This window comes from Streptomyces sp. NPDC088261 (genome assembly GCF_044740805.1).
GTDB lineage: Bacteria > Actinomycetota > Actinomycetes > Streptomycetales > Streptomycetaceae > Streptomyces.
The window spans coordinates 744212-800950 of sequence record NZ_JBIURL010000001.1; the positions used below are offsets into that span (position 1 = coordinate 744212).

51 protein-coding genes and 1 tRNA gene (2 of these 52 only partly in view) are annotated in these 56739 nt (G+C 71.3%); 21 read left to right on the forward strand and 31 right to left on the reverse strand.

The genetic code is table 11. From position 1 onward, the window contains the following. From ACIODU_RS03210 to ACIODU_RS03220, 3 genes are all read right to left on the reverse strand, one after another. A protein-coding gene (locus ACIODU_RS03210) for an HTTM domain-containing protein (RefSeq protein ID WP_401763230.1) crosses the window boundary here: on the reverse strand, nt 1–61 show its beginning. Its footprint begins 1049 nt before the window's first position; only the first 61 of its 1110 coding nucleotides appear in the window; its start codon is at nt 59–61; the stop codon falls past the left edge of the window. After that, entirely contained in the window at nt 51–761 is a 711-nt protein-coding gene (locus tag ACIODU_RS03215; RefSeq protein ID WP_401763233.1) for a DUF5819 family protein, read from the reverse strand. Before ACIODU_RS03215 ends, ACIODU_RS03210 begins: the two co-directional genes overlap by 11 nt. Nucleotides 762–865: 104 nt before the next feature. Next, on the reverse strand, nt 866–2311 hold the full coding sequence (locus ACIODU_RS03220) for an ice-binding family protein (protein WP_356417962.1): 1446 nt from the start codon (nt 2309–2311) through the stop codon (nt 866–868). Nucleotides 2312–2526: 215 nt separating this feature from the next. Here ACIODU_RS03220 and ACIODU_RS03225 point away from each other — a divergent pair, with 215 nt between their 5' ends. The 3 genes from ACIODU_RS03225 (at nt 2527) to ACIODU_RS03235 (ending at nt 5389) form a co-directional block, all read left to right on the forward strand. Further along, on the forward strand, nt 2527–3459 hold the full coding sequence (locus ACIODU_RS03225; RefSeq protein WP_401763236.1) for a DUF2797 domain-containing protein: 933 nt from the start codon (nt 2527–2529) through the stop codon (nt 3457–3459). A 120-nt stretch (nt 3460–3579) separates the two neighbouring features. Next, entirely contained in the window at nt 3580–4566 is a 987-nt protein-coding gene (locus tag ACIODU_RS03230) for an amidohydrolase family protein (RefSeq protein ID WP_401763239.1), read from the forward strand. A 67-nt stretch (nt 4567–4633) separates the two neighbouring features. Continuing rightward, nucleotides 4634–5389 (forward strand): response regulator transcription factor, encoded by a 756-nt coding sequence (locus ACIODU_RS03235; RefSeq protein ID WP_356417956.1) that lies wholly within the window; start codon nt 4634–4636, stop codon nt 5387–5389. 88 nt (nt 5390–5477) lie between these two features. Here ACIODU_RS03235 and ACIODU_RS03240 read toward each other — a convergent pair whose 3' ends face one another. Both ACIODU_RS03240 and ACIODU_RS03245 read right to left on the reverse strand, forming a co-directional pair. Continuing rightward, on the reverse strand, nt 5478–6194 hold the full coding sequence (locus ACIODU_RS03240) for an SDR family oxidoreductase (protein ID WP_356417954.1): 717 nt from the start codon (nt 6192–6194) through the stop codon (nt 5478–5480). 56 nt (nt 6195–6250) lie between these two features. After that, on the reverse strand, nt 6251–7111 hold the full coding sequence (locus ACIODU_RS03245) for a DUF427 domain-containing protein (protein WP_401763242.1): 861 nt from the start codon (nt 7109–7111) through the stop codon (nt 6251–6253). Nucleotides 7112–7315: 204 nt separating this feature from the next. Between ACIODU_RS03245 and ACIODU_RS03250 the strand changes: the two genes are divergently transcribed. Genes ACIODU_RS03250 through ACIODU_RS03260 form a run of 3 tightly spaced genes read left to right on the forward strand, consistent with a single transcriptional unit; the run spans nt 7316 to nt 9725 of the window. Further along, nucleotides 7316–8032: an SDR family oxidoreductase gene (locus ACIODU_RS03250; protein ID WP_356417950.1), complete on the forward strand. Its 717-nt coding sequence runs from the start codon at nt 7316–7318 to the stop codon at nt 8030–8032. A gap of 34 nt (nt 8033–8066) precedes the next feature. Next, nucleotides 8067–8939 (forward strand): alpha/beta fold hydrolase, encoded by an 873-nt coding sequence (locus ACIODU_RS03255; RefSeq protein ID WP_401763245.1) that lies wholly within the window; start codon nt 8067–8069, stop codon nt 8937–8939. Nucleotides 8940–8987: 48 nt separating this feature from the next. Continuing rightward, the gene (locus ACIODU_RS03260; RefSeq protein WP_401763248.1) at nt 8988–9725 is read left to right on the forward strand and encodes an alpha/beta fold hydrolase; all 738 of its coding nucleotides are present in this window, start codon (nt 8988–8990) and stop codon (nt 9723–9725) included. Here ACIODU_RS03260 and ACIODU_RS03265 read toward each other — a convergent pair. Continuing rightward, nucleotides 9609–10589 carry a LysR family transcriptional regulator gene (locus ACIODU_RS03265; protein WP_401763251.1) on the reverse strand — a complete coding sequence of 327 codons (981 nt, stop codon included), beginning with the start codon at nt 10587–10589 and terminating at the stop codon, nt 9609–9611. The two genes, ACIODU_RS03260 and ACIODU_RS03265, sit on opposite strands and share 117 nt — an antisense overlap. Before the next feature lie 231 nt (nt 10590–10820). Here ACIODU_RS03265 and ACIODU_RS03270 point away from each other — a divergent pair, with 231 nt between their 5' ends. Then, nucleotides 10821–11699 carry a TetR/AcrR family transcriptional regulator gene (locus tag ACIODU_RS03270; RefSeq protein WP_401763254.1) on the forward strand — a complete coding sequence of 293 codons (879 nt, stop codon included), beginning with the start codon at nt 10821–10823 and terminating at the stop codon, nt 11697–11699. Nucleotides 11700–11734: 35 nt separating this feature from the next. After that, nucleotides 11735–12043 carry a hypothetical protein gene (locus ACIODU_RS03275; RefSeq protein WP_401763256.1) on the forward strand — a complete coding sequence of 103 codons (309 nt, stop codon included), beginning with the start codon at nt 11735–11737 and terminating at the stop codon, nt 12041–12043. A gap of 87 nt (nt 12044–12130) precedes the next feature. Here the strand turns inward: ACIODU_RS03275 and ACIODU_RS03280 are convergent, their stop codons facing one another. The 4 genes from ACIODU_RS03280 to ACIODU_RS03295 are packed head-to-tail and all read right to left on the reverse strand — an operon-like array spanning nt 12131 to nt 16482. Further along, a complete protein-coding gene (locus tag ACIODU_RS03280) occupies nt 12131–12595 on the reverse strand; it encodes a PPOX class F420-dependent oxidoreductase (protein ID WP_356417939.1) in 465 nt (154 codons plus the stop codon). Nucleotides 12596–12619: 24 nt separating this feature from the next. Next, nucleotides 12620–13453 carry a YceI family protein gene (locus ACIODU_RS03285; protein WP_356417937.1) on the reverse strand — a complete coding sequence of 278 codons (834 nt, stop codon included), beginning with the start codon at nt 13451–13453 and terminating at the stop codon, nt 12620–12622. 44 nt (nt 13454–13497) lie between these two features. Further along, complete coding sequence (locus ACIODU_RS03290) at nt 13498–15990, reverse strand: MFS transporter (protein WP_401763260.1); 2493 nt, start codon at nt 15988–15990, stop codon at nt 13498–13500. A 45-nt stretch (nt 15991–16035) separates the two neighbouring features. Continuing rightward, nucleotides 16036–16482 (reverse strand): MarR family winged helix-turn-helix transcriptional regulator, encoded by a 447-nt coding sequence (locus ACIODU_RS03295; RefSeq protein WP_401763262.1) that lies wholly within the window; start codon nt 16480–16482, stop codon nt 16036–16038. Nucleotides 16483–16795: 313 nt separating this feature from the next. Here ACIODU_RS03295 and ACIODU_RS03300 point away from each other — a divergent pair, with 313 nt between their 5' ends. Next, nucleotides 16796–17005, forward strand: coding sequence for a hypothetical protein (locus ACIODU_RS03300; RefSeq protein ID WP_356417931.1), 210 nt, complete (start codon nt 16796–16798; stop codon nt 17003–17005). Between the two features lie 120 nt (nt 17006–17125). Here the strand turns inward: ACIODU_RS03300 and ACIODU_RS03305 are convergent, their stop codons facing one another. From ACIODU_RS03305 to ACIODU_RS03340, 8 genes are all read right to left on the reverse strand, one after another. Next, nucleotides 17126–18010: an RNA polymerase sigma factor SigF gene (locus tag ACIODU_RS03305; protein WP_356417929.1), complete on the reverse strand. Its 885-nt coding sequence runs from the start codon at nt 18008–18010 to the stop codon at nt 17126–17128. A 245-nt stretch (nt 18011–18255) separates the two neighbouring features. Further along, nucleotides 18256–19209: an RNA polymerase sigma factor SigF gene (locus ACIODU_RS03310; RefSeq protein WP_401763265.1), complete on the reverse strand. Its 954-nt coding sequence runs from the start codon at nt 19207–19209 to the stop codon at nt 18256–18258. Nucleotides 19210–19385: 176 nt separating this feature from the next. Then, a complete protein-coding gene (locus tag ACIODU_RS03315) occupies nt 19386–19679 on the reverse strand; it encodes a Dabb family protein (RefSeq protein ID WP_356417925.1) in 294 nt (97 codons plus the stop codon). Nucleotides 19680–19724: 45 nt separating this feature from the next. Further along, nucleotides 19725–19889, reverse strand: coding sequence for a hypothetical protein (locus tag ACIODU_RS03320; RefSeq protein WP_202532172.1), 165 nt, complete (start codon nt 19887–19889; stop codon nt 19725–19727). A 201-nt stretch (nt 19890–20090) separates the two neighbouring features. Then, nucleotides 20091–20175: transfer RNA gene (locus ACIODU_RS03325), tRNA-Ser, on the reverse strand. A gap of 58 nt (nt 20176–20233) precedes the next feature. Next, nucleotides 20234–20662 (reverse strand): tRNA adenosine(34) deaminase TadA, encoded by a 429-nt coding sequence (tadA, locus tag ACIODU_RS03330; protein WP_356418764.1) that lies wholly within the window; start codon nt 20660–20662, stop codon nt 20234–20236. Between the two features lie 83 nt (nt 20663–20745). Further along, entirely contained in the window at nt 20746–21282 is a 537-nt protein-coding gene (locus ACIODU_RS03335) for a hypothetical protein (protein ID WP_401763268.1), read from the reverse strand. A gap of 276 nt (nt 21283–21558) precedes the next feature. Then, nucleotides 21559–21840: a hypothetical protein gene (locus ACIODU_RS03340; protein WP_401763536.1), complete on the reverse strand. Its 282-nt coding sequence runs from the start codon at nt 21838–21840 to the stop codon at nt 21559–21561. A gap of 277 nt (nt 21841–22117) precedes the next feature. On the opposite strand from ACIODU_RS03340, the gene upp reads away from it, so the two are divergent. Next, nucleotides 22118–22753, forward strand: coding sequence for a uracil phosphoribosyltransferase (gene upp, locus ACIODU_RS03345; RefSeq protein WP_161313175.1), 636 nt, complete (start codon nt 22118–22120; stop codon nt 22751–22753). A 168-nt stretch (nt 22754–22921) separates the two neighbouring features. On the opposite strand, the gene ACIODU_RS03350 is transcribed toward upp, so the two are convergent. The 4 genes from ACIODU_RS03350 to ACIODU_RS03365 form a co-directional block, all read right to left on the reverse strand. Continuing rightward, nucleotides 22922–23560: a LytR C-terminal domain-containing protein gene (locus ACIODU_RS03350; RefSeq protein ID WP_401763271.1), complete on the reverse strand. Its 639-nt coding sequence runs from the start codon at nt 23558–23560 to the stop codon at nt 22922–22924. A gap of 113 nt (nt 23561–23673) precedes the next feature. Further along, nucleotides 23674–23976, reverse strand: a complete 303-nt coding sequence (locus ACIODU_RS03355) for a type II toxin-antitoxin system VapB family antitoxin (protein WP_023540426.1) — start codon at nt 23974–23976, stop codon at nt 23674–23676. A 302-nt stretch (nt 23977–24278) separates the two neighbouring features. Then, a complete protein-coding gene (locus tag ACIODU_RS03360) occupies nt 24279–25847 on the reverse strand; it encodes a M28 family metallopeptidase (protein ID WP_401763275.1) in 1569 nt (522 codons plus the stop codon). 78 nt (nt 25848–25925) lie between these two features. Then, entirely contained in the window at nt 25926–26597 is a 672-nt protein-coding gene (locus ACIODU_RS03365) for an HhH-GPD-type base excision DNA repair protein (RefSeq protein WP_401763278.1), read from the reverse strand. A gap of 176 nt (nt 26598–26773) precedes the next feature. Here ACIODU_RS03365 and ACIODU_RS03370 point away from each other — a divergent pair, with 176 nt between their 5' ends. After that, a complete protein-coding gene (locus ACIODU_RS03370) occupies nt 26774–29086 on the forward strand; it encodes a germacradienol/geosmin synthase (protein ID WP_401763280.1) in 2313 nt (770 codons plus the stop codon). Between the two features lie 67 nt (nt 29087–29153). Here ACIODU_RS03370 and ACIODU_RS03375 read toward each other — a convergent pair whose 3' ends face one another. Beyond that, the gene (locus ACIODU_RS03375; RefSeq protein WP_401763282.1) at nt 29154–30068 is read right to left on the reverse strand and encodes a LysR family transcriptional regulator; all 915 of its coding nucleotides are present in this window, start codon (nt 30066–30068) and stop codon (nt 29154–29156) included. 122 nt (nt 30069–30190) lie between these two features. Here ACIODU_RS03375 and ACIODU_RS03380 point away from each other — a divergent pair, with 122 nt between their 5' ends. The 4 genes from ACIODU_RS03380 to ACIODU_RS03395 all read left to right on the forward strand — a co-directional run bounded on the left by ACIODU_RS03380 (nt 30191) and on the right by ACIODU_RS03395 (nt 33674). After that, complete coding sequence (locus ACIODU_RS03380) at nt 30191–30313, forward strand: putative leader peptide (RefSeq protein ID WP_272925754.1); 123 nt, start codon at nt 30191–30193, stop codon at nt 30311–30313. 181 nt (nt 30314–30494) lie between these two features. Further along, the gene (ssuE, locus tag ACIODU_RS03385; RefSeq protein WP_401763539.1) at nt 30495–31121 is read left to right on the forward strand and encodes an NADPH-dependent FMN reductase; all 627 of its coding nucleotides are present in this window, start codon (nt 30495–30497) and stop codon (nt 31119–31121) included. Nucleotides 31122–31233: 112 nt separating this feature from the next. Then, nucleotides 31234–32439 (forward strand): SfnB family sulfur acquisition oxidoreductase, encoded by a 1206-nt coding sequence (locus ACIODU_RS03390; protein ID WP_356417912.1) that lies wholly within the window; start codon nt 31234–31236, stop codon nt 32437–32439. 83 nt (nt 32440–32522) lie between these two features. Beyond that, nucleotides 32523–33674, forward strand: coding sequence for an LLM class flavin-dependent oxidoreductase (locus ACIODU_RS03395; protein ID WP_401763285.1), 1152 nt, complete (start codon nt 32523–32525; stop codon nt 33672–33674). 84 nt (nt 33675–33758) lie between these two features. On the opposite strand, the gene ACIODU_RS03400 is transcribed toward ACIODU_RS03395, so the two are convergent. Further along, the gene (locus ACIODU_RS03400; RefSeq protein ID WP_401763542.1) at nt 33759–34460 is read right to left on the reverse strand and encodes an NADPH-dependent F420 reductase; all 702 of its coding nucleotides are present in this window, start codon (nt 34458–34460) and stop codon (nt 33759–33761) included. 1 nt (nt 34461) lies between these two features. Continuing rightward, on the reverse strand, nt 34462–35613 hold the full coding sequence (locus ACIODU_RS03405) for a mechanosensitive ion channel family protein (protein ID WP_401763287.1): 1152 nt from the start codon (nt 35611–35613) through the stop codon (nt 34462–34464). Nucleotides 35614–36009: 396 nt separating this feature from the next. On the opposite strand from ACIODU_RS03405, the gene ACIODU_RS03410 reads away from it, so the two are divergent. The 5 genes from ACIODU_RS03410 (at nt 36010) to ACIODU_RS03430 (ending at nt 41425) form a co-directional block, all read left to right on the forward strand. Next, on the forward strand, nt 36010–36492 hold the full coding sequence (locus ACIODU_RS03410; protein WP_401763290.1) for a hypothetical protein: 483 nt from the start codon (nt 36010–36012) through the stop codon (nt 36490–36492). Between the two features lie 159 nt (nt 36493–36651). Further along, on the forward strand, nt 36652–37452 hold the full coding sequence (locus ACIODU_RS03415; RefSeq protein ID WP_401763292.1) for a VOC family protein: 801 nt from the start codon (nt 36652–36654) through the stop codon (nt 37450–37452). Between the two features lie 79 nt (nt 37453–37531). After that, nucleotides 37532–37999: a signal peptidase II gene (locus ACIODU_RS03420; protein ID WP_401763295.1), complete on the forward strand. Its 468-nt coding sequence runs from the start codon at nt 37532–37534 to the stop codon at nt 37997–37999. Between the two features lie 1264 nt (nt 38000–39263). Beyond that, nucleotides 39264–39953 carry a polyprenyl diphosphate synthase gene (uppS, locus tag ACIODU_RS03425; protein ID WP_401763298.1) on the forward strand — a complete coding sequence of 230 codons (690 nt, stop codon included), beginning with the start codon at nt 39264–39266 and terminating at the stop codon, nt 39951–39953. Then, nucleotides 39950–41425, forward strand: coding sequence for an oxygenase MpaB family protein (locus ACIODU_RS03430; RefSeq protein ID WP_401763300.1), 1476 nt, complete (start codon nt 39950–39952; stop codon nt 41423–41425). Before uppS ends, ACIODU_RS03430 begins: the two co-directional genes overlap by 4 nt. A gap of 484 nt (nt 41426–41909) precedes the next feature. Here ACIODU_RS03430 and ACIODU_RS03435 read toward each other — a convergent pair whose 3' ends face one another. Continuing rightward, nucleotides 41910–42383, reverse strand: coding sequence for a carboxymuconolactone decarboxylase family protein (locus ACIODU_RS03435; protein ID WP_401763303.1), 474 nt, complete (start codon nt 42381–42383; stop codon nt 41910–41912). 147 nt (nt 42384–42530) lie between these two features. Then, the gene (locus tag ACIODU_RS03440; protein WP_401763306.1) at nt 42531–43457 is read right to left on the reverse strand and encodes a hypothetical protein; all 927 of its coding nucleotides are present in this window, start codon (nt 43455–43457) and stop codon (nt 42531–42533) included. 200 nt (nt 43458–43657) lie between these two features. Here ACIODU_RS03440 and ACIODU_RS03445 point away from each other — a divergent pair, with 200 nt between their 5' ends. Beyond that, a complete protein-coding gene (locus ACIODU_RS03445; protein WP_356430231.1) occupies nt 43658–44302 on the forward strand; it encodes a dihydrofolate reductase family protein in 645 nt (214 codons plus the stop codon). 35 nt (nt 44303–44337) lie between these two features. Here the strand turns inward: ACIODU_RS03445 and ACIODU_RS03450 are convergent, their stop codons facing one another. The 4 genes from ACIODU_RS03450 to ACIODU_RS03465 all read right to left on the reverse strand — a co-directional run. Further along, nucleotides 44338–45582, reverse strand: a complete 1245-nt coding sequence (locus tag ACIODU_RS03450) for a cytochrome P450 (protein WP_401763309.1) — start codon at nt 45580–45582, stop codon at nt 44338–44340. 67 nt (nt 45583–45649) lie between these two features. Then, nucleotides 45650–47293, reverse strand: coding sequence for a phytoene desaturase family protein (locus ACIODU_RS03455; RefSeq protein ID WP_401763545.1), 1644 nt, complete (start codon nt 47291–47293; stop codon nt 45650–45652). Between the two features lie 101 nt (nt 47294–47394). Next, entirely contained in the window at nt 47395–49098 is a 1704-nt protein-coding gene (locus ACIODU_RS03460) for a phytoene desaturase family protein (protein ID WP_401763312.1), read from the reverse strand. After that, a protein-coding gene (locus tag ACIODU_RS03465; RefSeq protein ID WP_401763314.1) for an amino acid adenylation domain-containing protein crosses the window boundary here: on the reverse strand, nt 49088–56739 show its 3' portion. 3292 nt of this gene lie beyond the right edge of the window; 7652 of the gene's 10944 nt are visible here — the last part of the coding sequence; the start codon falls outside the window, past its right edge; it ends in the stop codon at nt 49088–49090. The genes ACIODU_RS03460 and ACIODU_RS03465 overlap by 11 nt, the downstream gene beginning before the upstream one ends.

Consider the following 56739-nt stretch of genomic DNA (forward strand, 5'->3'; position numbering starts at 1 on the left):
TGCCCTCCGGGCCGGGGGCCGTGTGCCGCCGCGGGACCGGGGCGGTTCGTTCAGATTCCATCCCGGTTCACCTTCCGCCAGGGCAGCAGCCGGTTCTCGGTCACCCGGGACGCCGTCGGCGCCTGCCGGCCGTCCGGTGTCGCGGGCGGGGTGATGGCCAGGGTGAGGACCCGGAGCTGGAGGGATTCGAAGGGGCCGCCGCCGTGGTCGGCCGCGCGGTCCGACGCGATGTTGTACAGATAGCGCTGGATCATCGCGGCCCGCTCCGAATGGGGGCGGTCGTCACCGCCGTGCAGTTCGACGTACGACGTCCAGGCGCGGCGCAGCAGGTTCTGGGTGGTGTGGCTCGGGAAGGGGTTGTGCCGCACGTCGGAGCGGTCGGCGGCCGTCACGTCGAACCAGTCGCTGACCTTGACGGTGCCGTCCGGCGCCGTGTGTGCCGTCCTCGCCAGAATGCGCCGGTTGACGGAGTCCGGGTCCGGCGCGAAGAGCCGCCAGTTCTGTTCGAACAGGGGATAGATCCATGCGTCGATCTGTCGACTGTAGCGCTGTGAAACGGCATTGGCCGGGGCCACGTGCAGGAATACCATCGTCACGTGGGTCAGTGTGGTCACCGCGCAGAGGGCCACCACTGTACGCAGCCCCGCTTTCAGCGTGCGCGTGAGCCAGGGGCGCGGTGGTGCCGAAGGCGAGGATTCCGCGTTTGTCTCTTCCTCGCGTTCTTGTGGGATTTCTTTCTCGTCGCAGTAACTCACGTCCACGTTTCCTTACGGGGATTCACGGACGGCACGCGGCGGAATCGGGATCCGGGATTCCGCCGCGCGCCGCCGTCGATCGGGCCGGATGCAGTGGCCCGTATCGTCACCTAGCGGTTCTGGCCCTGGTCGTCGGACCACTCGCCGTGACCGCCGGGACCCTCGGAGTCACCGCGGTCCGCCGACTCGTCCTGGTCCTCGGGACCCTGGGGCCGGTCGCCGTAGCCGCCGTACCCCTCGTCGCCGCCGTAGCCGCCGTAGCCGCCCTCTTCGTGGCCGGGCTTGCCGTGGCCCTCGCCGTGCTCGGGCTTGCCGTGGTCGCCGCCGTGGCCGGGCTTGCCGTGACCGGGCTTGCCGTGGCCTCCGCCGTGCTCGGGCTTGCCGTGACCGGGCTTGCCGTGTTCGGGCTTGCCGTGGCCGCCGCCGGTGATGTTGCCCCCGGTGATGTTCCCGCCCGTGATGTTGCCGCCTGCGGTGTTCCCCTTGGTGGAGTTGCCGCCGGTGGTGTTGCCCGCCGTGTTGCCGGACGTGTTCCCCGAGATGTTCCCGGAGGTGCTGACGGTGCTGCCGCCGCCGATGGTGCCGCCGCCCAGCACGCCCCCGAGGACGCCGCCCAGCACGCCGCCGTTGGTGGTGCCGCCGGTGGTGCCACCGGTCAGTACGCCGCCGAGGACGCCGCCCAGCACACCGGTGGTCGTCCCGGTCGTGGTACCGGTCGTCGTGCCCGTGGTGGTACCGGTCGTGGTGGTACCGGTCGTGGTGCCCGTCGTCGTGCCGGTGGTCGTCCCGGTCGTCGTACCACCCGTGGTGGTCGTGGAGCAGGTCGCCCGGCTGATGCGGTTGTTGTCCAGGGTCACCGAGCCGTTACGGGCCAGCGCCCGGCCGTCGATGCTCGCCCCGGTCGTGACGCTGATCGAGGTCAGGGCCAGGATGTTGCCCACGAACACGGAGTTGGTGCCGAGCGTGGCCGAGCTGCCGATCTCCCAGAAGACGTTGCACGGCTGGGCGCCGTTGATCAGCGCCACGCGGCTGGCGGACGCGGTCGTGAGACCGGAGCCCACCTGGAACACCCAGACGGCGTTGGGGTTGCCGCCCGCGTCCAGGGTGAGGGTGCCGGTGAGTCCGAGCGTGCTGGACGCCGTGTAGACGCCGGGCACGAGGGTCAGGCCGCCGGCGTCCGGCGGGAGGGCGGCGTCGGTGGCCTGTCCCGCGGCGTTGTTGTACGCGGCGACCAGGTCGGACTTCGCCTGGAGCGCGACCGCGTCCGCCGAGTGCTGGACACCGTTCACGAGGCCGGGCGGGAATCCGCTGATGGCCGTACCCGGACTCACGCCGACGTCACCGGTGATGACCGAAGGGCCGGTATTCGTGACCTGCTGTCCCGCCAGTACGGCGAAACTGTCCGCGGTACCCAGCGGAACGGGTGTCGCGATGGCGACGGCCTGGGTCGACGTCATTACCACGACGGCGGCGGCGACCAGCGGGGCCATGGCCCCGGCAATCAATCTGGGAACGATACGGCGACGTGACGGCGCGCGCGAGACGTCCAATGTCATGAGAGAGCCTGCTCCTGTAGAACGGGGGTTCTTGGACAGGACAGTTCAGGGTCTGGGAACAGCCCGGCTGTCATTGACGCATAACGCTCGAACGCGCCGTCCGGAAATGATGCATTCGAGTGAGAATCCATTTTTTAAGGAACAACAAGGGATTTCGAGGGGCGTTGCCGGGGGTGGTGCCGCCGAGCCGAGGTCACGGGAGCGTTGTCAGTGGGATGGGGGACAGTGGTGGGGTGACGTCTGTGGGGTGGTGGTGTGACGGGGTGGGATGGGCGGCCGGGACGCCCGTGCTCCGGTGGCGGCGGGGCGCGGGGGGTGAGCGGCGGGAAAGCGCCGTCGCGTTCGGGGGCGCGGTCGGCTTTCGGGCGGTGGGGGTACGGATCTGTCGTGGCGCCCGGGGGAATCCGTGTCCGGTGAACGGTGTGCTCGGAGGGCGCGGGACCGGAGGGCTGTGTGGGGAGTGCGCCCGGCTGGACCGGATGCATTCCGTGGCCGCGGACGCGCTCGCCGATGATCCGCGCGTCTATCGCGTGTACGTGGCCTGGTTCGGTCCCGGCATGGTCAAGGTGGGGATCACCAGGGAGGAGCGCGGGTCAGCGCGGCTGTTGGAGCAGGGGGCGGTGGTCTTCGGCTGGCTGGGGCGGGGGCCGCTGATGGCCGCGCGGCGGGCCGAGGAGTTGGTGCGGGTCGCGCTGGGGGTGCCGGACCGGATCCCGTACGCGGAGAAGCGGCGCGTACGGGCCGACCTGCCCGGGACGGCCGAGCGCGCGGACGAGGTACGGCGGCTGCACGCGCGGGCCGGGGCGTTGGCCGGGTGGCCCGAGTCCCTGGAGCGGATCGGGTTCGAGGCCGTCGACCACGGGGGCGTCTTCGGGCTGGACGGGCTCCCGCCCGCCGGCGGGGTGGTGCGGGAGTTGGTGGACGGGGGGTGCGTCACCGGACGCCTTCTCGCCGCCTCCGGGCCTGACCTGCATCTCGCCACGATCGGGGGAGGGGGCGGACGGGGCGGACAGGGCGGAGGGGTGGTCGTGCTGGACACCCGGCTGATGAAGGGATGGGAGTTGACCGGCGTGCGGGGCGGGGAGGGAGGGCTGACCGTGCCGGTGCGGGACGTGCGGGCGGGAGATGTTCAGGGCGGCCTCTTCTGAGGAGGCGGCCGAAGGGGGGCCAAGGATGGGCTGAGGAGGGGTTCCTTCGTGGGCGATGTGGGCGGTGTGACTGATCCGGCTGATCCGACTGGTCCGACTGGTCCGGCCGGTGCTGCTGACGTGCGTGAGGTACGTGACGTACGTGACGTGCTGCGCTTCCTGGAGCGGGTCGGGCTGCCCGCCCTTGTCGATGTGCACACCCACTTCATGCCTGACCGCGTCCTCCGCAAGGTGTGGGCCTACTTCGACTCCGCCGGGCCGCTGGTCGGCCGGGAGTGGCCCATCGCCTACCGGCGGGCGGAGGACGAACGGGTGGGCCTGCTGCGGGCGTTCGGGGTGCGGGCCTTCACCTCGATGCTCTACCCGCACAAGCCCGGCATGGCCGAGTGGCTGAACGGATGGGCCGCCGGCTTCGCCGCCCGTACCCCCGACTGTCTGCGGACCGCCACGCTCTTTCCCGAGGCGGGGGCCGAGGCGTACGTCCGCGCCGCCGTCGAGAGCGGGGCGCGGGTCTTCAAGGCACATCTCCAGGTGGGGGCCTACGACCCGAACGACCCACTGCTCGACGGCGCCTGGGGGCTGCTCGCCGAGGCCGGGGTGCCGGTGGTGACGCACTGCGGTTCCGGGCCGGTGCCCGGCCGGTACACCGGGCCCGGGCCCGTGGGGCGGCTGCTCGCGCGGCACCCCGGGCTGCGGCTGGTGGTCGCCCACCTGGGAATGCCGGAGTACGGGGAGTTCCTGGACCTGGCCGAGCGGTACGGGGAGGTGCGGCTCGACACGACGATGGCGTTCACGGACTTCAGCGAGGCCATGGCCCCCTTCCCCCGCGCGGCTCGGGGGCGGCTGGCGGATCTGGGGGACCGGATCCTGCTGGGGAGCGATTTCCCCAACATCCCGTACCCCTACGTCCACCAGCTGGAGGCCCTGGAAGGGCTCGGACTGGGGCACGCGTGGCTGCGGGCCGTGTGCCACGACAACGGCGCGCGGCTCTTCGGCCTTGCCGAGGACGCGCGGACCCCCGGACATGCGGACGCGCGCACACCCGGGCACCCGGCCCCCCCGGGACACCCGGACACCCGCCCCCCCGGACACCCGGGCACGCCCTAGGGGTTTCTCAGGGAATTCATAGGAATCGGCAAGAACCTTCTCACCGGCCCTCCCCAGGGTGAGGACCATGACCGTGATCTCGCCCAGGGGGCGCGCCGAAATGCTCAGGTCGGACGGCAACCCCGTCCGCGTCCTCGTCGTCGACGACGAGGCCTCGCTCACCGAGCTGCTGTCCATGGCCCTGCGGTACGAGGGGTGGGAGGTGCGCAGCGCCGGTGACGGGGCGGGCGCGGTGCGGTCGGCGCTGGAGTTCCGGCCGGACGCGGTGGTGCTCGACGTGATGCTGCCCGACATGGACGGGCTCGCGGTGCTCGGCCGGCTCCGCGGCGAACTGCCGCAGGTGCCCGTGCTGTTCCTCACCGCGAAGTCCGCCGTCGAGGACCGTATCGCCGGGCTGACGGCGGGCGGCGACGAATACGTCACCAAGCCGTTCAGCCTGGAGGAGGTCGTGGCGCGGCTGCGCGGTCTGATCAGGCGGTCCGGCGCCGCCGCGATCCGCAGCGAGTCGCTGCTGTCCGTCGGGGACCTCACGCTGGACGAGGACAGCCACGACGTCGTCCGGGCCGGCCGGTCCATCCACCTCACGGCCACCGAGTTCGAACTGCTCCGCTACCTCATGCGCAATCCGCGCCGCGTGCTGAGCAAGGCGCAGATACTCGACCGGGTGTGGTCGTACGACTTCGGCGGTCAGGCCAACGTGGTCGAGCTCTACATCTCGTACCTGCGCAGGAAGATCGACGCGGGCCACCCGCCGATGATCCACACCCGGCGCGGCGCCGGATACCTGATCAAGGCCGGCGAACCGGGCGCCGCCCCGCGCTGACGGCCGCCTCGCTGCGGCGCCGCCCGCCGCGGGCCCGGCTGGTGGAGGAACTGCTTCCGTCGTACGCCGGGCGGCTGGTACGGGAGCGTCAGACGAGCGGTTCGCCGCCGTCGACCGACAGCGAGACACCCGTCAGGAAGGTGTTGGTCATCGCGAAGACGACGGCGTCGGCGATGTCCTCCGCGGTGCCGATCCGCCGTGCCGGGTTGTGCGCACTCCTGTCGGCGAACAGCGCGGCCTTCTTCTCCTCGCCCAGGGCGTCGTACGCGCCCGTGTCGACGGTCCCGGGCGAGATGGCGTTGACCCGTACCGGAGCCAGTTCCACGGCGAGGGCCTTGGCGATCACGTCCGCCGCCCCGTTGGTGGCCGCGACGGCCAGCATGCCGGGAACGGGCTTGATGGCCGTCGCGCCGGAGAAGAGGGTGAGGGACCCGCCCTCGCGGATCCGGTCGCGGAAGTGCTTGGCGAGGATGATCGGCCCGATCGCCTTGGTGGCGAAGGACAGCCGGAGGATCTCCGGCGAGAGCGCGTCGATGGTGCCCCGGGCGCGGGCCGAGGCGGTCGACACGAGGTGGTCGACCTCTCCGAGCCGTTCGGCCAGGGCGACGACCGACCGCTCGTCCGTGAGGTCCACCGTCTCCGGGACGACCCCCGGGTCGTCGTACGCCTTCGCGAGGCTGTCCTGGTCGCGTCCGGCGACCACGACCCGCGCGCCGGCCTCCCGGGCCGCCAGCGTCACCGCGCGGGCGATACCGCTGCCCCGCCCGACGACAAGTACCGTCTTGTCCTGAAGTGTTGATTTCATCACTGTCTCCGAATTGGGTCTGATCCGACGTCTGTTCTGTTCCGGCGTCTCTTCGGTTACCGGTTCTCGACCTCCGCCACGTCGAGTCCGCGATCGGCCCCGTGCGGGATCACCGCCTGGCCCGGCTCCAGCTCCAGCCGCGTACCGTCCAGGTGGACCGCGATCCTGTCCGGCTCGAAGGACACGAGGTCGTTGACGCGGCGCACCTCGTCGTAGGCGTGGCGGTAGGACCAGGCGGCGCCCTCGGTGCCGCCGATCGCGTAGTAGTCCGCGAGTCCCTTGTACGGGCAGAAGGTCTGGCCCTCGACGGGCGTGAGGGCGTCCTCGTCGATGTCGGCCCGGGGGACGTACCAGCGCGGCGCGAAGCCGGACTCGTACAGCACGACGGGCCGCCGGGTGTTCGCCACCACGCGGTCGCCGTCCCGTACGTCGAGGTGGCGCGAGGAGTCGCGGATGTCGATGCGGTGGTACGCGTCCGCCGCGTGGCCGAGGATCTGTTCGTCCTCTTCGTAGAAGGCGTCCATGGCGCGCCAGGCGAACGCCACCCGGCCCTCGAACTCCTCGGCGTACGCGGGCAGTTCGGTGTGCTGCCAGGCGGCGCGCGGCGTCTTGTGGTCCTTTCCGTGGACCGTGTACCAGGTCGTGGTGCCCAGTTCGCGGTGCCGGGTGGTCAGTTGGCTCGCTTCCAGGACACCGTGCTCCACTGCGCCGAGCGGGAAATACGCCACGGGATACCTGCCGGGTTCGTGCAGGAGGATCACGTCCTCGCTCTCCGCTATCCACTCGCCGGAGAATCGGACCCGCATTCTGCGGCGGAGACGTTCCGCGAACAGCAGCCTCTCGGGCAGGGGTTCGGGCGTGAGGAACCTGCCGATCGAATGCGGTGCGAGGGGCCCCTGTTGCCATGCCAGACCCATGACGATTCCTTCTTCCACTGACGGCTTTGTGAGCGGGCATGCGCGTGCCCCGGAACTTCCATCGTAGATCTCCTCCCCGCCCATTGCCGAGGTCGGAGGGCATGCGAGAAATCTTGGCTTTCCCTCGGGAAATCGCATGATCCAGAAGCGGCGGCCGGTGAATGCGCTCGTTAGGCTGGGAGGACACGCTCAAGGGAGGAAGCCATGGCTCTCTCGTTGAAGGGGCGGACCGTTCTCGTCATCGGCCGCGGGAGCGGAATCGCCCGGGCCGTCGTCCTCGCCGCGCGGTCCGGGGGAGCGAACGTCGTGGTGGCGGGGCGGAGCCGGGAAGCGCTGCGGGACGCGTACGACGACCCGGGGATCGAGGTGGAGGAGGTCGACCTCACCGAGGACGCGAGCATCGCCGCCCTCGCGGAGCGGCTCGGCGAGGTCGACCACCTGGTGTCGACCGCCTCGGCCCGCGCCCGCGGCCACCTCACGGAACTCGACCGCCGGGACGTCCTGCATTCGTTCGACACCAAGGTCGTCGGCCCGATCATGCTCGCCAAGTATTTCTCCGGGCGGATCGCGGAGGGGGGTTCTTTCACGCTCTTCTCCGGTGTGGCCGCCTTCAAGCCGGTGATCGGCTACCTCGGCGTCGCCGCCACCAACGGAGCCGTCGATTTCCTGACGAGGTCCCTCGCCCTCGAAATGGGGCCGGTCAGGGTCAACGCCGTCTCGCCGGGTGTCATCGACACCGGGATCTGGGACTCCCTGGGCGAAGAAGAGAAGAAAGCCTATTTCGAAAATCTTCGGACGAGAAATCCCGCCCGCCGTATCGGCACGGTGGACGACATTTCCGCCGCGGTTCTGTTCGCCATGACAAACGCTTCGCTGACAGGTGTCACTCTCCGCGTCGACGGCGGGGAGCCTCTCACCTGACGCCCAAAGCGAAAAAACCCCGAAGGGGCACATCATGAACGTGGTTCACCATCGTTACGCGACCGTCCAGGGCCACCGGATCTTCTACCGGGAGGCCGGACCCGCCGACGCCCCGGCGCTGGTCCTGCTGCACGGCTTCCCGACCAGCTCGTACATGTTCCGCGACCTGATCCCGAAGCTGGCCGACCGCTACCACGTCATCGCGCCGGACCACCTCGGCTTCGGCCTGTCCGACGCGCCGGCCGCCGACCGGTTCGACTACACCTTCGACGCGCTGACGACGCTCACCAAGGGCCTGCTCGACCAGCTCGGTGTCACCCGCTACGCCCTCTACGTCCAGGACTACGGCGCCCCCATCGGCTGGCGCCTGGCGCTCGCCGATCCGGACGCGATCACCGCGATCGTCAGCCAGAGCGGCAACGCGTACGACAGCGGCTTCGTCGAGGGATTCTGGAAGACCGTCTGGGACTACCAGCGCGAGCAGACCGAGGAGACCGAGGCGGCGATCCGGGGCGCCTTCACCCTCGACCTCATCAAGTGGCAGTACGTGACGGGCGTTCCGGACGAGTCGGTCGTCAGCCCCGACACCTGGCACCACGACTTCCACCTCATCGCCCGCCCGGGCAACGACCTCGTCCAGCTCGCCCTGTTCCGCGACTACGCCACCAACTCGCCCCTCTATCCCGCGGTTCACGCGTACTTCCGCGAACACAGGCCGCCGCTCCTCGCGGTCTGGGGCAAGAACGACCCGATCTTCGGTCCCGCCGGGGCGGAGTCGTTCCGGGAGGACCTTCCCGACGCCCGGATCCACCTTCTCGACGGCGGGCACTTCCTGCTCGAAAGCTCCCTCGACGAGGCCGCCGGGCTCATCCACTCGTTCCTGGACGACGTCGACCCCAAGCCGTAACAGCGCTCACGCAGCACGTAACCCCACCCACACGAGGAAGTCGAAGAGATGAACCACACCCCGGCGGCCCCCGGCCACACGCCGTCCGTGATCCTCGCCCACGGCGCCTGGGCTGACGGATCGAGCTGGAGCAAGGTGATCACCCGGCTGGCATCGCGCGGGATCCACGCCCTGGCCGCCCCGCTGCCGCTCTCCTCCCCGCAGGACGACCTGGCCGCGCTGGAACGGACCCTTGGGCGCACCGAAGGTCCGGTGGTCCTCGTCGGTCACGCCTACGCCGGAGCCGTCGTCGGCGCGACCCGGAGCGACCGGGTCGCCGGACTGGTGTACGTCGCCGCGCTCGCCCCCGACGAGGGCGAGACGGTGGCCGACGTCTACTACCGGGACCAACCGCACCCGCGCGCACCGGCGTTGGCCCCGGACGCCGACGGCTACATCTGGCTCCCCGAGTCCGCGTTCGGCGAGGCCTTCGCCCCGGACGCCACCGACGAGGAACGCGCGCTGCTCGCCGCCGTACAGCGGCCGATCGCGGGCGCCTGCATCAGCACCCCCGTCGGCCGGCCGCTCTGGCGGGACCGGCCGAGCTGGTACCTCGTCGCGGAACACGACCGCATGATCCCCACCGGCACCCAGCGCTTCATGGCGGAGCGGATGAACGCGGACGTACGGTCAGGACCCACCGACCACTCCCCCCTCGTCACCGCCCCCGGAGCCGTCACCGACCTGATCCTGGAGGCCGTCCACACCGTCCACTCCAGCCACGTGGTCGGCGCCGCCGACCGGTAGACCCTGGTTCCGCAGATCCCTCAGGAAGAGGGCGACCAGGGCGTCCGAGGGAACGGTCGTGATCGCGACCACCGCGCGGCGGACCGGCGGGTCGAAACGCAGCACCGCTCCGGCGGGCCGTACGGCCAGCGCCGACGCGGGGACGATCGAGACGCCCATCCCCGCCCCGGCCAGCTGGGCCGCGGTGCGGGGACTGCGCGTACGCAGCACGGGACTGAGCGAGACCTGGTGGGAGGAGACGAACCGGTCGACCCAGGCGGCGTTGCCGTTGTCACTCGTGTAGTGGACGAAGGGTTCGCCGACCAGGTCCTCCACCCGTACGGACGACCGGCCGGCGAAGCGGTGCTCCTCGGGGCACACGACAAGCATCTCCTCGTCCCCCAGCCGCTCGACGTGCGCCGTGGTGCCGGTGGGCTCGGGACCGACGACGAGGTCCGCCTCCCCCGCCATCAGGATCTCCACCATCGCGTCGGTGCTGGTGAACTCCATCAGGTCGATCCGCACCTCGGGCCGCCGGGACCGCCAGCGCCGCAGCAGCGAGACCAGCAGCCAGACGGTCATCGTCTCGGCACAGGCCAGCCGGATCCGCCCGGCCCGCCCGGCGGCCACGTCCCGGCCGGCCGCCACGGCCCGTTCCGCCGCCTTCAGGGCGATGCGGGCGTCGGCCGCGGCGGCCCGGCCGGCGGCGGTCACGCGTACGCCACGGGACAGCCGTTCCACCACCGGGGTGTCGAGTTCCCGCTCCAGGGCCGCGATCTGATGGGACAGAGCGGGCTGCGACAGGTGAAGGGCGGCCGCGGCCCTGGTCACAGACCCCTCGTCGACGAGTGCGACCAGACACTCCAGCGCGCGCAAAGTAGCCATCCGGCCAATCTAGGGCGTGTCCCGCGGCGGACCGCCGGACACGGCGATGGAGCCGCGCCGGGCGGGCAGGCGGGACAGGACGGGCCGCGTACGCAGGGCAGACTCTTCGCCCACGGCGGCATAGCATCGCCCTCGGCGGACATTCCGGGTGCCGGTGGGCGGTATCCGGCAGTCGGCACCGCCAGGGGGCCGCGCGGCCACCCGGCCGGACGGAACCGAGGAGGCTCAGCCATGGCGTCGGAAGCCGACAGCCCGAAGCGTCCGCCCAGGACCAGCGTCTGGCTGGACGGGAAACCGGTGACCAGGCCCCGCAGGGCGGACCGTACCGACCGCGCGGAGCCGGCGGCCGGGGACGCGAAGGGCACCACCACCGCGACCAGGTCCGGCACTGACCAGCCCCCGCCCCTCGACCGCGACCGCATCACCGCGGTCTCGGTACGGCTCCTCGACGCCGAGGGCTCCGCGAAGTTCTCCATGCGGCGGCTGGCGGGCGAGCTGGGCGTCACCGCCATGTCCCTCTACTGGTACGTGGACACCAAGGACGACCTCCTCGAACTCGCCCTGGACGCCGTCTTCGGCGAGGTCCGCGTCCCCGACCTGACGGACGAGAGCGCCGACTGGCGCGACCAGCTGCGCGCCCTGGCCGTCAGCTACCGGACCGTGCTCGTACGCCACCCCTGGGTCACCCCGCTCATCGGCAAGTACCTGAACATCGGCCCGGGTTCGCGGGCCTTCTCGTCGGCGGTCCTCGCCGTCATGGACCGGACGGGCCTGGCACCGTACGGCCGGATGGGCGCGGTCTCCGCGGTCTTCCAGTTCGTGTACGGATTCGGCACGATCGAGGGCCACTTCGTCCAGCGCTGCGCGGAGGCGGGCCTGACCCAGGACGAGTACCACCGCCACGCCATGGGGACCATCCACGAACAGCCGGACTTCAAGCGGGCGTTCAGCAACACCGAGGAGCTGATGGGCGCGCGCGGCGGCGAGACGGTCGAGGAGAAGCGCGAACGGGACTTCACCTTCGCGCTGGACCTCATGATCGCGGGCATCGAGGCGATGCGGGAGCGCGGCCGACACGAAACCCCGCCCCCCGCACCGGCCGTCGGTTAGTGTCGTCGCCAACTGATCGCGGGGGCGGGGGAGTCATGCTCGGACGGTGGTACGCGGCACTCGGCGTCAACCTGTTGCTCGGCGTGCCCGCCGTGGTCCCGATCTATCTGCTCTACTACACCGTCGCGACCTGGGTGGACCCGGCGCCGGAGGAGAACGACGGCTTCGGCGTCGTCCTCCTCGCCTTCGGGCTGCCCGCCGCCGCCTGCGGCTTCCTCTGGTGGCTGGCCAACCGGCCGCTCGCCCACCGCACCCGGCTGCGGCCGGCCTCGTACTGGGGAGTGAGCCTTCTCGGCACGTTCGCGCCCACCGCCACCCTCATCGGCATCGGCATCGCGATCTAGTACGGAGTCCGCCGGACGCCGGACGACTGACCCCTGACCCCTGACGGGCGGACCTACGGAGTCCGCCGGACTCCCCACCCGCCCGCGTCAGGACACCAGCCGCGCCGGGAAGCCCCCCGTGGCGATCGGGCTCCACCGCTCCGGTGTCACCCGGATGATCGACTTGCCCTGCCTCACCATCGCCGCGCGGTACTCGTCCCAGTCCGGGTGCTCCCCCGCGATGTTCCGGTAGTACTCCACCAGCGGCTCGACCGACTCCGGGGAGTCGATCACCTCGGCCGCGCCGTCCACCTGCACCCAGGGGCCGCTCCAGTCGTCCGACAGGACGAGCACGCTCACCCGCTCGTCCCGCTTCGCGTTCCGCGTCTTCGCCCGCTCCGGGTACGTGGAGACCACGATCCGGCCCGAGTCGTCGACGCCGCACGCGAGCGGCGAGCCCTGCGGGCGCCCGTCCGCGCGGGTGGTGAGGAGGATCGCGCGGTGCCTGGGCCGTACGAACTCCAGCAGCCCGGCCAGGTCCACGGTCGTATTCGTTGCGATGTTCGGTGCCATGGGACCGAGCCTATGACTCCGGGCCTACGACTCCGCGCCGGGCACGCTCTCCCCCCGCACCGCCTGCACGTGCAACTCCACCCGCAGCGTGGTCCCGATCATCGCGACGCCCGCCCGGACGACCTGGTTGTAGTTCATGGCGAAGTCCTCCCGCCGCAGCTCCGCCGTCGCCCGGAAGGCCGCCCGCTGCCCGCCCCACGGGTCGGGGCCCGCGCCCAGATAGCCCAGGTCGAGACCGACCTCCCGTACGACTCCGTGCAGCGACAGCTCCCCGTGCACGGTCCACCGGTCGGGGCCCGCCGGGGTCAGGGCCGTACTCCGGTACGTGATCTCCGGGAACCGCTCCACGTCCAGGAAGTCCGGCGACCTGAGGTGCTTGTCCCGCAGGGAGTTGCCGGTGTCGATGCTCGCCGCGGCGATGACCGCGTCGACCCGGGAGCCCGCGTACGAGCCCCCCGACTCCACGATCTCGATCCGGCCGCCGAACTCCGTGAACCGCCCGTGCACGCTGGAGATCCCGAGGTGCTGGGCCACCGCGCCCACCGACGTGTGCGCCGGGTCGAGGCTCCAGACGCCCGGCGCGGGCAGCTCGGTGCCGTTCTGCCGGGCCAGGACCACCGTGCCGACCTCCGCCCCGCCGCCCGCCGTCACGAACGCGGTGGAGGCGACGGGGGCGTACCCGAGGGCCGTCACGATCACGGTGTAGGGACCGGGCGCGAGCGGGACGTCCGCGCGCACCGATCCGTCCTCGTCCGCCGCCGCTCTCAGCACCTGCGCGCCGGTCGTGTCGGTCATGGTCACGACCGCGTGCGGGAGCGCCCAGCCGTCCCGCGTCCGTACCTGTCCGCGAAGCCCCATCGTGCCTCTCACCTCTTCCGTCGCTCTTTCCGCGGGCGGCCGAACTACGCGCCCGGGTGGGTCAGTTCGATGTCGTGGCCCTCGACCCCGCGCCCCGCCACCCTCAACGAGCCCGCCACCGGCGCGTATCCGGTCGCGATGACCGTGTACTCGCCCGCGTCCAGGTCGGCGAAGGCGTACGCCCCGTCGTCCCCGGTCGTCGCGGTGGCCACCACGTTCCCCGCCGCGTCGACGAGCGTCACCCGCGCGTCGGGCAGCGGCCGGCGGGCGGCGCCCGCCCGTACCGTCCCCCGCACCAGGGCGCCGGACCGGAGGACCGCCTCGACACGGGTGACCCCGTGGCCGCCGATCTCCACCGGCAGGGCCAGCGGCCGGAAGCCGGACGCGTTCACCGCGACGGTCACCGGGCCCGGCACCAGCTCGCCGAAGGCGAACTCGCCGCGCTCGGTGGACTTCCCGGTGGTCAGTACGTCTCCGCGCACATCGGCCACGATCACCATCGCGCCCTCGACGGGCAGCCCGCCGTCCGCGCTGATCACGGTCCCGGCGAGACCGCTCGTACCGGACAGGAGGATGTCGTACCCGACCGGCTCGTCACCGACGACCACCGTGGAGGCCTGCGGCTGGAAGCCGTCGGCGGAGGCGATCAGGACGTACGAGCCGGAGCCCGGCGCGTACAGGAGGTACGCGCCGTCGGGCCCGGCGACCGAGCGGGCCAACTGGCTGCCGCCCAGGGAGATCAGGGTGACGGCCGCAGCGGGCACCGAGGCGCCTTCGGCGCCGCGCACGACACCGCGTACGGGGATGCCCGGCGGTTCAGGAGCCGTGTCCGGGGCCGTGTCCGGGGCGATCTCCGGAGCCGTACGCGAACCCGTGTCCGGAGTCGTACGCGCATCCGCACCCGGAGCCGCCTCCGCAGCCGTACCCGAAGCCCCGCCGGGACCCCCCTCCCCGCCCGCCTTCGTCCTCAGCGCGACCTCCTTGATGAACAGCGTCGCCAGGAAGGCCAGCAGCGCCGCCGGCGCCGCGAACAGGAAGACGTCGCCCACGCCATGGCCGTACGCGCTCTCCATGACGTTCCGCAGCGGTACGGGCAGCGCCGACAGGTCCGGGATCGCCCCGCCCCCCGTCCCCGCGTGCCCCAGCGCCGCGCTCCGCGGCCCGAGGTCGGCCAGCCCGTCCTTCACGTAGTGCGTGATACGGCTGCCGAGCACCGCGCCCAGCGCCGAGACCCCGACCGCACCACCCAGGGAGCGGAAGAAGGTGACGGTCGAGCTGGCGGCGCCCAGGTCCTTGGCGGTGACCTGGTTCTGCGTCGAGAGGACCAGGTTCTGCATCATCATGCCGACGCCGAGGCCCATCAGCGCCATGTAGACCGCGATGTGCCAGTACGGGGTGTCCACCCGGATCGTGCCGAGCAGCCCGAGACCCGCCGTCAGCAGCGCGCCGCCGCTGACGAGCCACGCCTTCCAGCGCCCCGTCCGGGTGATGACCTGCCCGGAGACGGTGGAGGAGACGGCGAGGCCGCCGATCATCGGGATGGTCATGAGGCCGGACATCGTCGGGGACTTGTCGCGGGCGAGCTGGAAGTACTGGCTGAAGAACACCGTGCCCGCGAACATCCCGATCCCGACGAAGAGCGACGCGATCGAGGCCAGCGTGATGGTGCGGTTGCGGAAGAGGCGCAGCGGGATGATGGGTTCGCGCGCCCGGGACTCGACGAGGACGAAGAGCGCGCCGAGCACGAGCGAGCCGCCGACCATCACGTACGACTGCCAGGACGCCCAGGCGTACTTGTCGCCGGCGAAGGTGACCCAGATCAGCAGCAGCGAGACGGCCGCCGTGATGAAGAACGCGCCCGACCAGTCGACCTTCACCTCGCGCTTGACGACCGGCAGTTTGAGCGTCTTCTGGAGCACGATCAGGGCGAGGACGGCGAACGGCACGCCCACGTAGAAGCACCAGCGCCAGCCCAGCCAGCTGGTGTCGGTGATGACCCCGCCGAGCAGCGGGCCCCCGACGGTCGCGACGGCGAAGGTGGCGCCGAGGTAGCCGCTGTACCGGCCGCGCTCGCGCGGGGCGATCATCGCGGCCATGACGATCTGGGAGAGGGCGGAGAGGCCGCCGACGCCGATGCCCTGGAAGACGCGGCAGATGATCAGCATCCCGGCGCTCTGCGAGAGGCCGGCGACCATCGAACCCGTCACGTAGATGACGAGGGCTATCTGGACCAGCAGCTTCTTGCTGAAGAGGTCGGAGAGCTTGCCCCACAGGGGGGTGGTGGCCGTCATCGCCAGCAGCGAGGCGGTGACCACCCAGCTGTACGCGCTCTGGCCGCCGCCGAGGTCGGAGACGATCTCGGGGAGCGCGTTGGTGACGATCGTCGAGGAGAGGATCGCGACGAAGAGACCCAGGAGGAGCCCGGAGAGCGCCTCCATGATCTGGCGGTGTGTCATGGGAGCGCCGGTCACGGGGGCGGGCTCGCCGCCCCGCTTGGCGTGGCCGCCCCGCACACCGGTCGGTGTGGTCGTAGCCATGGAATTCCTTGTCCTGTGTGGTCTGTCGTCTTTGGCGCTCTCGCGTCAGTGGCCCGGGCGCGGCGGGTCGGGGGAGAAGCTCTCGCGCAGCCGGTCGAGCAGGGCGCCGAGCCGGCCGACGTCGTCGTCGGTCCAGTCGGCGAGGGCGGACGCGAACGTCTCGGTCGTCCGCCGCGTCAGCTCGTCCAGCAGCAGGTGCCCCGCCGGGGTCAGCCGCAGGATCCGCGAGCGCCTGTCCGCGGGGTCGGGGGACCTGGCGAGCCAGCCGCGCCGGGCGGCGAGGGCCACGTGCCTGCTGGTGACCGACGTGTCGACGGCCAGCAGCTCGGCGAGGCGGCTCATCCGCATCTCGCCGTACCGGTCCAGCGTGGTCAGTACGGCGGCGCAGCCACCCGGGCAGTCGGCGGGCAGCGTCCGGGCCAGACCGCGCTTGACGGCCCCGAGGGCGCCGAGTTGCCGGGCCAGTTCCGCGTACCGACTCCGTGCGGCCATCGGCCCCGCCCTCCCCGCCCTCCGAACGGTTGCCCTGCCATCTTGTTGCTTGGGGCAACCATAGAACTGTAGAAGAAGTTGGTTGCTACAGGCAAATGAAAGGAGGTGGGGAGGGGTAAAGGAACTCAAAAGGCTGACGGATCACCGGTCAACCGACGGGCGCGAGGGGGCGCCGGGGGCCGCGGGAGGCGTCACCGGAGCGGATTCACGGCGATCCCGGAGCGGATCCACAGCGATCCCGGAGCAGAGTCACGGCGATCGGCGGTGGGCCCGGGGTTGGGCGGGGTGCGTACGTTCGCTAGGGTCCTGCCCCATGGCACACAACCCCCATGCCCCGCAGGGACCCGAGGGAAATCCCGACCCCGCGGGCAGTACTCAGATGTTCCGCGCGTTTGTCGACGACGGTGAGCCGGAGCGCCGGCAGGCGCCTCAGCAGCAGAGCGGACCCAAGGCCGGACTGATCATCGGCGTGGTCGCGGTGGTCGTCGTCCTGGCCGTGGTGGCCTGGCTGGCCTTCGCCTGACCCCACAGGGCCGTCCCACGAGGACGGCGGCGAAGCCCGTGACGTTCTTCCGTCCCCTGATGCTTCGTCACCGCGGAACCCCGCCCGGAAATCCGGACCTGAGGGCGGGGTCCGCCCGCGTCAGTCCGAGATCAGTCCTTCCCGCAGCTGCGCGAGCGTACGGGTCAGGAGGCGCGAGACGTGCATCTGCGAGATGCCCACCTCTTCGCCGATCTGCGACTGGGTCATGTTCGCGAAGAACCGCAGCATGATGATCTGCCGCTCGCGGGGCGGGAGTTTGGCGAGGAGCGGCTTGAGCGACTCGCGGTACTCCACGCCCTCCAGCGCCATGTCCTCGTAGCCGAGCCGGTCCGCGAGCGACCCCTCGCCGCCGTCGTCCTCCGGGGAGGGCGAGTCCAGCGAGGACGCGGTGTACGCGTTCCCGACCGCGAGGCCGTCGACGACGTCCTCCTCCGACACCCCGAGCACCACGGCCAGTTCGGGCACGGTCGGGGAGCGGTCCAGCTTCTGCGCCAGCTCGTCGCTGGCCTTCGTCAGCGCGAGGCGCAGCTCCTGGAGCCGGCGCGGGACGCGCACCGACCACGACGTGTCGCGGAAGAACCGCTTGATCTCGCCCACGACCGTCGGCATCGCGAACGTCGGGAATTCCACGCCCCGTTCGCAGTCGAACCGGTCGATCGCCTTGATCAGGCCGATCGTGCCGACCTGGACGATGTCCTCCATCGGCTCGTTGCGGCTGCGGAACCGCGCCGCCGCGTACCGCACCAGCGGCAGGTTGAGCTCGATGAGGGTGTCCCGTACGTACGTGCGCTCGGGGCTGTCCTGGTCGAGGACGGCGAGCCGCAGGAACAGGGAGCGGGACAGCGTGCGGGTGTCGATGGCTTCCGGCTGGGACACCCGCGGCTGGACCGCGGTCACGGTGTCGAGCACGGTGTCGAGAGCCTCGGGCGCGGGAGCGCTCTGTGTGAGCGTGAGCACCTTCGAGCTGCCCTGTTCTACGGACATGCCACCCCCTTGAGGTCGCGGACGGTCGCGGCGGCCGCTCCCGTCGGAGGAACGCAGCCTCCACCTGAATACCGGCGGTGGGGCTGCGGCAAACGCGGTTCCAGCAGAATGTCACATGTCGGCAACACGCTGTAGTGACATGTCGACAAGTAGGGGTGACGTCTGCGCAGGAAAGAGGGGGTGTGGGGCTTTTCCGGCAGGCGCGCGGGACAAAAGGCGGGGGAGCGGGAAAGTACCCGCGCGAGCTACGCCTCGATCCGATTTGCGGATCGCAGCCGCGCAAAGCTTCGGGCAAGAAGCCTTGACACATGCATCTGGGAGACTCCCAATTCCTGACTGATCTGCGACTGCGTCAGATTGTTGTAATAGCGCAGCATCAGGATCCGCTGTTCGCGTTCGGGCAGTTGTACGAGGAGATGGCGTACGAGGTCGCGGTGTTCGACCCCGGCCAGCGCCGGGTCCTCGTACCCGAGCCGGTCCAGCAGGCCGGGGAGCCCGTCGCCCTCCTGGGCGGCCTCCAGGGAGGTCGCGTGGTACGAGCGGCCCGCCTCGATGCAGGCGAGGACCTCCTCCTCGGAGATCTTCAGCCGCTCCGCGATCTCGGCGGTGGTGGGGGTGCGGCCGTGAGCCGTCGTCAGGTCCTCGGTGGCGCCGGTGACCTGGACCCACAGCTCGTGCAGCCGGCGCGGGACGTGCACGGTCCGTACGTTGTCGCGGAAGTACCGTTTGATCTCGCCGACGACGGTCGGCATCGCGAAGGTCGGGAACTGCACGCCGCGCTCGGGGTCGAACCGGTCGATGGCGTTGATCAGACCGATCGTACCGACCTGGACGACGTCCTCCATCGGTTCGTTACGGCTCCGGAAGCGCGCGGCGGCGTACCGCACCAGGGGCAGGTTGGCCTCGATGAGCGCCCCGCGCACGCGGCTGTGCTCCCGGGTGCCCGGTTCGAGGTCTTTGAGCTGGGCGAAGAGGAGCTGCGTCAGGGCCCGGGTGTCGGCGCCTCGGCTCTGGGCGGTGGTGGGGCGCGACTCGGGGTCGGGTCTGGGTTCGAGAGGGGGTTCGACGCGGGGTTCGACGGGGGGCTCGGGCTGGGATTCCGATCGGGGCTCGGACACGTGTTCTGGTCTGGGCTCGCTCCCGACCCGTGGTCCGGTCTCGTTCTGGGGCGGCACTTGAGGCGTAGTACTGGCCGGCACGGTCACGCCACCCCTTTGCGGTCGACTACGGTCAACTCATCCGTCAAAAGCGGTCATAGCATCACAAGACATGTGCACTGTGTGCAAGCACCCGATAACACCGTGTTGACGGCAAGTTGGGGCAATAAACCCAAAAGCCCCACACCGGAGAGGTGTGGGGCAGGGGGAGCGGAGGCTCAGAACTCGTAGTCGGCGATCACCCAGGTGGCGAATTCGCGCCACTGCGCGACGGCCGCCTGATGGGCCGGGTGGTCGGCGTACCGCTGGAGCGCATCGCGGTCCGCCACGGCCGAGTTGATGGCGAAGTCGTAGGCGATCGGCCGGTCGCTGATGTTCCAGGCGCACTCCCAGGACGCCAGCTCGGCGACCTGCCCGCCCAGCTCCTCGAAGGCCTTCGCCCCGGCGACCGCGCGGGGCTCGTCGCGCGAGACGCCCTCGTTGAGCTTGAAGAGGACCAGGTGGCGGATCAAGGGGCACTCCTAGGGGTGCGGCGGGGTACGGAGGGTGCGGCGGCGCTACTGGACGAGCTCCGTCATGAACGTACCGACGCTCTTCGCGGCGCTCGAAATGCCTTCGAACCCTACCTGGACCAGATCCGCCGCCCGTTCCGGGGATTTGACGATCGTGAAGAGCACGAAGACGGTGACCGCGTAGAACACGATCTTTCTCGTTTGCGCCATCCCCCACTGCCTCCCCAGCCGTCCATGGGCCGTCCCCTGTGCGGTCGCGAGAGTCTAACCGTATGAACGCCGATGTTCGGAGGGTGTTCGAGCGTTGCTTCCCCGCGTCCGGCCCGGAGTCGGAGAAGAGACCCGGCGAAGGTGCCCGGCACGCACAACCGCCCCTGACCCGGGTGCCGGATCAGGGGCGGTTCACAAGAGCGGTAGCGGAGGGATTTGAACCCTCGGTGAGTTTCCCCACACTCGCTTTCGAGGCGAGCTCCTTCGGCCGCTCGGACACGCTACCGGGAGAAAGCTTAGCCCACAGAAGGCCATGCTTTGAAACCGGTATCCGTGAAGGGGTGTCAGCGGTCGCGGAAGAACGTGGTGAGCAGGGCGGAACAGGCGTCGGCGAGGACGCCGTGGATGACTTCGGGGCGGTGGTTGAGGCGGCGGTCCCGTACGACGTCCCAGAGCGAACCGGCCGCCCCGGCCTTCTCGTCGAGCGCGCCGAACACCACGCGGTCCACGCGGGACTGCACGATCGCGCCCGCGCACATCGTGCACGGTTCCAGGGTCACGACCAGCGTGCAGCCGGTCAGGCGCCACGCGCCGAGTGCCCCGGCCGCCCCGCGGATCGCCACGATCTCCGCATGGGCCGTCGGGTCACCCGTCGCCTCACGTTCGTTGTGGCCGACCGCCAGCACCGCCCCGGACGGTGACAGCACGACGGCACCGACCGGCACGTCGTCGTGCTCGGCCGCCAGGGCGGCTTCTTCCAGGGCGCGGCGCATGGACGTACGCCACGGATCGCGTACCGGATCCGGCACGGGGTCGTCCGGCGCAGGGTTGCCCGGCACAGGGTCGTGCCGGGGCACTAGCGGACGGTCTCCAGGACCTCGGCGGCGCCCAGCGCCTCCGCGATCTCGGCCATGGCGTCGGTCTCCAGGGCCAGCAGCTCCCCTTCCGACAGCCCGAGATCGACGAGGATCTCCTGGTCGCCGACGGGTCCCGCGGGCACGATCTCCCCGCTCGCCACCGGACTCTCTTCGTCCTCCTCGTCGTTCTCGTCCGGTTCGCCGTCCTCCGTACCGTCGAGGTCCAGCGTGTCCAGGTCGTCGGCGGGGTCGTCGTCGTCCCGGCCGATCAGTTCATCGATGAGAATCTCCCCGTACGAGGAGCGTGCGGCCGCGGCCGCGTCCGAGACGTAGATACGAGGGTCCTCCTCGCCCTCCACACGGACGATGCCGAACCAGGCGTCTTCCTGCTCGATGAAGACGAGGACCGTGTCCTCGTCCACCGAGACTTCGCGGGCCAGGTCGGTCAGATCCGACAGGGTCTCCACGTCGTCGAGCTCTGTGTCGCTCGCTTGCCACCCGTCTTCGGTGCGCGCGAGCAGTGCGGCGAAGTACACCGTGACTCTCCCACTGGTCAGAGGTGACGATCCGGCGGTGCGCTGCTCTGCCCCGCCCACTCGGAATCGTTGCAGAAACGAACGCGTCGCGAGAGGTCTTCCACCGTTGCGTCGTAAGGCCATTTTATTAGGCCCGCCCCCGTGGTGGGGCGCGGGATACCCCTTGGACGGCGCGGAAGTGTCCCAGGAGGGCGCCGGGGCGCCCGAGATGTGTGCCCGCAGGGCGCGTGGCGGCCGGGCGTGGCTCGGCGCGGCCGCCCCGCCGGCCACCGGCTCCTACCAGCGGAAGGTGCGCATCCGCATCTGCTGGCGCATCCGGGCGGCGCGGGCCCGGCGCGGCTTCACCCGCTCCTGGAGCGCCTTCGCCTCGTTCAGTTCCCGCAGGAACTGCGCGCGGCGGCGGCTGCGGGCCGCGTCCGTCGGGGCGCCGGCGTCGAGGGCGGGGAAGGGGTCGGAGAGGGGGTCGGGGTCGGGAGGGGGATCGGCCCGGGAGCTTCCTTGCGCCTCGGGAACGGGCGTCCGGCCGGCGGGTGCCCGGCCCGGCGCCCGGTCCGACATCCGGTCCGACGTCCGGTCCGGTTCGCCCTGGGGCCGTATGCCCAGGTCCGAGGCCTGCTGCTCGTCCGCTTGTCGCTGGTCCCTGTCCGGCACGGTCGCCTCACCATCCCGTTGATGGATGTGTCTCCCGACTCTTCATGACCTCCATCCACCTTCCCTCCCCGTCCCGGGTTGATGCCACCGGTTCGGCGGGGACGTTCGGAGGGGAGGTTCGGCAGGGAGGTTCTGCGGTCGGTGGCAGGCCGTAGTGCCGTGGCCTCCGGTTACTGTGGTCGCCATGCGGATTCTTGTTGTCGACCATCCCCTGGTGGCGCACAAACTCACCACGTTGCGCGACCTGCGCACCGACTCCCCGACCTTCCGGCGTCTCGCCGATGAGCTGGTCACCCTGCTCGCGTACGAGGCCACCCGGGACGTGCGTACCGAACAGGTCGACATCGAGACCCCGGTGACCGCCACGACCGGGGTGCGGCTCTCCCACCCCCGGCCGCTGGTCGTCCCGATCCTGCGGGCCGGTCTGGGCATGCTCGACGGCATGGTGCGGCTGCTGCCGACCGCCGAGGTGGGCTTCCTCGGGATGATCCGCAACGAGGAGACGCTCCAGGCGTCCACGTACGCGAGCCGAATGCCCGAGGACCTCTCGGGCCGGCAGGTGTACGTACTGGACCCGATGCTGGCCACCGGCGGCACGCTCGTCGCGGCGATCCGTGAGCTGATCAAGCGCGGCGCGGACGACGTGACGGCCGTCGTGCTCCTCGCGGCGCCCGAGGGTGTCGAGGTCATGGAGCGCGAGCTGGCGGGCGCGCCGGTCACCGTGGTCACCGCGGCCGTCGACGAGCGCCTCAACGAGAACGGCTACATCGTCCCGGGCCTGGGCGACGCGGGCGACCGGATGTACGGATTGGCCGGCTAGGGCCGGGGCAGTCCGGGCCTGTCGGGGCCTGCCTGACCCTGTCCGGGCCCGTCTCAGGGTCGGCCGGGCGACAGGCCGGCGGCCCGGTTCGCCGCCGGGCGGGGCGGTGGACGTGCCCCGCCCGGGGACGCGTGAGCGGGCGGTACGTACGGCGGTACGGCGGAGGGGTCAGCCCTTCCGCGGTGCGCGCGGCGTGTCGCAGGCCGGCTTCGGGACGGGCTTCGACAGGGTCGCGAGCGCCTGGTCGGCCTCGCGCTGGACGTTGAGCTTCTTGAACGCCGTGCCGAGGATCAGATCGACGTCCCGGGTCCTGCGGGTGTCGGTCTTCGGCGTGGCGCCCGTCAGCTGGGTGCCGAGAACGGTGAGGGGCCCGTCCGTGGCGGTGGGGGCGCCCAGCAGTATCCCGGCGCCCCGGACCTTCTTGTCGTACGCGGCGGGCGCGTTGCCCACCTTGCCGATGACGAAGCCCCGTTTCTTGAGCTCGTCGGCGGTGGTCTTGGCGAGACCGCCCCGCGGGGTCGCGTTGTAGACGTTGACCTTGATCTGGCCGGGCTTCGGCAGCACCTTGGCGGGCACCGCGGAGGGCTTGCAGTCCGGCGTCCTCGCGGCGGCGGTGGCCTTCTTGCCGTTGTCCGTGAAGACGTCGATGAGCTGCGAGGTTCCCCAGCCGGCCAGGCCGAGGGCAACAACGGACACGGCGGCCGCGAGCACGATCCTGTGGCGGCGCCGGGGGCGGCGCATGCGCGGGTACTTGTTCCCCGTGATGCGGTACTTTCCGCCCATGCCGGGGGGAGTGAGCATGCTCATGGGCGCAGCGTAGTGGGCGCCGGTGGTGATTCCTACTAAACGATCAACGGGTTGGGCGGTCGGGGTGAGGAATGGGCCCGAAAGGCTCAGTCCGTCACTCTCCCGGAACCGCCTCAGCCCAGATCGAGCTCCAGGACACGGGCGTGCAGCACCTGTCGCTGCTGGAGGGCGGCGCGGACGGCACGGTGCAGTCCGTCCTCCAGATAGAGATCGCCCTGCCACTTCACGACATGCGCGAACAGGTCTCCGTAGAAGGTGGAGTCCTCGGCGAGCAACGTCTCCAGGTCCAGCTGACCCTTCGTGGTCACGAGCTGATCGAGGCGGACCGGGCGCGGCGCGACATCCGCCCACTGCCGGGTGCTTTCCCGGCCGTGGTCGGGATACGGCCGCCCGTTACCGATGCGCTTGAAGATCACACGGAAAGCCTACCGGTCAAGAGGCTCCGGGCGCAGCCATGGCGCCCGAGTTCAAAAGTGGCATTAGATGGCAAAACAGGAGCGAAGCCTGAGCGGAGGCATCCCCTCCGGTGACCCGGGCGCCGGGATCGGCCTGGCCGGGACCCCGGAGACGGGCGGCGGCCGGGCCGGTCGCGGGCCAGGAGCAGGCCGGTGGCGGGCCATGAGCGGGCCGGTCGCGGGCCACGAGCGGGCCGGGGGCGGGTCGTGGGCGGGCCGTGGACGGGGAGTTCGCCGCCGCCCACGGCCCGCCGGTGTTCCCGTTACTCGGTGGCGGCGTGGCCGTCGGCGGTGCGGGCGGTGCCCGCGCCGGCTATGCGCGCGGCCGGCGTGGAGGCGGGCCGCTTCGGGAGCGCGCGCAGGTCGTGGGCGTAGGTGCCCACGGCGTCGGCGATGATGTCGACGTTGACGTCGAGGGCCTTCTTGTTGATGTTGGAGAGGTCGTCGCAGGCGGAGTGGTAGCAGGCGTCGAACGCGACGCCGGCCTGGCCGCCGTACTTCTGGGCCTGGGCCGCGGTCTTGATGCCCTCGGCGCCGGTGAAGGTGCCGCCGGACGGAATGCCCGCGTCGATGAAGGGGCCGTAGTCGGAGCGGCCGTCGAAGTCGGTGCCCTCGTGCGGGAGGCCGCGGCGGTCGAGGAAGCTGTTGATGCCCTTCTCCAGCTGCGCGGAGCCGTCCGGGCCCGGGCCGGCGCCGGTGGCGTCGGAGTCGTCGCCGTCGTAGACGAACTGGGCGAAGTTCTTCGAGCCGATCATGTCGAAGTTCAGGTAGAGGGCGATGTCGGCCTGCTGCTCGGGGGTGAGGCCGGCGACGTACGCCTCGGCGCCGAGCAGACCCAGCTCCTCCGCGGACCACCAGGCGAAGCGGACCTTGTTGGCGGGCTTGTCGTGCGTCTTGGCGAGGTCGAGGGCGACGTCGAGCAGGCCGGCCGAGCCGGAGCCGTTGTCGTTGATGCCCGGCCCCACTTCGACCGAGTCCAGGTGGGCGCCGAGCATGACCGTGCGGTCGGCGTCGCCCGCCTTGGTCTCCGCGACCACGTTGCGGGTGCTCCGCTGCTCCTGGAACTGGCGTATCTCCGCCGTGACCGTCACGGGCCCCTGCGCGACGTCGGCCGCGAGGGCCTCGCCGTCGGCCTGGGTGATGCCCCCGGTCGGGATCGCTCCGGCGTCCGGGTCGCCGAGCGTGCCGCTGATGACGCCCGTCGTGTTGTTGTAGATGATCGCCGCGACCGCGCCGGCGGCCGCCGCCTGCTGCTGCTTGACGGCGAAGGTGCAGCCGCCGCGCTGGATCAGCGCGATCTTGCCGGTGAAGGCCCCCGCCGCGTAGTCCTCGGGCTCGCAGCCCGTGGTCGCGTCGAGCGGGACGGCGGCCAGCTCGGCCGTGACGCCGCCGACCGGGGTCGACGGCGTGTACGACAGGGCGGAGATGGCCACGTCGCGCGGCGCCGGCGCGGTGACCCGGAGCGTCTCGGCGAGCGTCTCGATGTAGGTGATCTCGAAGGTCTGGTAGGAGACCCGGTAGCCGGCCTTCTTCAGCTCGTTGTACACGTACGCGGCCGACGCTTCGTGGCCCGCCGAACTCGCGGCTCTGTTGCCGCCGTTGGCATCCGCTATGGCCTGGAACTTCTTCAGGTGCCGGAGAACGTCCTGCGCGGAAGCCTCCCGGACGAGCTTCCGGGAGAGCTTCGCCGCGTCCTGGGCCGCGTGCGAGCCGTGGTGGTGGTGCGACCGCGTACTGCTGGCCGGGGAGGCCGCCAGGAGCAGCGGCGCGGCGAGGGCCGTGGCCGCCGCGATGGCCAGAACTCGGCGTGAGGCACGGGGTGTTGCGTTCACAGGAGGTCCTTCCGGTGCGAACAAATGTCAGGGAAAACTAGCGACCGGCGGGGCTTCTGGGAACCATGCCGGTGCCGTTCAGCCCTTTTTCGCCGCCTTCTGCGTCTTCCGTGGCTTGTCCCGCTTCTCCGGCTTCCCGTCCTTCTCGGCGGTCTTCTCCGTTTTCTTCTCCGCCTTCTGCTTCGCGGCTCGTTTCGCCTCTTGTTTGAAGGCCCTGACCCTGGCCAGGGTCTCCGGGCCCGTGATGTCGGCGGCCGAGCGGAATGCCCCCTCGTCCCCGTACGCCCCCGCCGCCTCGCGCCAGCCGCGCGGGCGGACCGCGAACTGTTTGCCCAGCAGCGCCAGGAAGATCTGGGACTTCTGTCGGCCGAAGCCCGGGAGCGCGTTCAGCCGCGTCAGCACTTCGGCGCCGGTGGGGACGTCGCGCCACAGGGCGCCGGGGTCCCCGTCGTAGTGCTCGACCAGGAACTGGCAGAGCTGCTGGACGCGCGTGGCCATGGAGCCCGGGTAGCGGTGCACGGCGGGCTTCGCGGAGAGGAGGGCCGCGAAGGCCTCGGGGTCGTACGCGGCGATCTCGCGGGCGTCGAGGTCGTCGCGTCCCATGCGGACGGCGATCGTGTACGGGCCCGAGAAGGCCCATTCCATCGGAATCTGCTGGTCCAGCAGCATGCCGACCAGGGCGGCCAGGGGGCTGCGGCCGAGCAGGTCATCGGCTTCCGGCTGCTGTGCCAGCTGGATCTTGGTGCTCATTTCCTCATGATCGCGCGGTATCCGGCGGGCCGCACGCAGGCTGTCCACAGGCCACCCCGTCGGTACGTTGATATGACTATTTTGTGGTGCGGATGGGGGCACCGGGCGAGGGGTAGGGCTGAGCCGACCGGGTGACAGGGAACGCTCCCGGACGCTTCGGGAAAGGCCACGCGTCAGTGACACAGCCCTTTGAACTGCCGGATTTCTACATGTCCTATCCGGCCCGGCTCAATCCGCATCTGGAGGAGGCGCGAGCACACACCAAGCAATGGGCCAGGGACATGGGGATGCTGGAGGGCTCCGGCGTCTGGGACGAGCACGATCTCGATTCCCACGACTACGCCCTGCTGTGCTCGTACACCCACCCGGACTGCACGGCCCCCCAGCTGTCGCTGGTCACCGACTGGTACGTGTGGGTCTTCTTCTTCGACGACCACTTCCTGGAGGTCTTCAAGAAGCCCCAGGACCGGGAGGGCGGCAAGGCGTATCTGGAGCGGCTGGCCGCCTTCATGCCGATGGACCTCGCCGACGGCTTCCCCGAGCCGACCAACCCCGTCGAGGCGGGCCTGGCCGACCTCTGGGCCCGTACCGTCCCCAGCATGTCGATGGCCTGGCGGGAGCGGTTCGCCGAGAGCACGGAGAACCTGCTCAACGAATCCGACTGGGAGCTCGCGAACATCAACGCGGAGCGGATCGCGAACCCGGTCGAGTACATCGAGATGCGCCGCAAGGTCGGCGGCGCGCCCTGGTCGGCGGGCCTCATCGAGTACGTGAGCGCGGAGATCCCGGCCGAGGTCGCCGCGTCCCGGCCGCTGCGGGTCCTCAAGGACACGTTCTCGGACGGGGTCCACCTGCGCAACGACCTGTTCTCGTACCAGCGGGAGATCGAGGAGGAGGGCGAGCTGAGCAACGGCGTCCTCGTCCTGGAGACGTTCCTCGGCTGTACGACACAGGAGGCGGCCGACGCCGTCAACGACCTGTTGACCTCACGCCTCCAGCAGTTCGAGAACACCACGCTGACGGAGCTGGGCCCCCTCTTCGCCGAGAAGGGCCTCGATCCGGCGGCCTGCGCCGACGTCCTCGCGTACGTGAAGGGCCTCCAGGACTGGCAGTCGGGCGGCCACGAGTGGCACATGCGCTCCAGCCGGTACATGAACGGCGCCGAGTCGGGCGCGGCCGGCGCGGTCGGTGTGGGGGGCGGCGGGGTCGGCGCGGGCGGACTCGGTCCCGGCCTCGGCTCCGGCCTCCGCTCCGGCTTCTCGATGACGCCGGTCGGGCTGGGGACGGCCGCGTCGGCCTACCTCAAGACGCTCACGGCCGGGTCCCCCGCGCGGATCCGCAGCTTCAGCCACGTCCCGTTCCAGCGGGTGGGCCCCTCCGTGCTGCCGGACTTCCAGGTCCCGTTCGAGCCCAAGCTCAGCCCGCACCTGGCCCACTCCCGCGAGCACGTGGTCGAGTGGTGCCACCGCATGGGCATCCTGGAGGCGCAGCCGGGCCGGCCGGGCTCCGACGTCTGGGACGAGAAGCGCCTGCGCCGCATCGACCTCCCCCTGTGCGCCGCCGGCATCCACCCGGACGCGACGCCGGAGGGCCTGGACCTGTCCTCGGACTGGCTGGCCTGGGGGACGTACGGCGACGATCTGTACCCGGTGATCTACGGCAGCGTCCGCGACCTGGCGGGCGCGAAGGCGTGCAACGAACGGCTGTTGCTCTTCATGCCGGTCGAGTCCGACGAGACACCTCCGGCGTACACCGGCCTGGAGAGGGGGCTCGCCGACCTGTGGGCCCGTACGGCGGGACCGATGGACCTCGACGGCCGCCGCGCCTTCCGCAAGTCCGTCGAGGACATGATCGACAGCTGGGTCTGGGAGATGAACAACCAGATCCTGAACCGCATCCCCGACCCGGTCGACTACATCGAGATGCGCCGCCGCACGTTCGGCTCGGACCTGACGATGAACCTGTGCCGCATCGGCCTCGGCGACGCCGTACCGCCCGAGATCTACCGGACCGGCCCCATGCAGTCCCTCCAGAACGCCGCCCAGGACTACGCGATGCTCCTGAACGACGTCTTCTCGTACCAGAAGGAGATCGAGTTCGAGGGCGAGATCCACAACGGGATCCTCGTGGTCCAGAACTTCTTCGACTGCGACTACGCGACCGGCCTCAGGATCATCGACGACCTGATGAACTCCCGCATGCGCCAGTTCCAGCACGTGGTCGCAAACGAACTCCCCACCTTGTACGACGACTTCGACCTGGACGACACGGCGCGGGACGCACTCGACGGTTACGTGAAGGAGCTGGAGAACTGGCTCTCGGGCATCCTCGTCTGGCACCGCGACTGCTTCCGCTACCGGGAGTCGGACCTGATCGAGGACCGCGCGGGCCTCACCCGCCGCCTCCCCCCACCCCCCTCGGGCCTCGGCACCTCGGCAACCCGCATCAGGTTCCCCCGCCCCGAACCGGTTCCCGGCGCGGCGAACTGACCGGCGGCCGGGGTTCCGCGGACCGCCCCTGGCTGCCGGGTGAGGTGACGGTGGGCTAAGGGGCGGATCACCGGGTGGTGGTGTGGGTGTACGTCCTGGCGCTCTTCACGAAGATTTCGTGGAGGGCGCGGGACGCCGTGGGGGTGGGGCCCGAGAGGGGGCGGTGGAGGACCAGGAGGACCGCCGTGTTCTCCGTGGCCAGGGGGCGGTGGGTGATCAGGCCGGAGCGTTCCAGGGGGTCGCCGGTGACGCTGAAGTCCGGGAGGATCGTCGTGCCCAGGCCCTCGGCGACCATCAGTTTGCCCATCTCCGCGCCGTCCGTGGAGTACGAGAACGTCGGGCTGCGGCCCGCCAGCAGGCGGTGTACGTAGCGGTGCATCACGTACCCCGGGCGCATCACGATGAGGGGCTGGGCCAGCAGGTCGGCCACCGAGACCGTGCGCCGGGCGGCCAGGGGGCTGTCGGTGCGGACGCACGCCACCGGGCGGCCGCGCAGCAGTTCGGTGGTGTGGAGGCCCGTGGGCTTGTCGTCGCCCTCCAGGTAGTTGACCAGGCCCAGGTCGAGGCCGCCCTCCAGCAGTTCGCGGTGGATGTCCGCCTGCTGGGCGCCGATGACCTCGATCTGGGTCTCCGGGTGGGCGGCGCGGAACTCCCGGATGGTCGGGACGAGCAGCGGGACCGTGGCCGCGTTGACCGTACCGAGGCGGAGCGTCCTGCTGGTCCGGTGCTGGTCGTCGGCGGCCCGGCGCAGCCGGTCGACCGCGTCGAGGACGCCGACGATGTGCGGCAGCAGCTCACGGCCCTCCGCGCTGATCTTCGCGCCGGAGCGGCGGCGGTCCAGGAGGTCGACGCCCAGTTCGCGTTCCAGATTGCGGACGGTCTCGCTGAGGGCCGGCTGGGAGATGTGCAGGGCTTCCGCCGCGCGGCGCAGGGAACCCAGCCGCGTCACCGCTTCGATGTATTCGAGCTGCTCTATTCGCATCGGCGATTTCGCCTTTCAGCCCCCACGGGAACCTTTCAGCCCCCACTGGAAGGTAAACCCTATCACCACGTCGTGGATACCGAATCGACCCGTGCGGGAGGGCACGAGTAGGCTCCTGTGCCATGGGTCTGTTGAATATGCTGCGAGGCGGTGACGTGCTGATGAGGGATCTGCGAGAGCTGACCCGGCGCCGTCATGTCGATCTCGTACGCGTCTCCAGTGCCCTCTGTCTGCGCACGGGCTGAGTGCTGGGAATTTCCCTCCCCCGTCTGTACGGCTATTGACGGTGCGCGCGCCGGTTTCCGGTGGCGCCCGGGGAGCGCGGATTTTCCTCCCTTTTCTGCTGTCCGCCCACAGCCGGCCGTTCTGTTTAACGAGATATTCATGAATCTCGTCCTCGCGCCCTCCCTTCCCGAGGTGAATCCCATGGCCACGATCCTCTCCGTCTCCGGCAGTCCGTCGCCCACGTCCCGTACCGCCCGGCTGCTCCGGCATCTGGACGGCCGTCTCACCGGCCAGGGCCACCACGTGGTGCCGCTCGACGTCCGTACGCTGCCCGCCGAGGCCCTGCTCGGCGCCGACTTCGGGCATCCGGCGATCGCCGGGGCCCGGCGGCTGTTCGAGGAGGCCGACGGGGTGGTCATCGGGACCCCCGTCTACAAGGCCGCGTACTCCGGCCTGCTGAAGACCCTGCTCGACCTGTTGCCGCAGTACGCCCTGACCGGCAAGACCGTCCTGCCGCTGGCGACCGGCGGCACCACCGCGCACGTGCTCGCCATCGACTACGCCCTGCGGCCCGTGCTGTCCTCCATGGGGGCCGCGCACATCGTCCAGGGCTGGTTCGTCCTCGACCGGCACATCACCGTGCTGGACGATGGGGGCGTGGTCGTGGATCCCGAGTCGCGGGAGGCGCTGGACCGGGTGGTGGACCAGTTCTCGCTCGCGTTGCGGCCGGGCCGGGGACGGTCCGGCGGCGCCCCGGCGGACGCCGTGCCGACGGGCATGGTGTCCGCGGAAGCCGCGCAGGCCGGGGCCGTGGTCGTGGCCGCGTGACGCCTTCCCCTCCTGACCACGGCCGCTCCGCCCGCCGTACCGATCCCCGTACCGATTCCCATACCGACTCCCGTTCTGCCCGCTGAACCGTTTCTCTCCCGGAGGCCGTACCGTGACCGCACCCCAACCCCCCTCGCCGGCGCACGTGATCACCGGCGAGGCCGAAGCCCTCGCCGTGGCCGCCGAGCTGGCCGACGCCTTCCGGGCCGGTGCCGGGCAGCGGGACGCGGACCGCACCCTGCCGTACGCCGAACTCGACCGGCTCTCCGCCTCCGGCCTCCTCGGCATCACCGTGCCCCGCGCCCACGGCGGCGCCGACGTGTCCGCCCGTACGCTCGCCGAGGTCTTCCGGCTGCTGGCCACGGGCGACGCGAGCCTCTCCCAGATCCCGCAGAACCACTTCGTGTACGTGAACGTCCTGCGCCGGCAGGGGACTTCGGAGCAGCAGAAGTTCTTCTTCGGCGAGGTGCTGGCCGGGCGGCGGTTCGGCAACGCGCAGTCCGAGCGCGGTACGAAGCACGTCCAGGACATCCGTACGAGACTGGTCCCCGAGGCCGACGGCTCGTACCGGCTCACCGGCGAGAAGCACTACTCCACCGGCGCGCTCTTCGCCGACTGGATCCCCGTCCTGGCGCGCGCCGAGGAGGACGCGCTGCACGTCGCGTACGTACCGAGGGACGCGCCCGGCGTGACGGTCGTCGACGACTGGGACGGGATGGGGCAGCGCACCACCGCGAGCGGGACGGTCCGCCTGGACGGGGTGGCGGTGCCGGCCGACCGGGTCGTACCGCACCACCTCACCTTCCAGGGGCCGCAACTGCACGGCGCCGTCGCGCAGTTGCTGCACGCGGCCATCGACGCGGGGATCGCGTCGGCCGCGCTGACGGAGTCGGCCGAGTTCGTCCGTACCAAGAGCAGGCCGTGGTTCGAGAGCGGATACGAGACGGCGGTCGAGGACCCGCTGCTGATCCAGCGGTTCGGTGAACTGTCGCTCCAGGTACGGGCGTCGGACGCGCTCCTCGCGGCGGCGGCCGGCGCGGTGGACACGGCCGCGGCCGACCTCACCGACGACACCGCCGCCGAGGCCTCGATCGCGGTGGCCGCGGCGAAGGTGCAGGCGGCGACGGCGGCGGTGGAGACGAGCAGCGCGCTCTTCGAGGTGGCGGGGACGCGGGCGGCGCTGGACAGCCTGAACCTGCACCGGTTCTGGCGCGACGCGCGCACGCACACGCTGCACGATCCGGTCCGCTGGAAGGTGCAGCACCTCGGCCGTTACGTCCTGAGCGGGACGCGGCCACCGCGCCACGGTCTGCTCTGAGGCGGGGGGACCCGCCGTTCCCGTCCCGTCCTGTTCGTCTCCGTCCTCGTCTTCGTCGCGTACTTCGTTTCCTGGAGAGTTCCGTGAGTCTCACCTTCCACTGGTTCCTGCCCACCTACGGCGACAGCCGCCACGTAGTCGGCGGCGGCCACGGCCTCCCCGCGGGCGCGGCGGGCGGGCAGCGGCCCGCCGATCTCGGCTACCTCACCCAGATCGGCCGCGCGGCCGAGCAGTTGGGGTTCGTCGGCGCGCTCACCCCCACCGGCGCGTGGTGCGAGGACGCCTGGCTCACCACGGCGATGCTGGCGAGCGAGACGGAGCGGCTGAAGTTCCTGGTCGCCTTCCGGCCGGGCTTCGTGGTGCCGACGCTGGCCGCGCAGATGGCCGCGACCTTCCAACGCCACGCGCCCGGGCGGCTGTTGCTCAACGTCGTCACCGGCGGGGAGAGCCATGAGCAGCGCGCGTACGGCGATTTCCTCGACAAGGACGCCCGTTACGCGCGTACGGGGGAGTTCCTGTCGATCGTCCGGGACCTCTGGCAGGGCGAGACGGTGACGTTCAAGGGCGAGCATCTCCAGGTGGAGGAGGCGAAGTTGGCGCGGGTGCCGGACCCGGTGCCGCCGGTGTACTTCGGCGGGTCTTCCCCGGCGGCCGGCCTGGTCGCCGCGCGCCACAGCGACGTCTACCTGACCTGGGGCGAGCCGCCCGCGCAGGTGGCCGAGAAGATCGAGTGGATCCGCGGTCTCGCGGCGAAGGAGGGCCGGACCGTGCGGTTCGGCATCCGGCTGCACGTGATCACGCGGGACACCGCCGACCAGGCGTGGGCCGAGGCGCGGCGGCTGCTGGACGGCTTCTCGCCGGACGCGATCAAGGCCGTACAGGCGGGTCTGGCGCGCAGCGAGTCCGAAGGGCAGCGGCGGATGCTGGCCCTGCACGGCGGCAGTACGGACGGGCTGGAGATCTCGCCGAACCTGTGGGCCGGGATCGGTCTGGTACGGGGCGGCGCGGGGACGGCGCTGGTCGGCAGCCACACCGAGGTGGCCGAACGCATCGAGGAATACAGCCGGTTGGGCATCGACGAGTTCATCATGTCCGGCCACCCGCACGTGGAGGAGGCGTACTGGTTCGGCGAGGGCGTGCTGCCCCGGCTGGCCGAGGCGGGACTGTGGACCCACCCGGCGGCGGGCGCGGGGGGTCCGGTGTCGGTTCCGTTCGCGGCGGAGGTGGGGCGCTGACGCGGGCCCCGTCGGCGGGGCGGTGCGGGGGCGGCTCCGGTGATACGTACGGTCGGAGCCGCCCCCGCCACGCTGGGCGCACGCTCAGCGCTGCGCTGCCGCCAGGGTCTCGGCCACCTCGGCCGCCGGCGCCGGGGCGGCCTCGCGCTGCATGAAGTTCACGTCACGCTCCTCCGCGTACGGCCTGCCGTACGAGTCCGTCCCCGGCCCGAACCGCCAACTCTCCGCGAGCGGACCCGCGTCCACCGCGTCAAAGCCCAGGGCGTCCAGCAACTCCGTTGCCCGCGCCTTCCCTTCCGCGTCGTCCCCGGCGATCGGCAGCGCGCTGCGGTCCGGTGCGCCCTTCGGCCGGGAGAGGACGGCGAGGTGCTTGAAGTAGATGTTGTTGAACACCTTCACGACCTGCGAACGCTCCAGGTGCGCCTGGAGCAGTTCGCCGCTTGTCGTCGTCCCCGCCTCCAGCTCGGGCAGGATCCCGTCGCGGTCCGCGTAGTAGTTGTTCGTGTCGAAGACGGTCTTCCCGACGAGCGGTTCGACCGGGACCTGTTGGTACGCCTTGAGCGGGATCGTCACCACGACCCAGTCCCCGGCGGCCGCCGCCTCCGCCGGAGTGCCGGCCGAGGCGCGCGGGCCCAGCTCCGCCACCAGGTCGGCGAGGGTCTCGGGGCCGCGCGAATTGCTGACCACGACGTCCAGTCCGTTCGCCACCGCGATGCGCGCCAGCGTGCTTCCGATGTGTCCGCTGCCAATGAGTCCAAGAGTTGCCATGTGTACGGCAACGGGCAGGTCAGCTGTTCTGTTCCAGCGGTTTCCGCGGGACCTGCGATTCCTGCGGTTCCTGCGGTTCCTGTGGTTTCCGCTGTTCTCCCTGCTCCCCCTGTTCCCGGCGCGGGCGCGGGATGGCGGCGTTCTCCTGCCGGCGCATGATGACGGTCCGTCCCGGTACGGGGATCTCGATGCCCTCGGCGCGGTAGCGCCCGTACAGAGCCTTGATGAACTCGTGTTTGATCAGGTACTGGTCGCCGAACTCCAACGCCCGCAGGATCACCGTGAAGCCGATGCCGGCCTCCGTGAACGTGTGGAAGCGGACGAGCGATTCGTGGTCGGGGACCCCGCCGGCCACCTCGGCCATGATTTTCCCGGCGACCTCCTTGGTCACCTGCTCGACCTGGTCGAGATCGCTGCCGTACCCGACCGCCACCTGGATGAGCAGCGACATCTGCTGCTCGGGGCGGTGGTAGTTGGTCATGATCGTGCCGGCCAGCTTGGAGTTGGGGATGATCACGAGGTTGTCGGAGAGCTGCCGTACCACCGTGTTGCGCCAGTTGATGTCGACGACATAGCCGTCCTCGCCGCTGCTGAGCCGTATGTAGTCGCCGGGCTGGACGGTCTTCGAGACCAGGATGTGCACCCCGGCGAACAGGTTGGCGAGGGTGTCCTGCATGGCGAGCGCGACGGCCAGGCCGCCCACGCCGAGGGCGGTGAGGAGGGGCGCTATGGAGATGCCCAGGGTCTGCAACAGGACCAGGACACCGATCGCCAGCACCGTGACGCGCGTGATGTTGACGAAGATGGTCGCGGAACCGGCCACCGCGGACCGGGACAGGGTCACGGACTGGACGAGGTCGGCGATGACCCGGGCCGCCGCGAGGGTGGCGGCCAGTATGAGCAGTGCGACCAGCACCTGGTTGACGTTGTGGCCGACGGTCGGGGTGAGCGGGAGGGCGGCGGCGCCGGCGGAGGCCGCCAGGGCGAACGCTCCCCAGGGCGCGAGCAGGCGCAGGGCGCCGACGATGATGTCGTCGCCGCCCCAGCGGGTCCGGGTCGCGCGCTCGCCGAGCCAGCGGAGGGCGAGGCGGAGGAGCAGTCCGGCGCCGAGTCCTATGGCGATGGCGGCGCCGGCGATGAGCAGGTCGTGCCAGGTGAGCGCACGGTTCACCGGTGGTCTCCCGGTGCCGGGCGGGTCGGGCAGGCCGGACGGACCGGACGGGTCCCGGGGCGGGGGGACGGGGGCATGCCGGAGGGGGGCATCGGTGCATCACCTGTTCGTTCAGTGGGGGTGAGGGGGTGAGGGGGTACGGGGGAGGAGTGGGGGCACGTCGGCGGGTGGAGCGGGGCGCCTCGGCGTGCGGTGCCATCCTGCCGTATCCGGTGTGATGTTCAGCCCGCAGATCCCTTTGTACGGGCGCCCCGGGCGGCGGGTGGCCGGGCGGGCACGGAGAGGTGTGCGCGAGTGCCGTGCGGGGCGTGCGCCGGGGTACGGAGAGGTGTCCGCGCCGCCGTGCGCGCGCCGCCGCCGTACCGTAGGACTACCGGCCGGAGGAAGGTTCGTGCGATGGCCTCGCAACGCAATACCAAGCTGCCCGTGGTGACGGAGGCGGAGCAGGCTGTCCGCGCGGCCGGGGGCCGGCGCGCCACGTTCCACCAGCGGCATGTCAGGCGGGGGAACTGGTTCGCCGACTGGGCCGGCAGACTCGGCGGCTCGGACGTCTACATCGGCATCACGGGCAAGGAACCGACCGCGCGGAAGGTACGGCTCCTCCTGGACGACTGGATCTTCGAGGACGTGTCCACGAAGGATCTGGGCGGGGTGCTCACGGAGATCTTCCACGCCGGGGCGGCCCGCGGCGGCCCCGCGCAGGGCGCGACGATCAGGGCCAAGCGCCTCTACCTGCTCTTTCCCGCGCAGGTGCTGAAGGTGCCCGTCGGCCGTTCCCGCTACTCCGCCACCAGGAAGCCGCCGCCGGACGCGGAACTGTCTCCCTGGGAGCGGGCCCTGCTGGTGGAGAGCGACGGGCCGGTGGACGGCGGCGCCTGAGGCCGGTGGGCCGGCGCGCGCCACGGTCACTTTGCGGGTCACCCCGCGGGCCTCCGCGCGCGGGCGGCTCCCGGACTGACTACCGTAAAAGTACGGACAAATTTCCTTTATCGCGCACATGCCGAACCCATGTCTCACCTCACTGAGGGGGTAAGGATCATGACCGAGTATCCGGAAGGCGCGCCGTGCTGGGTGGACGCCATGTTCACCGACCTGGAAGGCGCCAAACACTTCTACGGGGACGTACTGGGCTGGACCTTCGGGGAGAGCGCGTCCGAATACGGCGAGTACACGCAGGCCTACTCGGACGGGAAGGCCGTCGCGGCCGTGGTCCCGCCGATGCCGGGCTCCGAGGGAGAGTCGTACTGGTGCCTCTACCTGTCCTCGCCCGACGTCGTGGCGACGGCGGAGAAGGTGAGGGCGGCGGGCGGCGAGGTGCTGGCGGAGCCGATGCGGGTCGGCGACTTCGGGTCGATGACGCTCGCGAAGGAGCCGACCGGCGCGGTCTTCGGCGCCTGGCAGCCGGGGCAGCACAAGGGCTTCGAGAAGCAGGGTGAGCCGGGCGCGTACGCCTGGGCCGAGGTCTTCACACGGGACCCGGCCGGGACGGACGCGTTCCTGCCGCAGGTCTTCCCGTACGAGGCCCAGTCCATGGCCGACGAGCGGATGGACTTCAAGGTCTTCAGCGTCGACGGCAAGAAGCGGCCCGTCCTGGGCCGGATGAGGATGGGCGAGGACTTCCCGCCGGACATGACGTCGTACGTGAACGTCTACTTCGCGGTCGGCGACTGCGACGGCACGGTGAAGAAGGCCGTGGAGCACGGCGGGAAGCTCCAGTTCGGCCCGATGGACACGCCCTTCGGGCGCTTCGCGGCACTCACGGATCCGCAGGGCGCGAACTTCTCGGTGATCGACACGTCGCGGACGGAGGGCGAGATGCCGAAGCTGTCGGACGCGTAGCCGGACTGCCGTCCGGTCCACGTACGCTCGGTGAGGGACAGGGGCGAGGATCGGGCGGTGTGCGGTGCGGCGGACGTACGTGTTGTGGGCGACGGCGGCCGCCGGGCTCGCGGTGGACCAGAGCACGAAGGCGCTCGCGGCGGTGTTCGTGGAGGGCCACGAAGCGAGACGGGTGCTCGGTGGGGCGGTGACGTTCACGGCGTTCCGCAACTCGGGGGCGGCGGGTTCGTTCGCGCCGGACGCGACGCTCGTCTTCACGTTCCTGGCGATCGCGACGGTCGTCTTCATCGCCCGGGTGGCCCCTTCGGTACGGTCCACCGGCTGGGCGGTGGGCCTGGGGCTGGTGTTCGCGGGCGCGGGCGGCAACCTCGCGGATCGGCTGTTCCGGACGCCGGGGTTTGGGCGGGGGGCGGTTCTGGACTTCGTCCAGGTGGGGGGCTCGGGGATCTTCAATGTGGCGGATCAGTGTGTGACGTTGGGGGCGGCGCTGATCTTGGTCCAGACGTTCAGGGGGGTGCGCTTGCGGGGCGGTCTGGGGGTTCGGTGACGGGCCTGGGGCCGCGCTTTGTCCTCGCGCCGGACGGGCGTCTGCGCTGCGGTGGGGGGCGCGGCTTCCTTCTTTGTCCTCAATCGCCGGACGGGCTTGGTTTTGGCGTCTGCCCGGTGCGCGGGCGCGGCTTACTGATGTCCTCAAGCGCCGGACGGGCTTGATTTTGCCCGCTGCGGGCGGGTTGCGTATGCGCGGCTTGTCGCCGGGGGCCGGGCAGGGGTCGTGTCCTGCACTGCATGTTTTACGTCGCGTGCGCGCCCTCGTTATTGCGTAACGGTAGTCATGCGACACAAAACACGCTTTACGTTCCGGACACGACCCCTGCCCGTCCCCCTTCCAGGCCCGCGTACAAGCAACCGACGGCCCGTCGGGCGTGGGCGGGACAGGGGTGTCCCGCACCCGGGGGCAACCCGGGCCCGCAACCCGGAGACGCCTCCAGCCCGTCCCGACGCCCCCCCGACCAGCCCGGACGCCCCTCTCCAGCCCGTCCGGACGCCCCCTCAGCCCGTCCGGCGTTTGAGGACATCCTTGACCCGCACCGGCGCACCGCGCGGGGGCACACCCCAGCCCGTCCGGCGTTTGAGGACATCAGTGAGCCGCGCCCGTGTCCCGGGCGGCAGGGACCCCCGGTGCGGGGCGGGTCGTTGAGTTCACCCTCGGCGTGAGGGGGGTGGGGTCGGAGGAGGTGCGTGTGTCCGGACGTAAAGCGTGTTTTGTGGCGCATGGCTACCGTTAACGAAACAAGGGCTTGCACGCGCCGTAAAACATGCAGTCCGGACATACGTGCCTCCGGAGGCCCCGCCCCCCGTCACCACGACAAACCCAAGCCCGTCCGGCGATTGAGGACATCAGTAAGCCGCGCCCGCGCCCCGGGCAGACGCCACAACCCAGCCCGTCCGGCGCTTGAGGACAAGCAGTGGGCCGCGCCCACCACCGCGCCGCACACGCCCGTCCGGCGCGAGGACAAGCAACAAGCCGCCCCCCCCCCGCACCGCGCCGCGGCCCCGCACCGTGGAATAGGACTGGCGTCCTGGGGATGAACATCCCCGGTTCACGCCACGCCCCCGCCCCCGCCCCGGCAACCTGCTCGGTGTGGGAGAACCGCGCGGCGACAGCCAGGAGATCGTGAGTGACGGGTGAAGGACTCGGCGGCACCGCAGCCCGACCGGCAGCCCGACCGGCAGCCCAGCCGGCCGCCCGCCCGGCCCCCCGCCCCCCGCAGGCCGGCGCAAGACCCGTCCCCCGCCACGTCGCATGCGTCATGGACGGGAACGGCAGATGGGCCGAGCAGCGCTCCCTCCCGCGCACCTCCGGCCACCGCGCCGCCGAGACGACCGTCATCGACGTCATCGAGGCCGCACGGACGGCCGGCGTCGAGTGGCTGAGCCTCTACGCGTTCTCCACCGAGAACTGGCGGCGCCCCCACAGCGAGATCGACTACCTCATGCGACTCGTGCGGCGCGTCGTGCGCAAACACGCCCCGCTCCTCCACGCCCGCGGCATCCGCTGCCGTTTCCTCGGCGTGGCGGACCCGAGGATCCCCGCACCGCTCGCCCGGGACTTCGCCGACCTGATGACGCTGACCGACGCGAACCGTGGCATGACGCTCACCGTGGCGTTCGACCACGGCGGGCGCCGGGACATCGTGGAGGCGGCGCGGTCCCTCATCCGCAGCGGGGTGCCGGCCGAGGCCGTGGACGAGGAGTACTTCGCGGCCCATCTGCCCTTCCCCGACACGCCCGACGTGGACCTGGTCATCCGGACCTCCGGCGAACAGCGCATCTCCAACTTCATGCTCTGGCAGGTGGCCTACGCCGAGTGGATCTTTCCGCCCGCGCTCTGGCCCGACTTCCACGCGCCGCACTTCCTGGAGTGCCTGCGCTCCTACCAGCAACGCGAGCGCCGCTTCGGCGGCGTGACACCGTACGCGAACGGAGAACCCCACCCGTGACGGACACCGGCACACGCACCAGCGGCCCCCACGACGACGCCACCCGGCCGGCCCCGGAGTCGCTCTTCGGCCCCGACTCGCAGTTCCACCGCTTCTTCAACGACCCGCGCTGGGCGCTCGCCATGGTCAGGGCCACCGTCCTGGAGGCCGCGCACCCGCAGATCGGCGCGGCCCTCATCGACAACTCGACGTTCGTGGCGCATCCGTGGCGACGGCTGCGCAACACCCTCGTGAGCCTCCAGCGCATGTTCGGCGACGACGAGGACACGCGGCAGCGGGAGGCGGCGCGGCTGAACCGCCTGCACGGGCGGCTGAGCGGTACGGACGCGCGGAACCGGCCGTACGACGCGATGGACCCGGAGGTCCGCGCCTGGGTGGTCGCGACCCTCTTCGAGAGTTCCGTCACCATGTGCCGGCTGAGCGGGCAGCCGCTCGACCGGGCCACCATGGAGCAGCTCTACGCCGAATTCCAGGCGTTCCTGGGGGCGTTCGGGGACCGGGCGGGTCATCTGCCGCCCGCGTTGCCGGAGTTCTGGCAGTACTACGACCACATGGTCGAAGAGGTGCTGGAGAACACCGAGGCGCTGCGCATCATCCTCTACAAGCTCTTCGACCACCTGCCGGCCCCGCCGCTGCTGGACGGCCTGCCCACGGTGTGGGCGGCGGGCCGCGCGGTGGCCGGACCCGTCCTCGGTACGATCACGGTGGCGTCCCTCCCCGAACCCTTCCGCCGGCGCGCCGGACTGCCCGAGATCCCGGGCGCCCAGGCGCTGATGCAGAGCGCGTACCTGGCCGCGGGCCTCGCGCGCTTCCTGCCGGACCACTGGCTGCGGACCGACCAACTGACCAGCCTGCTCTACCTGTCGCCGGACAGCGACGATCCCGAGGCCGCGTCGCTCACGGCGTTGCGCGGGCGGATGCGGCGGGCGGGCGCGCTGTTCCGGCTGGTCACGCCCTTTCCCGTACAACATGGGCCGGTTGACGTATCGGGCGCGCAGAGCAAGGCCGGGGAGTTCTTCGCCGAGGTGCTGGACCAGACGGGCGACGGTTACCTGGACTGGCCCGATCTCGCCGCCATGGCACGGGAGTTGTCGTCCCGCCTGGACCTGGACGAACCGGAGGAGACCAAGCTCTACAACGCGTACGCGGAGTGGTGGCGGGAACTCCAGACCGCCCTCGACACCGACGGCGACGGCCGGGTGAGCCGGGAGGAGTACGCGGCCGCCGTCCCCTCGCTCGCGGGCCCCGCGCTGATCAGGGTTGCCGAGGTGCTCTTCACCGTCACGGACGCGGACGGCAACGGCTCCATCGACGCGACGGAGTACCGGGCCCTGTTCCGGACGGGCTTCCACCGTACGGTGACGGGCACGGCCGCGACGTACTCCCGCGCGGCCTTCGTGAAGGACTTCCTCTCCTTCATGTCGGGCCGCCAACGCTCCACGGCCTTCGACCCGTTGCTGGCGGGCGCGTAGGCGGGAGGCGACAGCTTCTTCGTCCTCACCTTCCGCCGTCGAAAAAGGGCAGGAGTGCGGGCGCCGAGTCGGTCGCGGTAGTGGTGTTCGCCACCGCCGAGGAGGGCGATCGCCACGACCGCGGAGATCACCGCTCTCACTATCGCCAGCGAGGACAGGGCGAGCGCGGTGACGGCCCCGCAGGCCGACGCGAGGGTGGCCCGCCCTCCCGCGACGAGGCCGTCGGCCTTCAGGTACCTGGTCCAGAGGCGGACGCCGAGTGCCACGAGCACGACCAGCAGGATCGCGGCGATCCCGGCTTTCGCCAGGTGGTGGCGGACCCAGTAGTCGACAAGGTTCTCCAGGCGCCGGGGAAACCACTGGTACAGGCCCCAGACGTGAAGCTGGCGCGTACCACGTACCCCACTCCCCCTCCGCGCAACGACGGGCCGTCAGTCCCGCCGGGCTCCCGGCCGGGCGTCCCCGGCCGGGTGCCCCTGGTCGGCTAGGCGAACTGGCCCGGCCGGTAGTCGCCCGCCGGCTGCTGGAGGATGACGTTTGCCCGGTTGAAGGCGTTGATCACGGCTATCCCGCCCACCAGCGCGGCCAGTTGCTCGTCGTCGTAGTGCTTGGCGGCGTTCGCCCAGACCTCGTCGGAGACCCCGCCGGCCGCGTCGGCGATGCGGGTGCCCTCCTCCGTCAGCTCCAGCGCGGCCCGTTCGGCCTCGGTGAAGACCGTGGCCTCGCGCCACACCGCGACCAGGTTGAGCCGTACCGACGTCTCCCCGGCGGCGGCCGCGTCCTTGGCGTGCATGTCGGTGCAGAAGCCGCACCCGTTGATCTGGCTGGCGCGGAGCTTCACCAGCTCCTGGGTCGCGGCGGGCAGTGTCGAACTCTGAAGCACCTTTCCCGCCGCGATGATGTGCTTGAAGACGTTGCCCAGGGTCGGGCTGCTGAAGACGTCGAGACGGGCACTCATGGTGATCTCCTCTGCCGTGGCCGGCGTCGGTGGACGGCGTCCGTTTGCCGGTGCCGTGCTTACACCCGTACGACGGAACGGCTCGATGAGATGTGACACGGACCGGCCCCTGCGTGAACAGACGGAAGAAGGCCCTGCTCCAGGTCGTCAAGTCCGCGCGCGATGTGTGCCGTAAACCTGTGCGTCATGCGGGAGTTCCAGCACCGGGCGCTGGAGGAGGTAGAGGTCCCCGCTGTCCGGGTCGCCTATGCGGACGAACAGCTTCGGGTGGGCCGGGGTGCCGAAGATCTCCCACGTGACCGTGGGGCAGGTGGCGGCGGACACCGCCACCTCCTGGGCCCATGGTCCGTCCCCCGGGTCGTACTCCCAGCTCCCCGTGCCGGTGCACTCGTGCGTCACGGGATCGATGAAGTCGTCCTCGAACGTCCGGACGCCGGTCGCCGTCGCCGTGCCGTCCGCCGTGAGGACGAGCGTGCCGCCGCTTCCGTCGGACCACGTCCCGGCGAGCTGTTCCGTGCTCAGCCGCGGGGGCTCGTACCCGAGCCCGGCGTACAGGCCGAGGCCGGCGAGCGTGACGGCGGTGACGACGGCGAGTGTTCCGTACAGCACCACCCGCCCGAACATCGCTCCGCCGGAGACCCGCGGGCGGTCCGGCAGCAGCAGCCGGCGGGCGACCAGGGCGGTGACGGAGAGCGCCGTCGTCATGCTGAGCCACAGGCCGAGGCGGGGCAGAAGACCGGCCTCCGCGAGCGCCGCAGGCAAGGCCAACACCGTGGCCGCCGTCGCCGGGACCCACCACCACGCCTCGCGCCCCGCGAGCCGGCGGCCGAGCCACGCGGCCATGACCAGCACCGGCATCACCAGGCCGACCGACAGCAGGGCACCGAGGACGGCCCCGGCGACCGCCAGGAGCGGCGCCGCCACGATCAGGAGCAGGACCGCCATCGGGTTGTACGGAAGCCCCGGGTTCTCGTACGTCTGCTCCCGTACGGCGAGCGCGATCGCCCCGATCACGGCCTCGACGGTGAACACCGACACCGAAGCCGCCAGCACGGCACCGAACCTGTCCCTCACGCGCACCTGTGGCCGGGCTTGTACCTGCTCCGGCTTTTTTGAACGCATTCAAATCCCCCTCCCGCCCCGCATCCTCCTCCATGCGAACGGGAGTCCCGCACCCGGGTCCTTCCCCAGGACTTCACCCGGCGCGCCCGGCGATGAGTTACCCCGGCCCGGACGGTCTCGTTACCGTTGTCGCCCGATCACAGGAGGAACACGTGACGCAGCTGCTGAGGGTCCAGAACTTCAATGTGTCGAGTGACGGGATCGGTGCCGGTGAGGACCAGACCCTGGAACGGCCGTTCGGGCATGTGGACCCGGGGAGGCTGTTCGCCTGGGCCGGGGCGACGGCGAGCTGGCCGATGCGTACCGAACCCGGGGGCACCCGGGGCCTGGACGACTACATCACGCGGGACTACGCGCGCAACATCGGCGCCGAGATCATGGGCCGCAACAAGTTCGGGCCCCAGCGCGGTCCCTGGGAGAACCACGAGTGGCAGGGCTGGTGGGGCGACGAGCCCCCCTTCCGGACGCCGGTGTTCGTCCTGACCCACCACCCGCGCCCCTCGCTCACGCTCTCCGACACCACGTTCCACTTCGTGGACGCCGACCCGGCCACGGTCCTCGGACAGGCCCGCGAGGCGGCGGGCGGCAAGGACGTCCGGCTCGGCGGCGGGGTGACCACCATCCGGGAGTTCCTGGACGCCGACCTCGTCGACACTCTGCACGTGGCGGTCTCCCCGCTGGAGTACGGCTCCGGACTACGGCTCTGGGAGTCCCCCGACGAACTGCTCGACCGCTTCCACCTGGAAGTCGTCCCCAGCCCGAGCGGGGTGAAGCACCACCTGTTCTGGCGGAAGTGACCCTGCCTCCGGACGGAACCGCCCCGCCCAGCCCCTCACCAGGTGACCGGCAGCGAGCGGAGGCCGCTGAAGAACTCCTTGTCCCGCCAGTGCAGTTCCTCTTCCGGGACGGCCAGGCGCAGGGACGGGAGGCGGGTGGTCACGCGGTGCAGGGTCGTTTGGAGTTCCAGGCGGGCCAGGTGGGCGCCCAGGCAGTAGTGGATGCCGTGGCCGAAGCTGATGTGCGGGGTGCCCGGGCGGTCCAGGACCAGGCGGTCGGGGGACGGGAAGGCGGCGGGGTCGTGGTTGGCCGCTGCCTGGGAGACCACGACCGGGTCGCCGGCCGGGATGAGGACGCCGCCCAGTTCCACGTCCTCGGCCGCGTAGCGGGGGAGGGTGAGGCCGTTGAGCAGGGGGACCAGGCGCAGCAGTTCCTCCACGGCGCGGGGGATCAGGTCGGGGCGGGCGCGCACGGCCTTCAGTACGTCCGCGCCGCCGGCCCCCGCCTCCCCCGGCAGCAGCAGGACCGCGAAGAAGTTGGCGATCTGGTTGGTGGTGGTGACGAAGCCGCCGATGAGGATCTCGTTGAGCAGCCCGGTCAGTTCCTCGCCCGTCAGGGCGCCGTCGTCGGAGGCCCGGACCAGGACCGTGATCAGGTCGTTCGCGGGGGTACGGCGCCGGGCCTCGACCCACTCGTCCATGCGGGCGAAGAAGTCCTTGGCGTGCTGCTGTACGACGTCCGGGGTCACGGCGCCGGAACACACCGCGTCCGCCCAGCTCCGTACCCCCGCGCGGTCGGCCTCGGGGACCCCCGTGAGTTCGCAGATGAGGGTCAGCGGGAGAGGGAACGCCAGGTCCTCGACCAGATCGGAGGGCGGCCCCGCCGCCACCATCCGGTCGAGCAGCCCGTCGACCACGTCACCGGCGTGGCCGCGGAGGCGCTCGATGCGGCGGGCGGTGAACTCCTTGGACAGCAGCGCGCGCAACTGGGTGTGGCGGGGGGCGTCGAGCGCGATGAGCCCCCCGCCGGTCCTGGGCATGGGGCCGATGCGGGGCTGGTCGCGGTGGACGGCCTCCGCGAGGCTGAACCGGGGGTCCGACAGGACGGCGCGCACGTCCTCGTAACTGGTGGCGAGCCAGGCGTCGTCCCCGTACGGCAGCCGGACCCGGACCGGGGGCCGGTCGCGCAACTGCCCGTAACCGCCGGGCAGTCCGAGGCCCCCGGTGGTCCAGAACGGGTACGCGAGGGGCTCCGGGGAGGTGTCCCGGACGATCGGGCAGACATCGGGGGGCACGGTCACGGATGTTCCTTTCTCAGTTCTCGGAGGGGGGAGCACGGCTCTCAAAGGGGGGAGAGCGCGGTCGCTCTCAGCGGTGCGGGCCCACCGGGATGTCCACATGCGTCGGCGGCGGCGCGCTCGTGTCGACCGACGCCGTGAAGTCGACGCCGTCGTCCCGGCAGATGAACTGCATGACCTGCCGCCCCGCCGCCGCCGCGCGGATCAGGCCGCCCGTGGTGGCCCACACCCCGGAGAGGTAGAAGTTCTCCAGACCGGGCAGGACGGGGCCGTTCTTCTTGACCAGCTCCTCCATCAGCTCGCCGCTCTCCACGAAGGGCTGCCAGCCGAGGAAGGTGCCCTCGAAGCTGTTGGTGTACCGGATCTGGGTGAGGGGCGTGCAGGTGTCCCGTACCGCGATCGAATCCTTCAGCCCCGGATACAGCTCGTCGAGGAAGTCCACGACGGCGTCCCTCGTCCGCCGCTTCGCCAGTGCGTACGCCTTGCCGCGCCGGACCGGGAGCGTGTGCAGCTCCGCCCCCCTGCGGGGACGGCTGAGCCGCTCCGGGCCCTCGGCGAGTTCTCGCCAGGCGGTGGTGTCGGAGAAGTACGTGGCGTAGATGACGGTGGTGTCCTCGGGCGACAGCTCGGGGTAGAAGCGGCTGCGGAACTGGACGTTGAGGCTGGGGTGCCGGATCCCGGTCAGCCGCGAGGCCGTCGCCTCGTCCAGCAGGTGCGTGGTGGTCGGATCGGCGTCCGGGAACGGCCGGCGCAGGCCGAGGAAGACGCTCGCGTACCCGGGGAAGACCATGCCGGGCCGGTGCAGGGTCTCGCGGTACAGGGTCGCGTACTCCCCCTCCAGATAGCGCCCGCCCAGCAGGTCGAGGAGGGTGCGCGGCCCGTCGCAGGCCGAGACGATGATGTCGGCGTAGTGCTCCTGGCCGTCGGAGAGCCGTACACCGACCGCCCGGTCGTCCCTGACCAGGATCTCCTCGACCATCGCGTTGTACGTGATCTCCCCGCCGAGGTTCAGGTACCGCTGCTCGATCGAGCGCGCCAGGCCCAGCGAGCCGCCCTCGGGCACCCCGGCCGACCGGTGCGCCTGGGCGGCCATCTGGAAGTAGAACGGCAGGACGGGGAAGCCCGGGTGCTTCTCGTACAGGATGTAGTTGAAGGCGTCCCGCAGCAGCGGGTCCTTGAAGCGGGTCGAGTACTCCGACATCAGCACGGACATCGACGTGCGGAAGAGGTTGAAGTACGGGAGGAAGCCGGCCAGCATCCGCCAGCGCTCCCGGCGGCTCATCAGCCCCACCGGTTTGAGGAAGGGGTACGACGGCAGGCAGGCGATGAACTTCCTCAGCCCCGCGCAGAACGACCGGATGGCGCGGGCGTCGGGCGGCGACAGCGACAGCAGATGGCGTTCCAGCCGGTCGGGGTCGCAGTAGAAGTAGACCGTGCGGCCGTCCCTGCCCCGGACGGTGTTGAAGACGTCGAAGTGGCGCATCTCCTTCCCCTGGAGCGCGCCGAGTTCGAGCCAGATCTGGTGCATCTCGTTGCCGGGGCCGTTGCCGAGGAGCCAGCTGACGCAGGCGTCGAAGGTGAACTCGCCGCGGCCCCAGCCGGTACAGCAGCCTCCCGGGATCTCGTGCATCTCGAAGACCTGGGTGCGGTAGCCGTTCATCCGGCCGTACGCGCCCGTCGAGAGGCCGCCCAGGCCGCCGCCGATGATGATCATGCTCTTCCGGCGGGGGGTCGCCCGGGTGGTGGCGGTCGTGGCTGTCGTGGTGGTCGGGTTGGTGGTGTTGGTCGTGTTGGTCGTCGTGGTCACTTCGGTTGTCACCGCACCCTGCGTGTTTCGAGCTGGGGCAGCCGCCCCAACTGGTCCGGATGCCAGGGCGTCGTACCGCCGCTCTCCCAGGCGTGGAAGTCCAGGCCGAGTTCCTTGCACAGGTACTGGGCGACGAACCGGCCGCCCGCGGCGGCGCGGATCAGGCTGCCGCCCGCGAACCACTGGCCCGCGAGGGAGAATCCGGCCAGGCCGGGCAGCCGCATCCGGTCCTTGTTGATCAGGCCCGTGATCACGTCGTCCGCCGCCGTGAAGGACTTCCAGCCGAGGATGCTGCCGCCCCGTACCCCCGTGTACCGCTCGGTGGTCGCCGGGGACGCCACGTCCACCACCTCGATGGCCTCGCCGATGCCGGGGTGGTGGCGCTCCAGGAAGCCCCGGACGAAGTCGGCCACCTCCTGCTTCCGGGCCCAGTACGCCTTGCGGTCGGTCGTCCGCAGCCGCTTCCAGGACGCGTAGTCGCTGAAGTACGTGCAGTGGACGACGGACTTGCCGGGCGGGGCGAATCCGTCGGAGTAACGCGAACGCATCTGCACGACCAGACTCTTCTGGAGGACGTCCGGCAGCGCCGCGCAGTCCTCGTCCGAGAGCAGGTACGTGGTGCTGTGCCGGGCGTCCGGGTCCAGTTCGCCGTCGATCCCGACGAACGCCGAGACCATGCCCGGGTAGAGCAGGTCGGGCCGCTCGGTCATCCCGAAGAGCTTGTCGACCCTCGGGCTCGAATACCGGCCGCCCAACAGCCCCTGGATGGTGGTGACTCCGTCGCAGGCCGACACGACGTGGTCGGCGAAGTGCCGTTCCCCGCCGCGCAGTTCCACTCCGATCGCGCGGTCGTTCTCCACCAGGATCCGCTCCACCCGGGACCGGTAGTCGACCCGCCCGCCGAGCGCCGTGTACCGGTCCTCCACCGAGCGGGCCAGGCCCAGCGAACCCCCCTGGGGGAAACCGGCGTTGAGGTGGTACGCGCTCGCCATGTTGAACAGGTACGGCAGCAGCGGGAAGACCTCGTGGTCCTGGAAGAAGATGAACGGGAACGCCCGGCGCAGCAACGGGTCCTCGAACCGGTCGCAGAAGCTCTCCATCCGGGTCACCGCCGTACGCCAGAACAGGGCGAAGGCGGGCAGCACCGTGCGCAGGGCGGCCAGCTTCTCGCGCGGGGACTGGAGGGGCGGCGGGGTCAGGAAGGGATAGTGGTTGACGCGGATGAAGCGCCGCAGGTCGCGGCAGAACGCCCGGATCGGGCGGGCGTCGGCCGGCGAGATCTCCAGGAGGTGCGCTTCGAGGCGGTCGGGGTCGTTGTAGAAGGTGACCGAGCGGCCGGTCTCGTCCGTGACGGTGTTGAACATCTCGAAGTTCGCGATGGACTTGCCGTCGAGCGCGCCGAGTTCGCGCCACAGGCGGTTGGCGTCGTTGCCGTGCCCCGTACCGGTGAGCCACTCGATGCAGTAGTCGAAGATGTAGTCCTCGCGCGCCCATGCCGTACAGCAGCCGCCGGGCAGGACGTGGCGCTCGAAGATACGGGTCTCGGCGCCGCTCATCTGCGCGTAGCAGCCGGCGGAGAGGCCGCCGATGCCCGCGCCGATGACGATCACGCGCGGCCGGTCCCCGGGGGTGCGGCCGGCTGCCGCCGCCCGGGGGCCCCGGGCCTCCCACACCGGCCTCTTCTCACGTGCCGTCGGGTTGTCACGCGCCATGGAGTTCCCTGTCTGTGGTGCCGTCGTCCACGGAAGCGGAACGCTGCCGGGGTGCGGTCGCGATGAGGTCGCCGAGCGCGGACAGCACCAGGGCCGCGTTCCGCTCGGCGGGCTTCTCGTCGAGCATCTCCGCGTGCAGGCCGGCGCCGCGCACCAGCCGGCTGGCGGTGGTGGAGGTGGTGTGCCAACTGCCGGGCCGCCCGGCCGCGTAGAACGGCGCCTTCGCCTCGTCGGAGATCACGGTGACCGTCGCGGCGACCGATCCGTGGTTCGGGGTGCGCCCGCAGTACTCCAGGTAGTCCCTGGCCTGTTCGAGGGTCTGCGCCGTGACGGTCTCGGAGTGGGTGTGGCGGCGCAGGTGGTCCCGCAGCTCGCGCTCGAACGCCTCCGTGTGCTCGGCGGAGATGCCGTACCGCTCCTCGATGCGGTACGAGTCCATGATCACGACATGCGCCACCTCGCGCCCCCGCTGTTCCAGCCGCTTGGCGACCTCGAAGGCGAGGTTGCCGCCCAGGGAGTAGCCGAGGAGGAGGCAGGGCCCTTCGGGGTGCAGCGAGTCCACGAGGTCGGCGTAGCGCGTGCTCTTGTCGCCGTCGACGTGGTTGAAGGCGATCAGCTCGTACGAGGGGAGGTGCGCGGCGAAGTGGCGGTAGACGAGCCCGTGGCCGCCGGCCGGCGGGAAGCAGAAGACGACCGGTCCCGCGCCCGTGTTGAAGGACAGGTGGGAGAGGTTGCCGGAGACCCGGCCGGTGACGATGTCCTCGACCGTACGGGCCATGCCGTGCAGCGTGGTCACCTTGAAGAGCAGGCCGACGGGGATCGCGATGCCGAACTCCTTCTGGAGGCGGTGGATCAGCTCGATGAGCGTGATGGAGCTGCCGCCGGATTCGAAGAAGTCGCTGTGCAGGCCGATCTGTTCGAGGCCGATCACCGCCTTCCAGTGGGCCGCGACCCGTTCCTCGTAGAGCGTCACGGGTGGCTCGTGGTGCTCCTGCGCGGACTCGGCGGCGGGCACGGGCAGCGCGTCCGGGTCCACCTTTCCGTTGGCGTTGAGGGGGAGGGCGTCCAGCGTGTGGAGGCGGGCCGGGATGAGGTACGTGGGCAGGTGGGCGGCGAGGTGGCGGCGCAGGGCGCGCGGGTCCGGGGCGGTGCCGGGGGCCCGTACCACGTAGGCGCAGAGGGCCGGTTCGCCGCCGTGGTCGGTCCTGACCATGGCGTAGGCGTCGGCGACCTCGGGGAGCGCCGTCAGCAGGGACTCGATCTCGCCCGGCTCGATGCGGTGGCCGCGCAGCTTGATCTGGGCGTCGGCGCGGCCGAGCAGGTGGATGCGGCCCCGGGCGTCCCTGCGGGCCAGGTCACCGGTGCGGTAGAGCCGTTCGGGGACGGCGTCGGGGCCCCGGTCCAGGGTGAGGGTGACGAACCGTTCGCCGGTCTGCTCCGGGTCTCCGGCGTACCCCTGGGCGAGGCCGGCCCCGCCCGCCCACAGCTCGCCGGTGACCCCCGCCGGTGCGGGCTGCCTGCGGGCGTCGAGGACGTGCAGGACGCAGTTGGGCAGCGGTCCGCCGATGGGGACCGTGCTGTTCGGGTCGAGGCCGTCGGTGGGTCCTTCGAAGCAGGCGCTGTCGACGGTGGCCTCGGTCAGGCCGTACGAGTTGAGCACCCGGGTGTCCGGGCCGCAGAGGCCGCGCAGCCGCTCGTACTCCGCGACCTTCCAGGTGTCGGAGCCGACGATCAGCAGCCGCATGAAGTCCAGCCGGTGGCCGCCCTCCTCGCAGTGGGTCATCAGGGCGCGGACCACGGCGGGGACGAACTCGGCGCAGGTGACGCGCTCGGTGATCATCGCCTCGTACAGCCGTGCCGTGTTGAGCAGCAGCTCGCGGTCGGCGAGGACGAGGCGGCCGCCGGAGCACAGGGCGCGGACCAGGTCGCCGGTGAAGACGTCGAAGGAGACGCCGGCCATCTGGAGGTGGACGCGGGGTGCGGAGTCCGGTCCCGGGTCCGTTTTCGGTCCTCGTGCCGCTTCCGGTGCCAGTCCGTACTCCTCGCGCCAGGCCGCGCCGAGGGCGGCGAGGGCGCCGTGGGAGACCCGTACGGCCTTGGGGCGGCCCGTCGATCCGGAGGTGTGGATGACGTACGCGAGGGTGTCGGGGCCGACGGGCGGGCCCGCGGGGGTGGGGGTGTCGGGGGCTTCGGTGGTGGGGGCCGGGGTGTCGGCTCCGGCTCCGGCCGCCGGGCTCTCGGGGTCCCCCGCCATGACGTCGGTGAGGAATTCCGCCCCGGGCACGTCCAGTTGCCCGGCGCACGCCGGGTCGGTGAGGACCAGGCGCGCGTCCGCGTTGCCCGCCATGAACGCGAGCCGTTCCGCCGGGTGATCGGGATCGAGGGGCAGGTAGGCGGCCCCCGCGCGCAGGACGCCCAGCAGCGCCACGATCAGCTCCGGGGACTTCGGCAGGCACACCGCGACGACCCCGCCGCTCGCCCCCCGCGCCCGCAGCCGCCCGGCCAGCGCGCCGGAGGCCCGCTCCAGCTCCGCGTACGTCAGGTGGCGGGCCAACCCGCCGGGACTCGCGGCGGGAACCGTGACCGCGACCGCGTCCGGGGTGCGTTCCGCCGCCCGTACGAACAGGTCGTGCACCAGTGGCTCCGGGGGCAGCACCCGGCCCCTGGCGGCAGGGCCGTGCAGGATCTCGTGACGCTCGTCCTCGCCGAGCATGTCGAGCTCCCCCGCCGGCCGGTCGCCGGGTGTACGGGTCAGCGCGTCCAGGAGATTGCGGTAGTGCCCGGCCAGCCGGCGGGCGGTCTCGGGCCGGAACAGGTCGGTGTTGTACTTCAGGACGCAGTGGAACCGGTGCTCGGCCTCGTCCTCGTACGCCGAGAGGGTCAGGTCGAACTGCCCCTCTTCCTCGGGGAGTTCGATGTAGTCGAGGTGATAGCCGTACTGCTGCGACGACACCTTGTGGGCGAGCAGGATGAACATCGCCTGGAAGACCGCCGAGCGGCTGGGGTCGTGTTGCAGGCCCAGCTTCTCGACCAGCAGGACGAAGGGGTACTCCTGGTGGTCGATGCCGCCGAGCACCGTCCCGCGGACCTGGGCGAGGAGGTCGGCGACGGTCGGGTCGCCGCCGAGATTCGCGTACAGGGGAAGCGGGTTGACGAAGTACCCGTACACGGACGACAGGTCCTCGTCCGTGCGCCCGGTCACCGGACTGCCGACGACGATGTCGTCCTGGCCGGAGTGGCGGTGCAGCAGCAGGTAGTAGGCGCACAGCAGCACCATGAAGACGGTCACGTCGTGCGCGCGGGCCAAGGCGTGCACGCGGGCACTGAGTTCGGGGTCGAGGACGAAGAACTCCGAGGCACCGTTGTGGGTTTGCACGGGCGGCCGGGGCGCGTCGGTGTGGAGGGTGAGCGGCGGGACCTCGGCGGGCAGCGCGCCGCGCCAGTACTCCAGCATGCGGTCGGCGTCCGGGGACGCCAGGAATCTGTTCTGCCGGTTGAGGAAGTCGACGTACCGGCCCCGGACGGGGGGCAGTTCGACCACCTGGCCGGTGCGCATGCCCTCGTACAGAGCGAGCAGTTCCTCGATGAAGGTGAACGTGGAGATCGCGTCGGAGACGATGTGGTGGACCGCCTTCATCAGCACCCAGCGGTCCGGGCCGCGCCGGAACAGCCGGAAGCGCATCAGGCGGTCACGCGCGAGGTCGTACGGTCTGCGGTACTCCTCGACGATCAGCTCGCGGATCCCCTCCCACTCCATGCCTTCGACGTCGAAGACCTCGAAGTCCGGCTCGACCGCGTCCGATACGGTCTGGAGCGGCCGGCCGTCCTCCATGACGAAGTTCGCCCGCAGGACGGGGTGCCGGGCCACCAGGGCGCGTACGGCGGCGGCCATCAGCCCGGGATCGATGGCGGTACGGACCTCGACGGCGCCGCCGATGTTGTACGCGAAGCCGTCCGGGTGGAGCTGCTTCAGGAACCACAGGGCTTTCTGATTCTGCGTCAGGGGATGGCGGGACGCGTCCTGGTGGACCTCCACCGCGGTGTCGTCGCCCGGGCCGCTTCCCGCCTGTGAGGCAAGTGCCACGGAACCGGCGAGGAGTTGGGCGGTCAGCTCGCGCAGGGGCGCCCCGCTGAGCAGCGCCACGACCGGGAGCGCGACGCCGGTCGCCGCCTGGACCCGGGCGCGCAGCTCCATGGCGAGGAGCGAGTCGATGCCGTACGTGCCCAGGCCCGTGTCCGGGTCGAGCTGGTCGGCGCTCATCCGCAGGACGGACGACGCGCAGCCGAGGAAGCGGTCCGCGACGAGCCGGGCACGCTCCTCGTCGCCGGCGGCGGCGCGGAACCGGTCCAGGTAGGCGCTCTGTTCGTCGGGCGCGCCGGCGCGGGTGGCGGTCTCGCCGGGGGTGGTGGGGGCCGCCGCCTCGGCCGCGAGCCGCCGGACCAGCGGGGGCGGGGAGGGATACCAGGCGAGGAAGGTCTTCCAGTCGACGACGGTGGCGATCAGGAGCTGGGCGCGGTCCTGGCCGAGGACCCGTTCCAGGACGGCCATGCCCGCGGAGGGGGAGAGGGAGCTCATGCCGCGGACGGTGCGGTAGTGCTCGACCAGGCTCAGCTCCTCGATCATGCCGGTCGCCCAGGGCCCCCAGTCCAGGCTGAGCGCGGGCAGGCCGCGCGCTCTGCGGTGGTGGGCCAGGGCGTCGAGGAAGGCGTTGCCGGCGGCGTAGTTGGCCTGGCCGGTGGTGGTGAGCAGGGACGCGACGGAGGCGAAGAGGACGAAGTGGTCGAGCGGTTCGTCGCGCAGGTGGTGGTGCAGCAGCCAGGCGCCCGCGGCCTTCGGGTCGAACGCGGAGTCGAACGCGGGCCGGTCCAGGCCGTGGACGGGCGTGTCCCGTACGTGCCCGGCGAGGTGGAAGACCCCGCGCACCGGGGGAGCGTCCCGGTCCCGGTACCCTGCCAGCCAGCGCGCGAGGGCGCGCTCGTCGGAGACGTCCAGAGCCGCGTGTACGGGGTGGGCGCCGAGGGCCTCCAACTCCTTGACGAAGCCCACCGCGTCGGCCGCCGGGGAACCGGGGTCGAGGCCGCGCCAGGTGGCGCGGTCGGGCAGCTCCGTACGCCCGACGAGGATCAGGTGCCGGGCCCCGCGCCGCACGAGATAGCGGCACAGCAGCCTGCCCAGCGCCCCGAACGCGCCGGTGACGAGGTACGCGCCGTCGGTCCGCAGCCGGGGAGGAAAGGGCCGCGTGAGCCCCGAGGCCCGGGAAAGCCCACTGACGAGCCGCCGCCGCCCGCGCAGGGCGACTTCGTCCTGGGGCCGGCCGGGTGCGGCCGGGGCGAGGATCTCCCGGAGGAGCGCGGCGGCGTCGGCCTGGGCGTGCGCGGTGGCTCGGGCTTCGGCGTCGGCCGGGCTGTTGGCGTCGCGCCACGCTTCGGTGTCGCTCCCCGCTTCGGTGGCAGCTTGGGCTGCGGTGTCGGCCCGGTCTCCCGTGCCGGCTTGCGCGCCGGCTTGCGCGCCGGCTTGCGCGTCGGCTTGAGCGCCGGTGTCGCCCTGGGTTTCGGCGTCGGCCCGAGCGGCGGCGTCGGTTCGCGCTTTGGTGTCGGTTCGCGCTCCGGTGTCGACCCCCGCTCCGGTGACGGCCTGGGCTCCCGTGCCGAGCCGGGCGTGGGCGCAGGCTTGCGTGCCGGTGCCCGCTCGTGCCCCTGGGGTGCCCCGCGTCTCGGCGTGGGCCTGTGCTCCCGCGTCGGCTTTCACTCCGTTGCCGGCCTGCGGTTCCGCGTCGGCGTTCGCCTCGGTGTCGGTCTCCGCCTCGGTGTCGGCGCGGGCTTCCGCGTCGCCCTCCGGCCCGATGCCTGCCTGGGCTTCCAGGTCGGCGCGGACTTTGGTGACGGAGCGGGTGTCGGTGTCGGTCTGTGCGCCGGTGTTGCTTCGGGCTTCCGCGTCGCCCTGGGCGCTGGTGCCGTACCGCACTTCGGGGTCGGTCTGCGTGCCTGTGTCAGTCCGCGCGCCGGTGTCGCCGTGCGTTCCGGTGCTGGCGTGGGCTTCCGCGTGCGGTCGGGCCTGGGCGTTGGCCTGTGTCCTGGTGTCGTGCGGGTGCTTCGCGCCGGCGTTGACTCGCTCCCGGGCGTTGCCCTGCGCTGCCGCGTCGGACCGCGTTCCCGTGGTGGCGTGGACCACGGCGTTGGCGGGTGTGCTGCCGTTGGCGGGCGTTCCGGCGTTGGCCGGTGTGTTGCCGTTGGCGGACGTTCCGGCCTCGGCCCGTGTTCCGGCCTCGACCGGCGTCCGGGTGGCGTCCCGCGCCCCGGTGTCGGGGTGGGGGCGCTGGGGGACGATGGCGGTTCGGGCCTCGGTGGTGCCGCGCGTCTCCGCGTCGGCCCGTGGCTCGCTGTCGGTGGCCTGTGCGGGCTCCCACCCGGGTCCGGTCAGGAGGAGGTCCGGCGAAGGGAGGGGCAGGTCGATCAGCTTTCCCCCGTGCGCGGTGAGTTCCTGGTGCCGCAGCACCCGGCCGATGCCCCAGACGGGTGCGCCCAGCGGTTCCACCCGGTCTCCCGGGACGGCCGCCTGGGCTCCCCGGGTCACCAGGTGCAGTGCGGCCGGCGCGGCCGACTGGCCCGGGGTGTCCTGGAGCGCCTGGGCCAGGGCCACCACGGAGTAGGCGCCCAGCGTGCTGTGCGCGTGGAGGTCGCCGCGCCCGGTGTCCTCCAGGGCCGGCAGATCCAGGTTCCACAGGTGGACGATGGTGTCGAGGGCCGGACGGTCGGCTTCGCCGGCCTCTGCGGCCTCGGCGTCGACGTCGGCGAGGTCGGCCAGCAGCCTGCGAAGGTCGTCCGCACTGTCCGGGACCACCCGGGACTCCCGGCCCTCCCGGTCGAACGCGTAGCCGTCACCCGGCCGTACGAGGTGGCAGCGCGCACCGCTCGCGCCCGCCAGCGCCGCGAGCCGGTCCGCCACCCCGCCGGGCCGGTCCGCGAACAGCAGCCAGGTGCCGGACGCCCGCGGGCTCCGGGCCGCTTCCGTGTCCGGGGCGCCCTCCCGTGGCGCATCGTCCGGGTCGTCCTCCAACGGCGCGTCCGTCCAGGTGAGTTCGGCGAGCCAGCTGTCGATGGTGGGAACGCCCACCGCCGCCGACGCCTGTTCCACGTCCGCGGCGCGGAAGCCGCGTACGTAACCCAGCGGTTCGCCGTCCTCCGTGTAGAGGGCGATGTCGCCGACGAGTTCGTCTCCCGCCCGCCGCGTGACGGTGGCGTGCGCCCACAGGGCCCGGTCGCCGACCGGGGCCGTACGGACCGCCTCGATGCCGAGCGGAAGCAGCATCCCGCCACCGGACGCGGCGTCCGCGTCCGCGAGCCCGGCCACCAGAAGCGCCTGGAAACAGGCGTCGAGCAACGCCGGATGCACATGATGTCCCCCGGCACCCCCGGCACCTGTGGCATCCCCGGCACCCTCCGCACGACCGGCCCCCGCGGGCGGCCGGATCAGCGCCAGCGCCTCGCCCCGCCTCCGCCAGACCTCCGCGATGCCCTGGAACGCGGGGCCGTACTCGTACCCGAAAGCGCCCAGCGTCTCGTAACACGCGGCGGAGTCCAGGCGCTCGTCCGCCCGGGCCCGGATCGCCGCCCCGTCCAACGCGGCGGTGCGGCCGGCCG

Bases quoted from the DNA above. Each gene is read 5' to 3' on its own strand.
- ACIODU_RS03220 (WP_356417962.1), bottom strand. From the start codon at position 2,311: ATGACATTGGACGTCTCGCGCGCGCCGTCACGTCGCCGTATCGTTCCC.
- ACIODU_RS03225 (WP_401763236.1), top strand. From the start codon at position 2,527: ATGGGGGACAGTGGTGGGGTGACGTCTGTGGGGTGGTGGTGTGACGGG.
- ACIODU_RS03235 (WP_356417956.1), top strand. From the start codon at position 4,634: ATGACCGTGATCTCGCCCAGGGGGCGCGCCGAAATGCTCAGGTCGGAC.
- ACIODU_RS03240 (WP_356417954.1), bottom strand. From the start codon at position 6,194: ATGAAATCAACACTTCAGGACAAGACGGTACTTGTCGTCGGGCGGGGC.
- ACIODU_RS03245 (WP_401763242.1), bottom strand. From the start codon at position 7,111: ATGGGTCTGGCATGGCAACAGGGGCCCCTCGCACCGCATTCGATCGGC.
- ACIODU_RS03250 (WP_356417950.1), top strand. From the start codon at position 7,316: ATGGCTCTCTCGTTGAAGGGGCGGACCGTTCTCGTCATCGGCCGCGGG.
- ACIODU_RS03255 (WP_401763245.1), top strand. From the start codon at position 8,067: ATGAACGTGGTTCACCATCGTTACGCGACCGTCCAGGGCCACCGGATC.
- ACIODU_RS03260 (WP_401763248.1), top strand. From the start codon at position 8,988: ATGAACCACACCCCGGCGGCCCCCGGCCACACGCCGTCCGTGATCCTC.
- ACIODU_RS03265 (WP_401763251.1), bottom strand. From the start codon at position 10,589: ATGGCTACTTTGCGCGCGCTGGAGTGTCTGGTCGCACTCGTCGACGAG.
- ACIODU_RS03270 (WP_401763254.1), top strand. From the start codon at position 10,821: ATGGCGTCGGAAGCCGACAGCCCGAAGCGTCCGCCCAGGACCAGCGTC.
- ACIODU_RS03275 (WP_401763256.1), top strand. From the start codon at position 11,735: ATGCTCGGACGGTGGTACGCGGCACTCGGCGTCAACCTGTTGCTCGGC.
- ACIODU_RS03280 (WP_356417939.1), bottom strand. From the start codon at position 12,595: ATGGCACCGAACATCGCAACGAATACGACCGTGGACCTGGCCGGGCTG.
- ACIODU_RS03285 (WP_356417937.1), bottom strand. From the start codon at position 13,453: ATGGGGCTTCGCGGACAGGTACGGACGCGGGACGGCTGGGCGCTCCCG.
- ACIODU_RS03290 (WP_401763260.1), bottom strand. From the start codon at position 15,990: ATGGCTACGACCACACCGACCGGTGTGCGGGGCGGCCACGCCAAGCGG.
- ACIODU_RS03295 (WP_401763262.1), bottom strand. From the start codon at position 16,482: ATGGCCGCACGGAGTCGGTACGCGGAACTGGCCCGGCAACTCGGCGCC.
- ACIODU_RS03300 (WP_356417931.1), top strand. From the start codon at position 16,796: ATGGCACACAACCCCCATGCCCCGCAGGGACCCGAGGGAAATCCCGAC.
- ACIODU_RS03305 (WP_356417929.1), bottom strand. From the start codon at position 18,010: ATGTCCGTAGAACAGGGCAGCTCGAAGGTGCTCACGCTCACACAGAGC.
- ACIODU_RS03320 (WP_202532172.1), bottom strand. From the start codon at position 19,889: ATGGCGCAAACGAGAAAGATCGTGTTCTACGCGGTCACCGTCTTCGTG.
- tadA (WP_356418764.1), bottom strand. From the start codon at position 20,662: ATGCGCCGCGCCCTGGAAGAAGCCGCCCTGGCGGCCGAGCACGACGAC.
- ACIODU_RS03340 (WP_401763536.1), bottom strand. From the start codon at position 21,840: ATGTCGGACCGGGCGCCGGGCCGGGCACCCGCCGGCCGGACGCCCGTT.
- upp (WP_161313175.1), top strand. From the start codon at position 22,118: ATGCGGATTCTTGTTGTCGACCATCCCCTGGTGGCGCACAAACTCACC.
- ACIODU_RS03350 (WP_401763271.1), bottom strand. From the start codon at position 23,560: ATGAGCATGCTCACTCCCCCCGGCATGGGCGGAAAGTACCGCATCACG.
- ACIODU_RS03365 (WP_401763278.1), bottom strand. From the start codon at position 26,597: ATGAGCACCAAGATCCAGCTGGCACAGCAGCCGGAAGCCGATGACCTG.
- ACIODU_RS03375 (WP_401763282.1), bottom strand. From the start codon at position 30,068: ATGCGAATAGAGCAGCTCGAATACATCGAAGCGGTGACGCGGCTGGGT.
- ACIODU_RS03380 (WP_272925754.1), top strand. From the start codon at position 30,191: ATGGGTCTGTTGAATATGCTGCGAGGCGGTGACGTGCTGATGAGGGAT.
- ssuE (WP_401763539.1), top strand. From the start codon at position 30,495: ATGGCCACGATCCTCTCCGTCTCCGGCAGTCCGTCGCCCACGTCCCGT.
- ACIODU_RS03410 (WP_401763290.1), top strand. From the start codon at position 36,010: ATGGCCTCGCAACGCAATACCAAGCTGCCCGTGGTGACGGAGGCGGAG.
- ACIODU_RS03415 (WP_401763292.1), top strand. From the start codon at position 36,652: ATGACCGAGTATCCGGAAGGCGCGCCGTGCTGGGTGGACGCCATGTTC.
- uppS (WP_401763298.1), top strand. From the start codon at position 39,264: ATGGACGGGAACGGCAGATGGGCCGAGCAGCGCTCCCTCCCGCGCACC.
- ACIODU_RS03435 (WP_401763303.1), bottom strand. From the start codon at position 42,383: ATGAGTGCCCGTCTCGACGTCTTCAGCAGCCCGACCCTGGGCAACGTC.
- ACIODU_RS03455 (WP_401763545.1), bottom strand. From the start codon at position 47,293: ATGATCATCATCGGCGGCGGCCTGGGCGGCCTCTCGACGGGCGCGTAC.
- ACIODU_RS03460 (WP_401763312.1), bottom strand. From the start codon at position 49,098: ATGGCGCGTGACAACCCGACGGCACGTGAGAAGAGGCCGGTGTGGGAG.